This window comes from Afipia sp. GW822-FHT03D08 (assembly GCF_058801645.1).
This window is the reverse complement of the sequence record NZ_JBXANK010000001.1, coordinates 2,914,751-2,970,799: the sequence shown is the minus strand read 5'-3', so window position 1 is coordinate 2,970,799 and position 56,049 is coordinate 2,914,751. Positions and strand designations below refer to the sequence as shown.

Here is a 56,049-nt window from a genome sequence, read left to right as displayed (position 1 = left end):
ATTCAAAGCCGAGCACCGCTTCTTCGGACAACAGCGAGTTGATGACCTCGTAGTGACCCTGATTGTCGCCGAGATGATTGAACGGCGTGTAACGGCTTTCATCTTCCTGATCGAACAGTACCGAGTGCCGCTGCGAGAACGTGCCGCGCTCGGAATCCTGCCCCGAGAGACGCACACGATGACCTTCCTTGAGCAGCGTACAGAACGCCAGCGCTTCAGCGGTCGCCCAGTCGATGCCCTCGCCGTTCTCGATCGTCTTCAGACGATTTTCGAGGTAGCGCTGAACAGTGCGGTGAATGCGGAAACCGTCCGGCACCTTGGTGATCTTGCGGCCGATGTCCTTGAGTTCATCGATCGCAATGCCGGTATTGCCGCGGCGCGGATCTTCGCCGACCTCAGCCGACTTGAAGCCGGCCCACTTGCCGTCGAGCCAGTCGGCCTTGTTCGGCTTGTAGCCTGAACCGGCCTCAAGCTCCGCGTCGAGACGCGCACGCCAGTCGGCCTTGGCCTTCTCGACTTCGCCTTCGGTTATCACGCCGTCGGCAATCAGCCGCTTGGCATAAAGATCGAGCGTGGTGGGGTGGGTCGCAATCTTCTTGTACATCACCGGGTTGGTGAACCCCGGCTCATCGCCCTCATTGTGACCGTGGCGGCGATAGCAGAACATGTCGATGACGACAGGCTTGTGGAACTTCTGCCTGAATTCAATCGCGATCTTGGCCGCGAACACCACCGCTTCGGGATCGTCGCCGTTCACATGGAAGATCGGCGCGTCGATCATCTTGGCGACGTCGGACGGATACGGCGACGAGCGCGAGTAACGCGGATAGGTGGTGAAGCCGATCTGGTTGTTGACGATGAAGTGGATCGAACCGCCGGTGCGATAGCCCTTCAGGTCCGACAGCGCGAAACACTCGGCGACCACGCCCTGACCGGCGAAGGCCGCATCGCCGTGCATCAGCAGCGGCAGCACCGAAATGCGCTGATCCGGCGGATCGCCGTTCTGGTCTTCCTTCGCGCGCGCCTTGCCCAGCACCACTGGATCGACAATTTCGAGGTGGGAAGGATTTGCAGTCAGCGACAGATGAATCTTATTGCCGTCGAACTCGCGGTCCGAGGAGGCGCCGAGGTGATACTTCACGTCGCCTGAGCCTTCGACTTCATCCGGATTGGCCGAACCGCCCTTGAACTCGTGGAACAGCGCGCGATGCGGCTTGCCCATCACCTGGGTGAGCACGTTGAGACGGCCGCGATGCGGCATGCCGACCACGATATCGCGGACGCCAAGATTGCCGCCGCGCTTGATGATCTGTTCAAGCGCAGGAATCAGCGATTCGCCGCCATCGAGACCGAAGCGCTTGGTGCCGGTGAACTTGATGTCGCAGAACTTCTCAAACCCTTCGGTTTCGATCAGCTTCATCAGAATGGCGCGGCGGCCTTCGCGGGTGAAGCTGATTTCCTTGTCCGGGCCTTCGATGCGCTCCTGAATCCAGCTCTTCTGCGCCGGATTCGAGATATGCATGAATTCGACGCCGAGCGTCTGGCAGTAGGTGCGCTGACAGATCGCGACGATCTCGCGCAGCGTTGCAGTCTCGAGGCCGAGCACGTGATCGAGGAAAATCTTGCGATCAAAATCGGCGTCGGTGAATCCGTACGAACGCGGATCGAGTTCTTCGTGATCCTTCTGGCCCTCAATGCCGAGCGGATCGAGATTGGCATGGAAGTGACCGCGCATGCGGTAGGCGCGAATCAGCATCAGCGCGCGGACCGAATCGCGCGTCGCCTGATGAATATCCGCCGAAGTCAGGTTGCTGCCGGTGGCCTGCGCCTTGGCTGCGATCTTGTCGCCAACCACCTTCTCGACCCGCGCCCAGTTGCCATCGAGGGCAGAGGTCAGATCGTCATTTGGGGTGGCCGGCCAGTTGGCTTTTTCCCAGGACGGGCCCTGCGCGTTCTTCACAACGTCCGACGGCTGGTCCTTCAGGCTTTTGAAGAATTCCACCCAGTCCGGATCGACCGAGGACGGGTCCTTCTCGTAGCGGGCGTAGAGGTCGTCGATGTAGGTGGCGTTGGCGCCGTCGAGGAAGGAAGTGAGAGCGAAATTGGCATTCGCGTCCTGGCGAGACATGATTGCGTCCTGATGATTGCTATCGCGCGGGGAAATCGGGAGAAATCGCCCGATTTGGTATCGGCATCGTATATGGGCCGCACCTTTTACCCTATTTAGGGCAAAACTTCGCGCTGAAAAGAACCAAGGACTGAACTAGGCTTTCAACCTTTCGAGAAGAGTCGTTCCAAGCCGTGCAGGTGACGGAGAGACCGTAATCCCGGCAGCTTCCATGGCTGCGATCTTCGATTCGGCATCGCCCTTGCCGCCGGAGACGATGGCGCCGGCATGGCCCATACGGCGGCCCGGAGGTGCTGTGCGGCCCGCGATAAATCCGACCATCGGTTTCGACCGGCCGCGCTTGGCCTCGTCCTTGAGAAACTGCGCGGCGTCTTCTTCGGCTGAGCCGCCGATTTCGCCGATCATGATGATCGACTTGGTCTTCTCGTCCGCCAGGAACAGTTCGAGCACGTCGATGAATTCGGTGCCCTTGACCGGGTCGCCGCCGATGCCGACAGCCGAGGTCTGGCCGAGCCCGGCCTGGGTGGTCTGGAACACCGCTTCATAGGTCAGCGTGCCGGAGCGCGAGACGATGCCGACATTGCCAGGCTTGAAGATGTTGGCGGGCATGATGCCGATCTTGGATTCGCCGGCAGTGACGACGCCCGGGCAGTTCGGCCCGATCAGCCGCGACTTCGAGCCTGACAGGGAGCGCTTCACGCGCACCATGTCGAGCACCGGAATGCCTTCGGTGATGCAGACGATCAGCGGCACTTCCGCATCGATCGCTTCGCAGATCGCGTCAGCCGCGCCCGGCGGCGGGACATAGATCACCGACGCGTCGGCGCCGGTCTTCTCGCGCGCTTCAGAGACGGTGTCGAACACCGGCAGACCGAGATGCGTTGTGCCGCCTTTGCTCGGCGAGGTGCCGCCGACCATCTTGGTGCCGTAGGCGATCGCGCCTTCGGAATGGAAGGTGCCGTTCTTGCCGGTGAAGCCTTGGCAGATGACCTTGGTGTTCTTGTCGATCAGGACGGACATCGGCTTACTTTCCCTTCACGGCGTTGACGATCTTCTGCGCGGCGTCGTCGAGATCATTGGCGGACAGAACGTTGAGGCCGGACTCGTTGATGATCTTCTTGCCTTCCTCGACATTGGTGCCTTCGAGACGCACCACCAGAGGCACCTGAAGGCCAACCGTCTTCACCGCGGCGATAACGCCGCGCGCGATGACGTCGCACTTCATGATGCCGCCGAAAATGTTGACCAGAATGCCCTTCACGTTCGGATCGGCGGTGATGATCTTGAACGCCGCCGTGACTTTCTCTTCCGACGCGCCGCCGCCGACGTCGAGGAAGTTCGCCGGGCTTTCACCATACAGCTTGATGATATCGAGGGTGGCCATCGCGAGGCCCGCACCGTTCACCATGCAGCCGATGGTGCCGTCGAGCGCGATATAGGCGAGGTCATACTTCGACGCCTCGATTTCCTTGGCGTCTTCTTCCGTGGTGTCGCGCAGCGCGACGATGTCCGGATGACGATAAAGCGAATTGGAATCGAACGACATCTTGGCGTCGAGGCACTTCAGCTCGCCCTGCTTGGAGACGATCAGCGGATTGATCTCCAGCATCTCCATGTCCTTGGCGAGGAACGCCGTGTAGAGCTGCACCACCAGCTTTTCCGCCTGCTTGGCGAGATCGCCCTTGAGGCCGAGCGCCTGCGCCACGGTGCGGCCGTGATGGCCCATGATGCCGGTGGCGGGATCGACCGAGAACGTCACAATCTTGTCGGGCGTATCGTGCGCAACCTTCTCGATGTCCATGCCGCCTTCGGTGGACACCACGAACGCCACCCGCGACGTTTCGCGATCGACCAGCAGCGACAGATAGAATTCCTTCTCGATGTCCGAGCCGTCTTCGAGATAAAGGCGGTTGACCTGCTTGCCGGACGGGCCGGTCTGGATGGTCACCAGCGTTGCGCCGAGCATCTGCTGGGAGAATTCCTTGACCTCATCGACCGACTTGGCGAGACGCACGCCGCCCTTGTCGCCGGCCGACGCTTCCTTGAATTTTCCCTTGCCGCGGCCGCCGGCATGAATCTGGCTCTTCACCACCCACAACGGACCGCCAAGCTCCTTGGCTGCAGCTTCCGCTTCCGACGCCTTGAGAATCGGCACGCCGCGCGATACCGGCACACCGAATTCCTTCAGCACCGCCTTGGCTTGATATTCGTGGATATTCATGAATGGCCCCAGAGATCAAAGAAGGGATCGAAGAAGATACGGAAGAAATTTCAGCGTGTGACCCGAAGCAACGATCTGCGGATCACACGCTGATGACAGTGTGCTGCCTTACTTGCCGAGCAAATCCGGCGCGATCTTCTTGCAGGCGTCAACCAGACCCTGCACAGCGCCGACCGACTTGTCGAAACCTTCGCGGTCCTTGCCGGCCAGCTCGATCTCGACGATACGCTCGACACCCTTCGATCCGATGACAACCGGCACGCCGACATACATGTCCTTCACGCCGTATTCGCCGTTGAGATACGCGGCACAGGGCAGCACGCGCTTCTTGTCGCGCAGATAGCTTTCCGCCATCGCGATTGCGGACGCAGCCGGCGCATAGAACGCCGATCCGGTCTTGAGCAGGTTGACGATTTCCGCGCCGCCGTTGCGGGTACGATCGACGATCTCGTCGATACGGGCCTGCGAAGTCCAGCCCATCTTCACAAGATCAGGCAGCGGAATGCCGGCGACGGTGGAGTACTTGGTCAGCGGCACCATGGTGTCGCCGTGGCCGCCGAGCACGAAGGCGGTGACGTCTTCGACCGAAACGTTGAACTCGTCGGCGAGGAAATAGCGGAAACGCGCGGAGTCCAGTACGCCGGCCATGCCGACGACCTTCTTCTGCGGCAGGCCGCAGGCCTTCTGGAGCGCCCAGACCATCGCGTCGAGCGGGTTGGTGATGCAGATCACGAACGCGTCGGGGGCATACTTCTTGATGCCGGCGCCGACCTGCTCCATGACCTTCAGATTGATGCTGAGAAGATCATCGCGGCTCATGCCAGGCTTGCGCGGCACGCCGGCGGTGACGATCACCACGCTGGCGCCTTCGATCGCCTCGTAGGAGTTCGCGCCGGTGAAGTTGGCGTCGAAGCCGTCAACCGGCGAGGACTGTGCGATGTCGAGCGACTTGCCCTGGGGGATGCCTTCGGCGATGTCGAACATCACCACGTCACCCAGCTCCTTGAGCCCGACGAGGTGGGCGAGCGTGCCGCCGATCTGACCTGAACCAATCAAAGCAATCTTGTCACGCGCCATGGGAAATCTGTCCTTTGATGTCGACGGTATAGAGGGTGGGAAAACTCTGGGAGGCTGGTTAGACCTTTCGCGGCAAGCGTTCAAGTCGCCGTTCGCTCAATCGCGCACCACCGCCCAATACGAGGGCAATATCGGCTGCTTTCTTGTTGGGCTTTCGAAAGGTCTTGAGCCGAAACATAAAGCGAACCCTTTTCAGGTCTCGACCAAGCCGGTGGTCGAACCGCTGGCGGACGAGTCGCTGCGGCCATGAGGCAGCGCGAGGTAGGATTCCGAGCCCATCTCAATTAGCCGCGACGAGGTACGTTTGAATTCATTGGCCTCGACCCCCTCGGTCGCGGTGTAAAGCGACAGGGGATCGGTCTCCGCCGACGCCATCAGTTTCACGGCATTGTCGTAAAGCGTGTCGATCAGCGTGATAAAGCGCTTGGCGTAATTGCGCTGCGGGTACTGCATCGCCGGAATCCGGTCGATGATCAGCGTGTGATAATCATGCGCAAGGCGCAGATAGTCCGATGCGCCAAGCGGCTTCTCGCACAGGTCCGCGAACGTAAATCGCGCGACGCCGTGCGCCGAATGCGGAACGTGCAGCACGTGTCCCTTGATGGTGATGTCGCGCGGATGATCCGCGGCGCCGCCGGTGAGTTTGCTCCACGCCTTGTCGAGCGCGGCGTCCGCGCTCGCATCGGCAGGCACCAGCCACATCTTGATGCCGGCGAGTTTTTCCAGGCGGAAATCGGTGCGCGCATCGAGCCGCAACACCTCCATACGATCCGTCAGTTGCGCGATAAACGGCAGAAACAACGCGCGGTTCAAACCGCCCTTGTAGAGATCGTCGGGCGCGACATTCGATGTCGCCACGACCACGGTCCCCAGTTCAAACAGCCGGCTGAACAGGCGCCCGAGGATCATGGCGTCGGCGATGTCGGTGACGTGAAATTCGTCGAAGCATAGCAGCCACGCTTCCTCGAAAATCGATTGCGCGGTCAGCCGCACCGGATCGGTGTCGGCAATTTCCTGGCGCGAGATCTTCTGGCGGAAACCGTGTATCCGCTCATGAACATCGGCCATGAATTCGTGAAAGTGCGCGCGGCGCTTGTGCGCGACCGGACTGTCGTTGAAGAACAGGTCCATCAGCATGGTCTTGCCGCGCCCGACCTCGCCATGGATGTAGAGACCCCGCAACGGGACCGCATCCTTGTCGGCGAACAGGCGCTGCAGCAGCCCTCCGCCACGGCCCGGACGGTAGCCCGCCAGTCTCGCTTCGAGCGCGGAGAAGGCCTCTACAGCCTGCGCCTGCGCCGGATCGGCTTCGATGGTGCCAGCGGCAACCAGAGCCTGATAGTGCCGGCGGAACGTGGCGGGAGACGGAGCGTTCATGGCCCGCTACCGGCCAGAACGACACGGAAAATGCAAGACTACAAAGGTGCCGAAAGCTCTCTATGCGCTCAGCGCATAGGCATCCTCGACGACATATGGCCCACCGCCCACCGACGCCCGTGACGAGAACAGCACGAACCGGGAGGCCATGAAACTGCGGGTCGGGAAATAGCCGCGCACCGACAGATAGTCTGCCACGTCCTGATTGGAGGCGTCCCGCAGCCGCGCGAGCGTGACATGGGGGATGAATTTGCGGCCCTCGGGGTCGAAACCGAACCGCTGCATAAGCCGCTCCAGTTCCGCCTGCAACTCCATCAGGGGGCGGCTTGGTACAACCGATGCCACGACCGCCCGCGGTTTCTTGCCGCCGAAGCTGGACAGGCCCTGCAACGCGACCTCGAACGGCTTGCGGTTGATCCGCTCAAGCGTCGAAGCGATCTCGTTGGCCGCGGGGCCATCGATATCGCCGATGAAGCGTAGCGTGACGTGATAATTTTCGGGATCGATCCAGCGGGCGCCTGGCAGACCCCCGCGTAAGCTCGAGAGCGTCTGGCCGATATCCGGGGGGATTTCCAGCCCGGTGAACAAGCGCGGCATCACGAATCTCCTCGATGCAAAAGAGGATCACGAATCACCTGAGGTCTTTTTTACCGCAGCACGATGACAGTGCGAAGCGACCATCGCGTGATCGAACGATAATTCCTCAGGGCTTGCCCAGTTGCGACGCACGGTCCTTCAGAAAAGCCTCCACCGTCGGCAAAATCCGCTCCACCACCACGTCGACACCCGCCGCTGTCGGATGCAGTCCGTCCGGCTGCGTCAGCTTCGCCTCGGTGGCCACGCCATCGAGAAAGAACGGATACAGCGGGACTTTGTGGCTCTTGGCGAGTTCGGGATAAATGCTGTTGAACTTTGCTGTGTACTCCGCGCCGTAGTTTGGCGGCGCGTACATTCCGCACAACAAGACGGCAATGTTGCGCGCCTTGAGTTTCGTCAGGATGTCGTCGAGCGCACCGCGCGCCACTTTGGGATCGACGCCGCGCAGCGCGTCGTTGGCGCCGAGCTCCACGATCACAGCTTCCGTGCCGGGCGGGATCGACCAGTCGAGCCGGGCGAGCCCACCGGTCGTGGTGTCGCCGGACACGCCCGCGTTATGGATGTCGGTGGCGATGCCCCTCTCGCTCAGGGCTTTCTGCAACCGCACCGGAAACGCCGCCGAGGCCGGAAGGCCAAAGCCCGCGGTCAGGGAATCGCCCAGAACAGCAAGCTTGATCGGCTTCACATCTTTGACATCTGGTTGGACAGAAGCCGTTTGAGCCGAGGCCGGCCCCGACATCGCCATCATTGCCCCCGTTGCTGCGACGATGAACACACGCAAGAGCCTCTCGACCGCGCCGCCGAAACCCCCATATGAATGATCCATGGACAGTCTCATTGAACCCTCAAAGCGCGCCGGTCTCGAACCGGACACCATTTCCATTTCCAACGTCAATCTCTCATTAGGCAGCGGGGCCGCACGCGTTCACATCCTCAAGGATGTCGACCTACGGGTCGCGCCCGGTGAAGCCGTCGGGCTGATCGGACCGTCGGGATCGGGCAAGTCCACACTCCTGATGGTGATGGCGGGGCTTGAACGTCCTGACAGCGGAGAGGTGGTGGTCAACGGCGTCTCGTTCAATGCCCTCGACGAAGACGGCCTCGCACGATTCCGTGGCCGCCATGTCGGCATTGTGTTCCAGTCGTTTCATCTGATCCCGACCATGACCGCACTTGAGAACGTCGCGGTGCCGCTTGAACTCGCAGGCCGCGCCGACGCGAATGCGCGTGCCGCGCAGGAACTTGCAGGCGTCGGTCTCGGCGAGAGACTGCACCACTATCCCTCGCAGCTCTCGGGTGGCGAACAGCAGCGTGTCGCCCTGGCGCGCGCGATGGCGCCCGATCCCGCCATCCTGGTGGCCGACGAACCCACCGGCAATCTGGACGAGTCCACCGGCAAACAGATTGTCGATCTTCTGTTCGCCAAGCATCTCGAGCGCGGCATGACCCTCGTTCTGGTGACACACGACGCCGCGCTGGCGCAGCGCTGCGACCGTGTGGTGCGATTGCGCTCGGGCCGCATCGACGGACCAGCCACAGACCGGCACTGGATCGAGACGGCATCGCGATGAGCGAAATCGCGGACACCGCACCGCGCAGCGGCTCCCTGGCACTGGCGATCCGTTACGCGCTGCGCGAATTGCGAAGCGGCCTGCGCGGCTTTTACGTTTTCGTGGCCTGCATTGCGCTTGGCGTGATGGCGATTGCCGGCGTTGGATCGGTGGCCGGAAGCCTCAGCGAAGGACTGGACCATCAGGGCCGCACGCTACTCGGCGGCGACGTGTCCTTCGCGCTGATCCAGCGCGAGGCCTCCAGGGAGGAACGCGCTTTCCTTGATGCGCGCGGCAAGATTTCGGTCGCGGCGATCATGCGCGGGATGGCGCGCTCGGCCAAAGGCGAGTTCGCACTGGTCGATCTGAAAGCAGTCGACGCGAACTATCCGATGCTCGGCGACGTGACCCTCGCGCCGAACATGCCGATGAGCGAATTGCTGGCGCAGCGTGACGGCGCATTCGGTGCAGGCGCCGACGCCATCATGCTGGCGCGGCTTGGCCTCAAGGTCGGCGACCGGGTGACTGTCGGCAACGCCACGTTCGACATTCGCAGCGTCGTGGAAGCCGAGCCGGACAAACTCTCGGGCGGCGTCGGCCTCGGTCCCCGATTCCTGATCAGCGAAGACGCGCTGCGCGCCACCGGTCTGTTGCAACCCGGCACGCTGGTGCGCTGGACCTATCGCGTGAAGCTCCCGGATACCTCGGTCGACGATCGTGCAACGCAATCCCTGATCGACGAAGCGCAGAAAGTCCTCCCGGAAGCCGGCTGGGAGGTCCGCAGCCGCGGCAATGCCTCGCCGCAGCTCGAGCGCAGCATCACCCGTTTCACGCAGTTCCTCACCCTGGTCGGACTCGCGGCCCTGCTGGTCGGCGGCGTCGGCGTCGCCAATGCGATCAAGAGCCATCTCGATGAGCGGCGCGATGTGATCGCGACTTTCAAGGCCCTCGGCGCCACCGGCCGCGAGGTGTTCACGATTTACCTGACGCAGGTGATGGTGCTGGCGATCCTTGGATCGCTGATCGGCCTCGCCATCGGTGCGTCGCTTCCCTTCGTCATCGTCGGCGCGTTCGGAAAGATCCTGCCGCTTCCGGTGGAAGCGACATTCCATATCGGCGAACTGGCATTGTCGTTTCTCTACGGCCTCCTGACCGCGCTCGCATTCGGACTATGGCCGCTCGGCCGTGTCCATGACGTGCCGGTCGCCGCGCTGTTCCGCGAAGGCGTGACATCGGAATTCCATTGGCCGCGTCGGCGCTATCTCGTGCTGATGGCTGCCGTCATCGCGACACTGGTGTCGGTTGCGATCGGCCTCGCCTACGACAAGCGTGTTGCCACCGTGTTCGTCGTCTCGTCGGTCGCCGTGTTCGCCGTGCTGCGCGTCATCGCGTCGTTGCTGATGACGCTGGCAAAAAATCTGCCGCGTCCACGCTTGACGATGCTGCGGCTTGCCATCGCCAACATTCATCGCGCCGGCGCTCTGACGCCATCGGTCGTGATGTCGCTCGGACTCGGCCTCGCTGTGCTGGTCACAATCACCCAGATCGACGGCAACCTGCGGCGGCAGTTCATGGCGGCGCTGCCCGAGCACGCGCCCTCGTTCTATTTCATCGATATTCCCGCCGCGGAGGCCACCCGGTTTGGCGACTTCCTGAAACAGAGAGCCCCGCAGGCCAACGTGGAAACCGTGCCGATGCTGCGCGGACGCATCGTCGCCGCCAAGGGGATCAAGGCCGAAGACCTCAAGCCCTCGAACGATGCCGCATGGGTGCTGCAAAGCGACCGCGGCCTGACCTACACCGGCGAAGTGCCCCGCGGCTCGAAAGTCGTCGAAGGCACCTGGTGGGACGAAAACTACAGCGGCCCGCCGCTGGTTTCGCTGGAAAAGAAGATCGCCGACGGTCTCGGCATCAAGGTCGGCGACGACATCACCGTAAACGTGCTCGGCCGCGACATCACCGCGAAGATCAGCAATCTCCGGACAGTGGACTGGCAAAGTCTCGGCATCAATTTCGTCCTGGTCTATTCGCCGAAAGCCTTCGCCGGCGCACCCCATACCGATATCGCGACCCTGACGGAGGCCACCTCCACACCCGCAAGCGATGCGAAGCTCATCAAGGAGGTCGCTGCCGCGTTTCCGATGGTGACAAGCGTCCGGGTGCGCGAGGCACTCGATTCAATCGGAAAGGTCGTGACCAATCTCGTGCTGGCGATCCGGGGCGCCAGTTCGGTGACCCTCGTATCGGCCATCCTCGTGCTGGGCGGCGCGCTCGCCGCAGGGCATCGGCACCGGGTCTATGACGCAGTCATTCTCAAGACGCTCGGCGCCACCCGGGCGCGGCTGCTGGGGGCCTATGCGCTGGAATATCTGCTGATCGGCCTGGCCACGGCGGTGTTCGGAGTAGCGGCCGGATCGATCGCAGCATGGCAGATCGTGACCCGGCTGATGACCCTGAGCTTCGTCTGGCAGGCGGGCAGCGCCGCCGTTGTGGTGCTGGCGGCGCTTGCCGTTACAGTGGGGCTCGGGCTGGCCGGAACATTACTGGCGCTTAACCAAAAGCCCGCTACCGTGCTGCGAAACTTATGACAATTTGTAGCAGCGAAATAGCAGGTTTTGCGACATTCAGCCGCGCGCCCATGCTTGCGTCGAGTGTGTTAGTTTCCCACATACCGAGCGGGTTCAGAATCCGAATTGATACCATCCAGGGATGGGCTCATAATCGGGGTTCTGGGACAAACTTATAGCTGGCGGCGCAGACCCTTCGCTTTCGCCAGACAACCACGGGGTTTCGACCATGTCGGACTTGGACCGCAACTATACGTCACCTTTCGGCCGGGCCGCCGGGCGCGTTGACGCCGCGACCGTCGATGCCGGTCTGCGCTCGTACATGCTTAAGATCTACAACTACATGGCGATCGGCCTGGCCATCACTGGCCTTGCCGCTCTCGGCGTGTACATGGGCGCCGTCACGCCCGACGCTTCTGCAGCCGCGGGCCGGATCGGCAAGCAGTACCTGACGTCATTCGGCGTCGCGATGTTTGTCAGCCCGTTAAAGTGGGTGTTCATCCTCGCGCCGCTCGTGATGGTGTTCGCCATTTCGTTCGGCATCAACCGCCTGAAGCCCGCAACCGCTCAGCTTCTGTTCTGGGTATTCGCGGCGCTGATGGGCATCTCGCTGTCGTCGATCTTCCTGGTCTACACGCACACCTCGATCGTGCGGGTGTTCTTCATCACGGCTGCCTCGTTTGGTGCGCTGAGCCTCTACGGCTACACCACCAAACGTGACCTGACCGGGATGGGATCGTTCCTGATGATGGGCCTGTTCGGCATCATCCTCGCCAGCCTGGTGAACCTGTTCATCGCTAGCACGATGTTGCAGTTCATCGTCTCGGTGATCGGCGTGCTGGTGTTCGCCGGCCTCACCGCCTGGGACACCCAGCGCCTGAAGAACGATTACATCTACGGCTACGCCAGCCAGGGTGGCGACGTGGCGGAGCGCGCGGCAATCACCGGCGCACTGTCGCTCTACCTTAACTTCATCAACCTGTTCACGCTGCTGCTGCAGCTCCTTGGACAGCGCGACTAGATCTGATCGTGGCTGATCAGTGAACTCTTGAAAGCCCCGGCCAAAAGCCGGGGCTTTTGTTTTGCGGTCCTTCGCTGATAGGACTGCGGGGCTTCACCGCTCCGGCACCATTCTCTGCGATCGACATGCCCCAGCTTCATATCCGGCCCGCTGCCGTCACCGACCTCCCCGCGATCACGGCGATCTATCGTCATGCGGTTCTCCGCGGCACCGCGACTTTCGAACTCGACCCGCCCGATCTTGCCGAAATGACACGACGCTACGAAGCACTGGCGGCGGCCGGCTTCCCGTATCTGGTGGCGGTCATGGAAGACATCGTCGTCGGCTATGCCTATGCCGGACCCTACCGGCCCCGTCCGGCCTATCGGTTCACAGTCGAAAACTCCGTGTATCTCGATCCTGCGGCGCAGGGACGGCGCATCGGCACGCGGCTGATGCAGGACCTGATTGCCGCGTGCGAAGATCGCGGCTACCGGCAGATGATCGCCGTAATCGGTGATTCCGCCAACGCCGCCTCGATTGGCGTCCATGCCCGCGCCGGATTCGAAATGATCGGCACGCACCCCAGCGTCGGGTTCAAGTTCGGCCGCTGGCTCGACACGGTGATGATGCAGCGCGCCCTGGGCGAGGGCGGCGAGACGACGCCAAAAGATTAATCAAACCAGCGCGAGCTTGCGATCGATCACCAGCAGAACGCGATCAAGCTCATGGCCGCGGCGCAGAATCTGTCCGCTGGCGGCAATCACGCTGTACGCACCCTGCTTGCGGGCGAGCCGCGGGTCCTTTTCGATCCGGTAGATCGGGACCTCCGACGCGCGGCGAAAAATCGAAAACACCGCGCGGTCTTTCAGAAAATCAATCGCATAGTCGCGCCACTCACCGTCGGCGACCATGCGTCCGTAGAGATTCAGAATGCGATTAAGTTCGACGCGATTGAACGTTACGGTCTGGGGCGGGAGCGGCGCAGTGCTGCGCTCCAGCCCCCTGCTCTCGCTCGGATCGATATCGCCCGACATTGAACTCATCGGCGCCTCCTGTCACGCAGGTGACATGATCGCCCCGTCTGGCCACGCCTGCAAGTCTGATTTCAGGCGTATCCGCTGTCCGTTTCAGGAGCAAAGGCATCACGCGGACGTCAGGCAAAATCATAATGCCGCCCGAATTCGGCCCATCCCCCGCCGTGCTGGGCTGCGATCAAAAGGAAACTGCGTTGACCCGGTCCTTTCGGCACCGGATTCCTCAGCCCCCAGCCCCCCGGGGTCGTCAGGATCGGGTCTAACTCTTCGCAGTAAACTGGATCCCCAATCCTTCGGCCGGCGCAAGCTGGCCGTTTTTGTTTTGGCGATCTCGTTGAGAGACGACCGTGCAGCCGCGAGCAATCGCTGCCGGCAGCGCATCATCCAAAATTTTTTGAATCAGTTCAGCGACGTAAAGGCCGCACCAAGCATCGGGCCGGGCTTGTCGCGATTGCCGTCCTGAATATAGACCGCTGCGGCATCGACGCCATCGCGCGTGATGTTTTCGAGCGGTACGGACCAACTGCCCGCCTTGCCGTTCCAGTCACCGACCTTCAGCACGTTACGCACCACGTTGTGATACGTGATCTGCTGTCCGCGATTCTCACCGCGTGAGATGGTGATCGGAACCGCTTTCGACACGGCGCAAATCCAGATCTCGCCGCTCCTGCCGCTACCTTCCGCCACCGATACTTTGATCTGTCCGCCAGACTGCGTCATCGTCACAGGGACCGACATCACGCCGTCGTTGTTCTGCGTCCTCTTCGTGGCGTTCTCGATTGCCGCGCGATCGCTGCCAAGAACGTTTGTCGTGCCGTTGACGACGGCCTGTGGCGTGTAGACGCCGCGGTCGCCGCGTGCATGCGAGTAGGCTTTCTGACGCGCACTGAACCGCGAATCCGCCAGCGTGTCCTTCCAGCCGAGATAATCCCAATAATCGATCGGCAAACTGAGCGCGATCACAGAGGGATCCTGCGCCAGCTCACCGAGCACCTTGTCCGCGGGCGGACAAGACGAACATCCCTGAGAGGTGAAGAGTTCAACGACTGCGCGCGGATCTGCGCATACCGGTGTGATGACGGTAAAGATCGCGCAAACGCCCAGCGTGCGCGACAGCCGCGAGGCGATTGCACCGGCCCTTGTCGGTATCGAAACTGGCAAATCAGACATCCCGTCTGCCCCCACGATGCATGATGCCTCCTCACCAAGAAGGCGGCCCCTTGATAGGCCGCCCCCTGGTAGCTCGCTACTCACTTCGCGGTGAGGCTGTTCACGGATGCGTTTCCAGACCGCATGTTACGCGGCCAGATTGCGCAGCACGTACTGGAGAATGCCGCCATTCCGGTAGTATTCAAGCTCATCGAGCGTATCGATACGGCAAAGCAGCGACACTTGCTTCTGCGAGCCGTCCGAAGACACGATCTCCGCCGTTAACTTCTGACGCGGCTTGAGATCACCCTGAAGGCCGCGAATCGTGACCTTCTCGTCGCCCTTCAAACCGATCGACTGCCACGACTCGCCCTGCTCGAACGTCAGCGGGAGCACGCCCATACCGACGAGGTTCGAGCGATGGATGCGCTCGAAGCTCTGGGTGATCACGGCGCGCACGCCAAGCAGGCGCGTTCCCTTGGCGGCCCAGTCGCGCGACGAGCCGTTGCCGTATTCGGCGCCGGCGAACACCACGAGCGGCACCTGCTCGGCCTGATACTTCATCGCGGCATCGTAGATCGACATCTGCTCGCCGTCGGGCCAGTGCTTGGTCAGACCGCCTTCAGGAACGTTGCCGTCGGCGCCCTTCAACATGAAGTTCTTTATACGGATGTTGGCGAACGTGCCGCGCATCATCACTTCGTGGTTGCCGCGGCGCGTACCGTACTGGTTGAAGTCGGCGGGCCGCACCTGGTGCTCGGACAGATACTTGCCGGCGGGCGAGGTCAGCTTGATCGAACCGGCCGGAGAGATGTGGTCGGTGGTGATCTTGTCGCCGAACATCGCAAGGATGCGCGCATCGAGCACGTCCTTGATAGGCTCGGGCTTCATCTTCATGCCCTCGAAGTACGGCGGGTTCTGCACATAGGTCGAGCTCATGTTCCAGGCATAGGTGTCGCTGGTCACGGTCTTGATCTTGCGCCAGTTGGTGTCGCCCTTGAACACGTCGGCATACTTCTTCTTGAAGATCGTCGAAGTGACGTACTTCTTGATGAAGGCATTGATCTCCTTCGTGGTGGGCCAGATGTCTTTCAGATAAACGGGCTTGCCGTCCTTGCCGGTGCCGATCGGCTCGACATCGAGATTCTTCGTCACCGTGCCAGCCAGTGCATGGGCGACAACCAGCGGCGGCGAGGCGAGATAGTTCGCCTGCACGTCGGGCGAGACGCGGCCTTCGAAGTTGCGGTTACCCGAGAGCACGGCGGCGGCAACGATGCCGTTGTCGTTGATAGCCTTCGATATCTCTTCCGGCAGCGGGCCGGAATTGCCGATGCAGGTGGTGCAGCCGAAACCGACAAGGTTGAAGCCGACCTTGTCGAGATCCTTTTGCAGACCGGAATCCGCGAGATACCCGGCAACCACCTGGCTGCCCGGTGCAAGCGAGGTCTTCACCCATGGCTTCGCCTTGAGACCCTTTGCAGCGGCCTTACGGGCCAGAAGACCCGCAGCGATCAGCACGCTGGGGTTGGAGGTGTTGGTGCAGGAGGTGATAGCGGCAATCACCACATCGCCGTGGCCCAGATCTTCCTTGCGGCCCTCGACCGGGAAGCGCGCATTGTGATCCGTCGGCTTCTTGTATTCGTTGGTCAGTGCATCGTCGAAAAGGCTGGCAACCGTCGGCAGCGCGACACGGCCTTCCGGACGCTTCGGACCGGCAAGCGAGGGCACCACATCGGCGAGATTGAGAGTCAGAAGCTCGGTGAACACTGGATCCGGCGACTTCGATGTGCGGAACAGGCCCTGCGCCTTGGCATACTTTTCAACCAGCGCGACGCGCGCCGAAGCACGGCCCGAGGTCTTGAGATAATCGAGCGCGGCCTTGTCGACCGGGAAGAAGCCGCAGGTCGCGCCATATTCCGGCGCCATGTTCGCTATGGTGGCCTTGTCGGCAACCGAGAGATGATCGAGGCCGGCGCCGAAAAACTCGACGAACTTGCCGACCACGCCGAGCTTGCGCAGCATCTGGGTGACGGTGAGAACGAGGTCGGTCGCGGTGACACCTTCCTTAAGCTGGCCTTCGAGCTTGAAGCCGACCACATCCGGCAGCAGCATGGAGAGCGGCTGGCCGAGCATGCAGGCTTCGGCTTCAATGCCGCCGACGCCCCAGCCGAGAACCGCAAGACCGTTGACCATGGTGGTGTGCGAGTCGGTGCCGACCAGCGAATCCGGATAGGCAACTTCAAAGGTGGCGGTCTTCTTGCCGACGGTCATCTTCTCCTTCTTGGTCCAGACCGTCTGGGCCAGATATTCGAGATTGACCTGATGGCAGATGCCGGTGCCGGGCGGCACCACGGAGAAATTCGAGAACGCCTTCTGGCCCCACTTCAGGAATTCGTAACGTTCCTGGTTCTGCTTGTACTCTTCCGCGACGTTCTTGCCGAAAGCCTTGTTGTCACCGAAGAAGTTCACGATCACCGAGTGATCGATCACGAGATCGACGGGGACCAGCGGGTTGATCTTTTCCGCATCACCGCCGAGCGACTTCATTGCGTTGCGCATGGCGGCGAGATCGACCACCGCAGGCACGCCGGTGAAGTCCTGCATCAGCACGCGCGCGGGGCGGAATGCGATTTCGTGTTCGAGGGTCTTCTTGCTCGCCCACTTCGAGAACGCGACGATGTCCGCCTTGGTGACAGTGCGGCCGTCTTCGTTGCGCAGCATGTTCTCGAGCAGCACCTTCATCGAGTACGGCAGCTTCGAAATGCCCTTGAGGCCGTTCTTTTCAGCGGCAGGCAGGCTGTAATACACGTACGTCTTGGCGCCGACCTTGAGGGTTTTCTGGCACTTAAAGCTGTCGAGTGAGGGCATGTGAACGATCCCAGTTCAAAAAGTTAGAGACACCCGGCAAAAGGTATCGGGACACCGTCAAGAGCGAAGGAATCAGGGTTGAACCGTGCTGTTTCCGGCGGCTGATTGTGTGCTGCACCAAGTTCCGGTTTTATAGAATCTTTCCAGTCTGTCCACCACACCCGCTATGGATTGTCCGCTTCTCATGCCTGCCACGACTGGAACCGCAGCACCCTGTCACAAGCCATCGGTCAATCCGTTATGAGGCTTACAGGTCAGGGTCTGGAATGCGTCAGGGGCGGGCGAAGCATCTTTTCCGGTCTCGATTTTGAGGTTCCTGCGGGGCAGGCGCTGGCGGTGACCGGAATCAACGGAGCCGGCAAGTCGTCGCTGCTGCGGATCATCGCGGGGCTGCTTCCGGCCGCCGGCGGTGCGATGACGCTGGAGGGCGGCGAGGCAGAGCTGACGCTGCCCGAGCAGGCGCATTACCTCGGCCACCGCGACGCACTGAAGCCGTCTCTTACGGTGCTGGAAAATCTCGATTTCTGGCGGAATTTCCTCGGCGGCGAGGCCATCGACGGCACCGCCAGCCTCGAGGCCGTCGGCCTCGGCCATGCCGCCCATCTGCCGTCAGCATTTCTGTCGGCCGGACAGCGACGCCGCCTGTCGATTGCCCGGCTGATCGCGGTCAACCGCCCCGTCTGGCTGCTGGACGAGCCAACTTCCGCCCTCGACACCTCCGGTCAGGCCATGGTTGCCGATCTGATGGGCGCTCATTTGCGCAGCGGCGGAATCATTCTCGCCGCAACCCATGGACCGCTCGGCATTCCCACGCACGAATTGCGGATCGGCGGTGACGCGTGAGCGCTCTGGCTGCACTCGTTCGCCGTGACATCGCCGTTGCGCTGCGCGCCGGCGGCGGCGCGCTGATCGGCGTGCTGTTTTTCGTCTCGGTCGTGGTGGTGATACCGTTCGCCCTCGGCCCCGATCTGGCTTTGCTCAAGCGCATCGGCCCCGCCATTCTCTGGCTCGGCGCAATGCTGGCAAGCCTGCTGACACTGGATCGGCTGTTCACCGCCGATCAGGACGACGGGTCGCTCGATCTGATCGTGATGAGCCGCATACCGCTGGAATTGAGCTGCGCGGCGAAGGCGCTGGCGCATTGGCTGGCGGCCGGCGTGCCGCTGATCGTGGCGACGCCGATCATCGGCATCCTGCTCAATCTCGACGCCGACGCCACGTTCGCGGTCGCGCTGACACTCTTGGTCGGAACACCCGCGCTGACATTTACCGGCATGATCGGGGCTGCGCTGGCCGTGACCCTGCGGCGCGGCGGATTGCTGCTTGCGGTGGTGGTGTTGCCGCTGTCGATACCGGTGCTGATTTTCGGCGTCGCGGCCTCGAATGCGGCCATCGACAAACCTGGTGCATTCGGCACGCCGTTCTCGATCCTGTGCGCGCTGTCGCTGGTCAGCCTTGTGGTTGGCCCGTTCGCCGCCGCGGCCAGCCTGCGGCAGGGCCTCGACTGATGCGATATTGCGCCCGATCAACTCTCGCGGAACTGCGCTGCGGTAACACTTGCGCGCATTGCCTGCCGCGCTTGTCACGATTATCAGGAACGCCATGAGCCTCATCGACCTCGCCAATCCCACACGGTTCCTCGCATTGACCGAGCGCGTGCTGCCCTGGCTGGCCGCAGCGACCGCGATCCTGCTCGCAATAGGCCTTTATCAATCAGCCATGGCGCCTGACGATTACCAGCAGGGCGCGACGGTGAAGATCATGTTCATCCACGTGCCGAACGCGTGGCTGTCAATGTTCGTCTGGGGCGTCATGAGCGTGGCCGCGCTCGGCACACTGGTGTGGCGGCATCCGCTGGCGGATGTTGCAGCGAAGGCTGCCGCTCCGATTGGCGCAGCTTTTACATTTCTCGCGCTGGTCACCGGCTCGCTGTGGGGCCGTCCGATGTGGGGCACCTACTGGGAATGGGACGCGCGGCTCACTTCAGTATTGATCCTGTTCCTGATGTATCTCGGCATCATGGCGCTGTGGCGCGCGGTGGAAGATCCCTCGCGCGCGGCCCGCGCCGCCGCGATCCTCACGCTGGTCGGCGCGATCAATATTCCGATCATCAAGTTTTCGGTCGACTGGTGGAACACCTTGCATCAGGGCGCATCAGTGATCCGCGCAGGCGGTCCGAGCATGGACCGCGTGTTTCTGATCCCGCTGCTGATCATGGCCGTCGCCTTCTCATTGCTGTTCCTGACGCTGCATCTGGCCGCGATGCGCAATGAAGTGCTGCGGCGGCGGGTGCGAACCCTGCAGATGATGCAAGCCAGCCGGCAGGCGGCGTGACCACGATGTCCCTTCTCACGTCGCTCGGTCCATACGCCTCCTTCATCGTCACGTCCTATGCGCTGGTCGCGTTCGTCGTCGTGGCCCTCATCGTCTGGATCGCGCTCGACTTCCGGCGCCAGACGCAGACGTTGCGTAAACTCGAAGCCAGCGGCATCACCCGCCGCTCGGCGCAACCGCCCGGCAAACCATCGTGAGCAATGAGGGCGCAACGCGGCGGCAATCCCGCTCATGGCTGGTGGCGCTGCCGCTGGTCGCCTTCGCCGTGCTGGCCGGGCTGTTCTGGTTCAGGCTCGGGTCGGGCGATCCGGCACGGATTCCATCGGCCTTGATTGGCCGCCCCGCGCCGCAGACAGGTCTCCCTCCGCTCGAAGGGCTGATCGCCGGCGGCGAACAGGTGCCGGGCCTCGATCCCGCGGCATTCAAGGGACAGGTCAGTGTCGTCAATGTCTGGGCCTCGTGGTGCGTGCCATGCCACGATGAAGCGCCGCTGCTGCTGCAGCTCGCGCAGGACAAGCGCATCCGCATGATCGGCATCAACTACAAGGATGCGCAGGACAACGCCCGGCGCTTCCTTGGGCGCTACGGCAACCCGTTCAATGCCGTCGGCGTCGACGCCAATGGCCGGGCGTCGATCGAATGGGGCGTCTACGGCGTGCCGGAGACGTTCGTGATCGGCCGCGACGGGACCATTTCCTACAAGCTGATTGGACCGGTGACGCCGGAGAATTTCGAGCGGTTGCTGAAGGCCGAGATCGAGAAAGCACTGCGCGCCAGACCCTGATTGGGGTCGGCAGCCACCGAAAATAATTTTGCGCTTTTATCTGCCGTTCATTTTGGAGCCATGGCGCAGCCACGAATTCGAACATACGCTATGGGTGTTGCAATCACTGTCCTGGAGGGACACCCATGCGTTATATGAAACTTGCTTCATTGACTGCCGCGACCCTTGCGCTCGGCCTGCTCGCGTCCTCGCCGTCGTTCTCGCAGGCGACCCAGCCGGCCGGATCCGACAAGATGGCGCCCGCGAAAATGGCTCCCGCACCGAAGGCCGACAAGATGGCTCCGGCTGCAAAGGAACCCAAGGCAGCCCCGAAGGCCGACCTGCTCGACATCAATTCGGCAAGCGCGGATGAACTGAAGGCGCTCAAGGGCATCGGCGACGCTTACTCGGCCGCGATCATCAAGGGTCGCCCGTACAAGGGCAAGGACGAACTTGTGCAGAAGAAGATCGTGCCTGAGAAGACCTACGCCGAAATCAAGGACAAGATCATCGCGAAGCAGAAGTAATCCTGCTCTTCGTGACATGATCCAGCGAAACGCACCGGCGGCAATGCCGGTGCGTTTTTCTTTTTCATCATTGCGAGCGAAGCGAAGCAATCCACTCTTGGAAACAAAGCTGGATTGCTTCGTCGCTGACGCTCCTCGCAATGACGGATTACACTAGCCCTTCGTAATATCGCCGCGTTCGATGTCGCCGGCCTCGTCGGTCGCAGGCGCGATGCTGAAGCGCTTGATCAGTGGCGTCTGCGCCATGGCAAAGATCGCGGTGATCGGGATCACGCCGAACGCCTTGAACGACACCCAGAAATCCGTGCTCTGGGTGCGCCAGATAATCTCGTTCAGCACCGCCATGCCCGCAAAGAAAAACATCCAGCGGATGGTCAACAGCCGCCAGCCGGGTGGCGTGAGGTTGAACATCTGGTCAAACATGATCGCGATGAAGGAACGGCCCATCAACAATCCGATCCCAAGCGTGGCGGCAAACAGCGCATAGATGATGGTCGGCTTGACCTTGATGAACATTTCGTCGTGGAAGAACAGCGTCAGCCCGCCGAACACCAGCACGATGACGGCTGTGACGATTGCCATCAACGGCACATGCTTTGTGACAATGTAGGACGCGGCAATTGCCGCGACGATCGCAACCATGAATGCACCGGTGGCGACGAACAGCCCGAACTTCGCGTTGGCTCCAAAAAAAATCACCAGCGGGCCGAGTTCGGTCGCGAGCTTGAACAGCGGATGCGGCGCGGGTTTGTCCGAGACGGCCATGGTCAGTTGTCCTGTCCTGCAATCGCGCGGGCGAAATCGCGCGCGGTGAACGGCGCGAGATCGTCGATCCCTTCGCCGACGCCGATGAAATGCACCGGCAGCTTGTACTTCTCCGACAGCGCCACAAGGATGCCGCCGCGCGCCGTGCCATCCAGCTTGGTCATCACCAGACCCGTGACGCCCGCCGCTTTGTGGAATGCGTCGACCTGCGACAGCGCGTTCTGACCGACCGTCGCATCGAGCACCAGCAGCACGGCATGCGGCGCAGAGGCGTCGACCTTGCTGATCACGCGCCGGACTTTTTCAAGCTCGACCATCAGTTCGGTCTTGTTCTGCAACCGCCCGGCGGTATCGATCAGCAGCACATCGATGTCCTGCGCTTTCGCGGCTTCCACGGCTTCAAACGCAAGGCTTGCCGAATCCGAGCCCTGCGCGCGGGCTACCACCGGAACCTTGTTGCGCTCGCCCCACACCTTCAGTTGCTCGATGGCGGCAGCGCGGAAGGTATCGCCCGCAGCCAGCATCACCTTGCGGCCTTCCGCGGTGAGCTTTGCGGCGAGCTTGCCGATGGTGGTGGTCTTGCCGGAGCCGTTGACCCCAACCACGAGAATGACGAACGGCTTGTGCGCGGCGTCGATCATCAGCGGCTTGGCAACAGGCGCGAGAACTTTCTCAACCTCGGCGCCGACAATATTGGTCACGTCTTCCGCCGACACCGACTTGTCGTAGCGTCCCTTGCCCACGGCCTCCGAGATGCGCGCTGCGACCTCGGTTCCAAGATCGGCGCGCAGCAGCACATCCTCGATGTCATCGAGCATGGCGCGGTCGAGCTTGCGCTTGGTGACGAGATCGGCCACCGCCGTGCCGAGCGAACTCGACGTGCGCTTGAGGCCGGCGGAAAGCCGCTTCCACCAGCTTTGTTTCGGTTGATCCTGCGGACTGTCACTCATAAGGAGGGTGTGTTACCCGGTTCAGGCTACAAACGAAAGTCACTCGATACCAATGGATACGCCGCAACCGACACCGGAAGAAATACAGGCCCGCGTGCTTCACCGCGACGGCTTGATGCTGGTGATCGACAAGCCGGCCGGGATCGCCGTGCACAAGGGCCCGAAAGGCGGCCCCAATCTCGAAGCCTCGTTCGATGCCCTGCGCTACGGCCTCCCGCGCCCGCCGGTGCTGGCTCACCGGCTCGACCGCGATACGTCGGGCTGTCTCGTGCTGGGACGCCATCGCAAGGCGACCGCATCGCTCGGCCTGCTGTTCAAGCACGGCAAGATCGACAAGACCTATTGGGCCGTGGTCGAAGGCAGCCCCGATGCAAACGAAGGCGAAATCGATATTCCACTGGGACGTTTGGACGCTGAACGCGGCTGGTGGCAAAAGCCGGACCCGAATGGGCTGCCATCGAGGACGACGTGGAAGGTCATGGGTCGTGGCGACGGCCTGACCTGGCTTGCCATGGAACCGATCACCGGGCGGACGCATCAACTGCGCGTGCATTGCGCCGCGAGCGGCTGGCCGATCGTCGGCGACAACATCTACGGCAACGGGCCGCGCTTCGGCGAACCGTCGCTGCATCTTCACGCGCGCGAGATCGTGATTCCACTGTCGAAGAACAAGCCGCCGGTGCGCGTGGTCGCGCCGGTGCCAGCACATCTGCATGAGCGGCTCAAGGCCTGCGGATGGAATGGCGAGGAAGCGGCTGTTCCTGAGCTTCACTCAGCCGAATAAACGAAACAGCATCTGCAAACAAAAAGGGCCCCGGAAAATCCGGAGCCCTGATTGGTTTAAGCGACGAGGCGCTTATTTGTCGCGCTTCTTGAGCGCGTTGCCGAGAATGTCGCCCAGCGTCGCACCGGAATCCGAAGATCCGTACTGCGCGATGGCTTCCTTCTCTTCAGCGACTTCAAGCGCCTTGATCGAGACCTGCACCTTGCGCGCCTTCTTGTCGAACTGGATTACGCGGGCGTCAACCTTTTCGCCAACGGCGAAGCGCTCGGCGCGCTGGTCGCCGCGATCGCGAGCGAGTTCAGAACGCTTGATGAAGGTGGTGAAGTCGGTGCCGGTGATCTGAACTTCGATACCGGCTTCCTTCACCTCGATGATCTCGCAGGTCACGACGGCGCCCTTCTTGACGTCGCCCGGTTCTGCGAACGGGTCGCCCTCAAGCTGCTTCACGCCGAGAGAGATACGCTCCTTCTCGACATCGACGTCGAGCACCACGGCCTTGACCATGTCGCCCTTCTTGAAGTTGTCGATGACCTGCTCGCCCGGCTGTTTCCAGTCGAGGTCGGACAGATGGACCATGCCGTCCACTTCGCCGTCGAGGCCGAGGAACAGACCGAACTCGGTCTTGTTCTTGACTTCGCCTTCCACGGTCGAGCCGACCGGGAACTTCTCGACGAACACTTCCCACGGATTGCGCATGGTCTGCTTGAGACCGAGCGAGATGCGGCGCTTGGCCGAATCCACCTCGAGAACCTGCACTTCGACTTCCTGCGAGGTCGAAACGATCTTGCCGGGGTGCATGTTCTTCTTGGTCCACGACATTTCGGAAACGTGGATCAGGCCTTCGATGCCCGGCTCCAGTTCGACGAACGCGCCGTAGTCGGTAATGTTGGTGACGCGTCCGGTGAAGCGCGAGTTCAGCGGATACTTCGCCTCGATGCCCTGCCATGGATCGTCCAGCAGCTGCTTCATGCCGAGCGAAATGCGGTGGGTCTCGTGGTTGATCTTGATGATCTTCACCTTGACCGTCTGGCCGATGGCGAGCACTTCGGTCGGATGGTTGACGCGGCGCCATGCGATGTCGGTGACATGCAGCAGACCGTCGATGCCGCCGAGATCAACGAACGCACCGTAATCGGTGATGTTCTTGACCACGCCGTCGATGACCTGACCCTCTTCGAGGTTCTGCACCAGTTCCTGACGCTGTTCGGCGCGGGTCTCTTCGAGAACCGTGCGGCGCGACACCACGATGTTGCCGCGGCGGCGATCCATCTTGAGGATCTGGAACGGCTGCGAGTTGTTCATCAGCGGTGCGACGTCGCGGATCGGACGAATGTCCACCTGCGAGCGCGGCAGGAAGGCGACAGCGCCGTCGAGATCGACGGTAAAGCCACCCTTGACCTGATTGAAGATAACGCCGTGAACCTTCTCGTTGTTGTTGAAGGCCTTCTCCAGCTTGCCCCAGCTTTCCTCGCGGCGCGCCTTGTCGCGCGACAGCACGGCTTCGCCGAGTGCGTTCTCGATCCGGTCGAGGAACACCTCGACTTCGTCGCCGACCTTGAGGTCGCTCTCGCGGCCGGGGCCGTTGAATTCGCGGAGAGCCACGCGGCCCTCGGTCTTCAGGCCGACGTCGATGACGGCCATGTCTTTCTCAATTGCAACAACCTTGCCCTTGATGACGGAGCTTTCCTGCAGATTGCCGCCTGCAAAGGACTCGTCGAGCATCGCCGCGAAATCGTCGCGGGAAGGATTATATGAAGTAGCAGTCGAAGCCATTTGTTCTCCAAATGCGGAATGCCGGCAGCGGGGTTAAGGGCGTATCGCGCATCCAGTGTCAAAGGTCCGCAACCTTTGACGACCGCTTCCGCAAAGAGAGTTGCGACAGCGGGCCGGCGTGTGCCTGCACGAACGATACGGTGCAAAATTGGATTGCTGCGCCTGGAAAGCGCATGGTCTGCTGTCCGGAGCTGAGACGAAGATCGACCTCAGAAAACCGGGAGCGGGCATTCCTCCAATGACGGCAGGGACTAAGCCCTCGGCCGGCCCGCTCGAACGGCCTCGACAATGTCGATGGCAGCCCGGACGCCGCTCTCTATATCCAACTGAGAGTTATCCAGCAAGTATGCATCCGGAGCCGCTTTTAAAGGCGCTGTAGCCCGGTTCTGGTCGCGTTCGTCGCGCTTGAGGATGTCCGCCAGCACCGCCGCCTCGTCCGCCGCCTCGCCCCGGGCAAGGGCCTCCAGGGTCCTCCGGCGGGCCCGGACATGGGGGTCTGCCACGACAAAGATTTTCACATCGGCATCCGGGCAGATCACGGTTCCAATATCGCGGCCATCCAGCACGGCGCCCGGCGGATCGGCCGCAAACTGCCGCTGAAAATTGATAAGTACTTCCCTGACCTTGGGAATTGCCGACACCACAGAGGCCGCGTCACCCACTTTCTGGGTTTTCAGGACCGGATTGCCGAACTTTTCCGGGTCGAGTTCCATGGCCGCCGCAACGGCCAGCTTCTCGTCGCTCAGGTCGGACCCAGCCTCCAGCAAGGCATAGGCGACCGCACGATAAATCACCCCAGTATCGAGGTGGCGGTACCCGTAATGATGGGCGAGACGCTTGCCGAGCGTGCCTTTTCCGGAAGCGGCAGGACCGTCGATGGCGATGATCATGAAAAATCGGCTCCCAGACTGCGCATCATCGGGATGAAGTCAGGGAAGCTGGTTGCGATGAATCCGGTGTCGTCGATTTTCACCGGCGCATCCGACGCTGCGCCCATCACCAGCGCCGACATCGCGATGCGATGATCCATATGGGTGGCGACGAGGCCGCCGCCGGGCACGTGACCCTTGCCCACCACGATCATGTCGTCACCGGAAATCTCCACCTCGACACCGTTGACGCGCAACATGTCCGCAGTCGCCTCGAGCCGATCAGATTCCTTGACGCGCAATTCCTGCAAGCCGCGCATGGTGGTGACGCCTTCCGCATAGGCAGCGGCAACCGCAAGCACGAGATATTCGTCGATCATCGACGGCGCGCGCTCCGGGGGCACGGTCACGCCGCGGAGTTGCGACGCACGCACGCGAAATTGCGCCATCGGCTCGCCGGCATCGCCCCGCTGATGGCTCTCCTCGATCGAAGCGCCCATTTCACGCAATGTCGTGAAAAGCCCTGTCCGCAAAGGGTTTGTCATGATGTCGGTCAGCGTGACGTCGGACTCCGGCACGATCAGCGCAGCGACAATCGGAAACGCTGCGGATGACGGATCGGCCGGCACGACCACATCGGCGCCGCGCAATTCAGGCTGCCCCGTGAGTGCGATCCTGCGGCCGTGCGCGCCCTCCTTCGTCGTCACCACCTGCGCGCCGAAATGCGTCAGCATCAGTTCGGTGTGATCGCGGCTGGCTTCCTGCTCAATCACGGTCGTGACACCTGGCGCGGACAATCCCGCCAGCAACACCGCCGACTTGATCTGCGCCGAGGCAACCGGGGTGCGATAGGTGACGGGAATCGGATCACGCGCGCCTTGCAACGTCATCGGCAGCCGCCCGCCCTCCGCGCTGGATGTAACGCGGGTGCCCATCAGTTCCAGCGGATCAAGAATCCGGCGCATCGGCCGTTTGCGCAGGCTCGCATCGCCATCGAATGTCGCGGCGACCGGACATCCCGCCACCGCGCCCATGGCAAGGCGGCACCCGGTGCCGCTATTGCCGAAATCGAGCGGCGCGTCCGGCGCTTTGAAGCCGCCGACCCCGACGCCGCGGACCGACCAGGTCCCCTCGCCGGTGCGTTCCACCTTTGCGCCGAGCGCGGCCATGGCCTTGGCGGTATTGAGGACGTCTTCGCCTTCCAAAAGTCCGGAAATCCGGGTTTCACCCACAGCCAACGCGCCCAGAATCAGGGCCCGGTGAGAGATCGATTTGTCGCCCGGAACGCGAACGCGGCCGCTGAGAGGGCCCGTAGCCCGCGATTCCAGCGGGGTTGGTTGATTGGAATGGGACAAGATTGCGTTTCCTCAATGCAGAGCGGCTCGTACCACGGGGTTTACAGGACGTCACGGGCCGGTCATTTATCCCTCAAACCGGGGTTGACAGCGGCGGCGCAACTAGCCAAGTGAAGCACCGCTTTTTCAAGACATTCTCAGGACTATAAACCGTGGCCAAAGCCGATCTCGGAACCAAGCGCATTTGCCCGACCACGGGCAAAAAGTTCTATGACCTCAACAAAAACCCGGTGATTTCGCCATACACCGGTGAGATCGTGCCGATCGCGCCGGTGCCTCCGCCACGCACGCGCGCCGATGCGGCCGCACGTGCCGCTGCGGCAAACGCGGCCAGCATCGTGCCGGAGCCCGCGGAGTCGGAAGAATTGGTCTCGCTGGAAGAGGCGGACGCCGAAGAGAACAGCGGCAAGGTCAAGGCCGTGCTGCCGGAATCCGAGGACGATATCGAGGTCGATGAAACCCTTGCCGACGACGATGATGATGATTCGACCTTCATCGCCGAGGACGAGGAAGACGACGAAGACGTCACCGATATCATCGGCGATGTCTCGGGCGATGAAGAGACTTGAGATAAGTTCTCAAGTGTGATTTTTGGCGCATATTCGCGAAGCGGACATCTGCTTCGCGCTCAAGCCGGACAGGTTTGAAAAGGTAATTCGCCGCACTCCCCAAAGTGCGGTGAGGTGTTCGGGGCCATAGCTCAGCTGGGAGAGCGCTTGCATGGCATGCAAGAGGTCGGCGGTTCGATCCCGCCTGGCTCCACCAACCTCAAGATTTCGATCAGCGAAATTGAACCTTCACGCGCCACGTTCGCTCACTGAACAACGCGGCAGCGCAGCATGCGCGCGTGCATGGATGCCTCATCGGCCGCGATATTGACGGCGCGTTGCGAATTCTTTCAATGTGACGGCACGCTGCATCGCTGCAGCAGCATCTTTCATTCTCTGCTCATCGAAGGCTGACTCAATGACAACCCAAACCGCGCCCGGGGCAATGGCCGGACTCCGCGTGATCGATCTGACGCGCGTGCTCGGTGGTCCCTACTGCACACAGATCCTCGCCGACCACGGCGCGGATGTTGTGAAGGTCGAGCCACCGGCCGGCGACGAGACCCGCGACTGGGGCCCTCCGTTCCACGACGATGATGCGGCTTATTTTATCGGCACCAACCGCAACAAGCGTTCTGTCGGCCTCGATCTCGCCTCCGACGGCGGCCGCGCCGTGCTGATGAAGATGCTCGAGACGGCGGACGTGCTGATCGAGAATTTCAAACCGGGCACACTCGATAAGTGGGGCATCGGCAACGATTTCCTGCGCGCGAAATTCCCCAGGCTGATTCACTGTCGCATCTCCGGCTTCGGCGCTGACGGGCCGCACGGCGGCCATCCTGGCTATGACGCGATCATCCAGTCGATGGTCGGCCTGATGGCCTCGACCGGATCGCCGGAAAGCGGCCCGACGCGCATCGGCGTTGCACTCGTCGACATGTCGACCGGCCTCTATGCTGCCACCGGCATCCTGATGGCGCTGGCCGAACGCGCGAAATCCGGGAAGGGACAGTTTCTCGAGACCACTCTTTACGAGGTTGGTCTCGCGATCATGCATCCGCACACCGCAAACTTCTTCATGCATGGCAAGCCGCCGGCGCTGACCGGCAACGAGCATCCGAACCTTGTGCCTTATGCGGTTTTCCCGGCACGCGACGGCAACATCTTCATGGGCGTCGGCAACGACGGCACTTTCCGCAAACTCATGAAGGAGCTGGGGCGTCCCGAACTCGGCACCGATCCGCGCTTCGCCCGCAACCGCGACCGCATCGCACACCGCGACGAACTGCGTGCCGTGCTTGTCGACATCCTCAAGGATTTCGATAGCGAGCCGCTCTGCCGTCGCCTGCTCGCAGCGGGACTGCCGGCCGGGCCCGTGCAGTCGGTCGACAAAGCGCTGTCCAACGAGCATACCAAGGCTCGCGGCGATGTGATCGAAAAGGACTGGTACAAAGGCGTCGCCTCGCCGATCCGGTTCGACCGGACCAAGGCCAGCCTGCGCCATGTGCCGCCGAAATTCGCCCAGCACACCGACGAGATTCTCGGTGAGTTCGGCTACTCGGCAAAGGAGATCGCGGATCTCAAGGCCGCCGGCGTGGTGGTCAATCAGCGGAAGCGATAACACCGCGCAAGGCTGCAAATGACCGGGCGACGGTTGTCACGACCGCCGCCCGTTTTCTTTTATTGAACGATATCCGCATCGGGCCCGGATCATTTAGGGCTTCCCTCCGGCGGCCCTCCCCGACTACCATTCCGCGTCACGTGCACGTCATCCGGCGCTGTTACCGCGCAACGATGGTGACGGCTTCAGGGAGAAACGATCGATGACAATCCGCCAGATGGGCTTTGGCCTGGCTGCTTCCACCCTCCTTGCTTTTGCAACGCCCGCCCAGGCCGTCACCGAGCTTCAATGGTGGCACGCCATGACCGGCGGCAACAACGACATCGTCAACAAGCTCGCGGCTGATTTCAATGCCTCGCAGAGCGACTACAAGGTCGTCCCTTCCTTTAAGGGAAGTTATCCCGACACCATGAATGCGGGTATCGCCGCATTCCGTGCCGGCAACGCGCCGCACATCATTCAGGTATTCGAGGTTGGCACCGCGACCATGATGAGCGCTACGGGGGCGATCAAGCCGGTCTACCAGCTCATGAAAGACGCGGGCGAGCCGTTCGATCCGAAGGCCTATCTCCCGGCGATCACCGGCTACTACTCGACGGCGAAAGGCGACATGCTGTCGTTCCCCTTCAACTCGTCTTCGATGGTGATGTGGGTCAATCTCGACGCGCTGAAGAAAGCCAACATCGCGGAGATTCCGAAAACCTGGCCGCAGGTTTTCGACGCCGCCAAAAAGCTCAAGGCGGCCGGATACACCACCTGCGGATTTTCCAATGCGTGGGCATCCTGGGCGCATATCGAGCAGTTTTCCGCCTGGCATAATGTGGCGATCGGCACCAAGGCGAACGGCCTCGACGGCTTCGACACCGTGCTCAAGTTCAACTCGCCGCTGCACATCAAGCATCTGCAGAACCTGATCGACCTGCAGAAAGACAAGACCTATGACTATTCCGGCCGCGCCAATGCGAGCGAAAGCCGCTTCGGGTCCGGCGAATGCCCTCTCTTCCTGACATCGTCGGGATACTACGCAACCGCCAAGGGCACTGCGAAGTTCGAGTTCACCTCCGCACCGATGCCTTATTATCCCGACGTCGCCGGCGCGCCGCAGAATTCGATCATCGGCGGCGCATCGCTCTGGGTAATGGGCGGCAAGAAGCCCGACGAATACAAGGGCGTCGCAAAATTCTTCGCCTTCCTGTCCGACACCAACCGTCAGGCCAGGCTGCATCAGGAGTCCGGCTATCTGCCGATCACCAAGGCAGCCTATGAGAAGACCAAGGCGGATGGTTTCTATGAGAAGAATCCGACGCTGCAGACGCCGCTGAAGGAGCTCACCAACAAGGAGCCGACGGAGAATTCGCGCGGGCTTCGTTTCGGCAACATGGTGCAGATGCGCGACATCTGGGCGGAAGAGCTAGAGGCCGCGCTGGCCGGCCAGAAGACTGCCAAGGATGCGCTCGATTCCGCCGTGAGCCGGGGCAACGCCATGCTGCGGACATTCGAGAAAACAGCGAAGTAAATCTCCGTGCTCGTCCCAGCCTCAATGTCCAACCCCTTCCCGCCGCACAAGCGGGGGAAGGGGAGGGTTTCCTGAATGGAAAAGTCGGCTACCTTCAACAACAGACTGCTGCCCTATCTGCTGCTCGCGCCGCAACTCGCGATCACATTCATCTTCTTTTACTGGCCCGCCAGCCAGGCCGTCTGGCAATCGTTCAAGCGTGAGGACGCCTTCGGCCTTGCCTCGGAATTCGTCGGTCTGGAAAATTACGAGGCGCTGTTCGCACAGCCCGAATACTACAAGGCGATGCTGACCACTGCGGTGTTCTCGACCCTGGTCGCCCTGCTCTCACTCAGCATCGCCCTGCTGTTTGCAACCCAGGCCGACAAGAACCTGAAAGCGGCGCCTGCCTTCAAGACTCTTCTGATCTGGCCCTACGCCGTCGCGCCGGCGATCGCGGGCGTGCTGTGGATCTTCATGTTCCATCCTTCGCTCGGCACGCTGGCGAGGCCGCTGCGCGCCTTCGGTTTTGACTGGAATCCGCTGCTGAACGGCAATCACGCCATGGCCCTTGTTGTGATGGCCGCGGTCTGGAAGCAGATTTCCTACAACTTCCTGTTCTTCCTCGCCGGACTTCAGGCGATTCCGAAAAGTGTGCTGGAAGCCGCAGCGATCGACGGCTCCGGTCCACTACGCCGGTTCTGGACCATCGTGTTTCCGTTGCTGTCGCCGACCATGTTCTTCCTGCTGGTGGTGAACGTCGTCTACGTGTTCTTCGACACGTTCGGCATCATCGACGCGGTCACCGGCGGCGGTCCCGCGGGCGCGACCACGACCATGGTCTACAAGGTCTATGCGGATGGACGCCTCGGTGGCGATCTTGGCGGCTCCGCCGCGCAATCCGTCGTGCTGATGGTGATCGTCATCGCGCTGACCGCCGTCCAGTTCCGCTACGTCGAACGCAAGGTGCAGTACTGATGGTGGAGCATCGTCCGCTGCGCGATTTCGTCGCCTACGCCATTCTCATCTTCGGCGTTTTCATTGTCGTATTCCCGGTCTATCTCGCCGTGATCGCCTCGACGCACGATGCCGCCACCGTGGTCAACGGAAACATGCCGCTGTCGCCGGGCAGCCATACCCTCGAGAACTATTACCGGGCGATCTTTGTCGGCGGCTCGCGCACCAGCCGCGAGCCGGTCGGCCACATGCTGATGAACTCGTTCATCTCCGCGATCGGCATCGCGGTCGGCAAGATATGTATCTCGATCCTGTCGGCCTTTGCCGTGGTGTATTTCCGCTTCCCGTTCCGCAAGACCGCATTCTGGATCATCTTCGTCACACTGATGCTGCCGGTCGAAGTCCGCATCTATCCGACCTACAAGGTGGTCGCCGATCTGCACATGCTCGATACCTATGCCGGGCTGATCCTGCCGTTGATCGCATCGGCCACCGGCACGCTGCTGTTCCGGCAGTTCTTCATGACCGTTCCCGAAGAGCTTCTGGAAGCATCGAAGATCGACGGCGCAGGCCCCTTCCGTTTCTTCAAGGATACGCTGCTGCCGCTGTCCATCACCACCATCGCCGCGCTGTTCGTGATCCAGTTCATCTACGGCTGGAATCAGTATTTGTGGCCGCTGCTGATCACCACGCAGGACTCGATGCAGACCATCGTGACCGGAATCAAGAAAATGCTGACGACCACCGACGAGCTCGCGGAGTGGCAGCTCGCGATGGCAACCGCCGTGCTGGCAATGCTGCCGCCGGTGGCCGTGGTGATCCTGATGCAAAGACTGTTCGTGCGCGGTCTGGTCGAGACCGAGAAGTAGGAATCACAAGATGGCCAACGTCGTTCTGCACGATGTCCGCAAGACCTATCCCGGCGGGGTCGATGCCATCAAGGGCATCAACTTCGAGGTCGGCGACGGACAGTTCTGCGTGCTGGTCGGGCCCAGCGGGTGCGGCAAGTCCACACTGCTGCGCATGGTGGCGGGACTTGAGACTGTCACCGGCGGCACCATCGATATCGGCGGCCGCGTGGTCAACGAGATCGAGCCCGCGGACCGCGACATCGCCATGGTGTTTCAGAACTACGCGCTCTACCCGCACATGACCGTCTACAACAACATGGCCTACGGCCTGCGCAACCGCGGCATGCCGAAGCCCGAAATCGATACGCGCGTCCGCGAGGCTGCGCAGATTCTCGAAATCACGCCAATGCTGGAGCGAAAGCCGCGGCAACTGTCGGGCGGCCAGCGCCAGCGCGTCGCCATGGGCCGCGCCATCGTGCGGCAGCCTAAAGTGTTTCTGTTCGACGAGCCGCTGTCGAATCTTGATGCCAAGCTGCGCATCGCGATGCGCGTCGAAATCCGCAAGCTGCAACGCCGCCTCAAGACCACATCGATTTACGTCACACACGATCAGCTCGAGGCGATGACCCTCGCCGATATTCTGGTGGTGATGAACGGCGGCGTGGTCGAACAGATCGGCAAGCCGCTCGACATCTATCGCAAGCCGGCCACCACCTTCGTCGCGTCCTTCATCGGCGCGCCGCCGATGAATCTGCTGTCGGTCAAGACGAACGATCTCGGCGGATTGCTTGATGCGCTGCAGATCAAGGTGCCCGGCGACGCCATCCTGGGCGTGCGCCCGGAAGACTTCGCAATGGCCGGTCCGGCGCAGGGAGGGCTGGCGCTCGAACTCGTGATCGACGCCATTGAGCGGGTCGGCGCGGAAACCTTCGTCTATGGCACGAGGGCGCGCGACGGCGCGGGGCCAACCGTCAGCGCCAAGCCGGGCGAACTGCCCCCTGGTGAGATTATCGTCCGGCTGCCCGGAGAAGCCGCGCCCGCCGTTGGCGAGCGAGTCAGGGTCACCGCGGCGCGGGATAAACTGCACCTGTTCAGTGCCGACGGCCGCAGCCGGCTGGCGGGCTAGCCCGATTTGCCCCTGTTTACGGGCAGTTAGAGGTTCTTGAACAACGCAAGGGACATCGCCATATTTGGTTCAACCGGCAGGCCGCAAGGCTGCCGGGAACCCAGGAAGGAGTGCCGCAAGGGCTCCGACCCAAAGTCGCTTCGAGAGGACTTTGTGAATGTCTCGTGTTCCTTCGCTATCGAGTCCGTTCCTTTTGGGATTCGACGAAATCGAGCGTGCGCTCGATCGCGTCGTGAAAGGTGCAGACGGTTATCCCCCTTACAACATCGAGCGGTGCGGCCGTGATGACGGCCAGCCTGAACGCCTGCGGATCACGCTGGCGGTCGCAGGATTTACCCGCGACCAACTTGATGTAACCACTGAGGAAAACCAGCTCGTGATCCGGGGCCGCCAGCAGGACGACAAGACCCGGCAGTACATCCATCGCGGCATCGCCGCGCGTCATTTCCAGCGCACTTTTGTGCTGGCCGACGGGATGTATGTCATCGGCGCAGACCTGAAGAACGGCCTGCTGTCGATCGATCTGGCTCGTCCCGAGCCTGAACGGGTCGTTAAGACGATAGCCATCAATGAGCACGAATAATGGAACGAGTAGCGGACTCGACCGCTTAACAACTGCAAGGAGTCGAGACCATGACTGAAGGTAGTGTCATCTTTGAGCCCGCCGTCTCTTTGGAGGCGCTGGCTACTTTGGGCGAAGGCCATATCGCCTACGTCAAACAGATTCGCTCGGAAGACGTGCCGGGACTTTTCCCGCAGGCGCCGCAGATCGCGCCCGGCCTGAAGCTGTTCGCGCTTCACGCCGCTGACGGCACGCCGATCATGCTCACCGACAGCCGCGAAGCGGCAATCGCAAATGCATGGAGCAACGAATTGGAGACCGTCAGCCTTCACTGAACCGGCGCAAGCCGCGCAGTGATGCGACGATCGGAACGAAGCGGCAGCGCGGCGAGCGCTGCCGCTTTTGTTTATTGACACACGCTCCACTGTCGGATCGAGTTGCCATCGTCACGAAACCGGACAACCTCGCAGGTTCTTCAAGCTGCTCGCAAACACCGCCATGGCAACAGCTCCAGTTTTAGCCTGCTTGATTACTGGTTTTCCAGACCGACTCGATCAGGGCCCCCAGTTCCTCTTCTTCCTTTGCTAACCGAGATTGTAATAGCTCCCTTTCGGAGGGTGAAAGGCTTGGCGACCTGAGCAGGAATTTGTAGTGGCCGATGACCTTTTGATGGCCTCGCACCAAGTAGTCGTGGACACTGCCGACCATAGCCCACCAATTAAAAGGAAGCCGTGATAGTCTTCCCGGATCTCGAAGGCCCGATGGGCAGAGGAAAGGTCTCGTCGGTTAGTTTCGCCAACGCATCCTGCTCTTCGGATAGTCGCTTCAGAACAAAGCAACGCTCTATCTCGGTGAGTTCTGTCTTCAGCAAGCGACGATATCGCTGAATGTTGCTGGTCCGCGATCGTATGCGGGCAAGTTTTTCATCAACCATCATCGTCGACACGACGGTCCTCCATCTTTCCTTTCGTTTGAGAGAAGGGGGCCCCGCCAGTTCAAACCAGCGGGGGCCATTTGGACTAAAGGCGGCCCGGAGTTATGCGGCGGCCTTTGAGTCGAGTTGTTGAATATTTGAAATGCCGTTGATGGCGATTCGCCGAGGCTTCATCGCTTCCGGGATCTCCCGGACCAGTTCAACGCGCAGAAGTCCGTTGTCGAAGGACGCGTTTCTTACCTGCACGTAGTCTGCGAGGTTGAACTGCCGGCGGAAATGGCGCTCGGAAATCCCTTGGTAGAGATACTCGCGCTTTTCGTCGGTTTTCCGTCCTTCAATAGTGAGCACATTCTGCTCGGCTGTAACATTGATCTCGTCGGGGCGGAATCCCGCCAACGCCAGGGAGATCTGGTACTGATCATCGCCCAGTCTCTCAATGTTATACGGCGGGTAATGAGCCTCAGCCTGCTGCTGCGCAGCATCGACGAGGTCAAACAGACGATCGAAGCCGATAGATGATCGCCAGAACGGGGTGAAGTCGTAAGAAGTTCTCATAGCCAAATCCTCCACTGAGCAAGTTGGATATAAGCGAGCACCGAACACCTACGATGCCCGTCTCCTCCGGGCCCCCGAAGGGCACCCGGGCCGATAAACGGCGAGGAAAAAACTAGAAAATATCCGATGGGTTTCAAGACCCCCCTCGAAAAATTCTTTGAACGCCGCCTTGAAAGGCGTGTCGGTCGCTCTAGATTTTTCGGCGCCGTCTTGAACAGAAAGGAGCAATAGGAGGCGACCATGAACGTTCGTGAAACCGGTTTCGACATTCATGCAAATTCACTTCTGGCCGCAACTTTCAGTCATCCGTCGGAGGTTCTTAAGAACCCCGTTCTCTCCCCCGCAGAGAAGCGCTGCGTTCTCGCGGCATGGGCCTCGGATGCATTCGCCGTCAGGGATAACCCTTGGCTCCGCCAGTTACCCGGCTCGCCTGACACAATCCCGTTGAAAGACATCCTTGGCGCTCTGCGCCGGCTTGACGACGAAGACGACCGACCGCCTCCGATCCATGGAGGGGCGGCTTTGCGCCCACCGCGGATCGAACACATGGCTGAAGCCGTGGGATTTTGACAACAGGTTGCCGTGCGCGCGTTGGGCCGCCTGGACCGAAGCTCTGTTTCTCAGGCGGCCGTTGCCGGCGGCAGCGCCAGCACCGAATAAAGCGCCTGCGCATCCTTCGATGCGCGCAGCTTCTTGGCGATGTCCTGATCGCGCAGCAGCCGCGCAATTCGCGCCAGCGCCTTGAGGTGATCGGCACCGGCGCCTTCCGGAGCCAGCAACAGGAACACCAGGTCGACCGGCTGGCCATCCATCGCTTCAAAGTCGATCGGACGATCCAGACGCGCGAACAGGCCCGACAGCTTGTCGAGCTTAGGCAGCTTGCCGTGAGGAATCGCCACACCGTAACCGACGGCCGTCGTTCCCAGTTTCTCGCGCTGGAGAAGCACCTCGAAAATCGACCGCTCGTTTTGTCCGGTCAGGACGGCGGCGCGTGCCGCGAGTTCCTGAAGCGCCTGCTTCTTGCTGTTGACTTTCAAAGCAGGAAGAATCGCCTCCGGTGCGACCAGATCGGTAATCGTCATGGAGCGTTCCGAGGATAATTTAAGCCGTTGGTGTACTTAATAAATCGGTCTCTGACCGGGTGGCGTCAAGGCCCTTTCGAACCGAACCATGGCCCGCGCCCTGAAAGGCGGCGGACCATAGTTAGGCTGGCCCTGGGCGTCAATGGCGAACCTGCTCGGCAACGGCCGGAGGGTCCACCCAGCCGACGTTGCCGTCCGGGCGCCGATATATCACGTTCACCCTGCCGCTGCCGCCATGCTGGAAAACCATCACCGCGGCCCCGGTCAGATCGAGTTCCATGACCGCTTCGCTCACCGAAAAACGCTTCAGGGACGTCACCGCCTCGGCGATGATGACAGGATTGAATTCGGTGACGTCGTCATCGGACGGCGCTTCGATCACATAGCTCGGCGCGTCGAGGCCCGGCCCGCCATATCCCGCACCATTCAGATCGGACAGCGCTGCGGTGGCTGCATGCGCCTTGCGCGCAGAGCGATCCTTCAGGCGGCTCTTGTAACGGCGCAAGCGCTTCTCGATCAGCAGCAGCGCCTGGTCCGCGCTTGCATAAGCGTCGGCGGCCATGGAATCCGCCTCCAGCGTAATTCCCGAATCCAGATGAAGCGAGCAATCGGTACGAAAGCCGAAACCATCCTTGCTGAGCGTGATGTGGCCCGAGTAATTTCCGTCGAAATATTTCCGGAGAACTTCTTCCGTTCGCTCACTGACGCGATCACGCAGGGCTTCACCGACGCTGATACTCTTTCCAGAGACCCGGAGTGTCATGACGTTACCTCACTTTCGGACTGGCAGTTCGGATGTCTGAGCGTTCCGCTTCTTGGTGGCGCAGTCAAGCGGTAGCTGTGTCGCGGGATCTGTCCACGGCCGGGGCGGCCGAAGTCAGCGCGGCACCCAGCATGCTCTGCTTGTCGCGGCGGCGCTGCACGGACGAAGGTATACGCATAGCTTCCCGATACTTCGCTACCGTTCGACGGGCTATATCAATGCCGTCGCCACGCAAACGTTCCACAATGGTGTCGTCCGAGAGAATAGCCGTCGGGCTTTCTGCATCGATGAGCTGTTTGATGCGGTGCCGCACAGCTTCGGCGGAATGCGCATCTCCGCCGTCGGCCGATGCAATCGACGCGGTGAAGAAATACTTCAGTTCAAACGTGCCGCGGTTGGTCGCCATATACTTGTTCGCGGTCACCCGAGAGACGGTCGATTCGTGCATCTGGATGGCGTCGGCGACGGCTTTCAGGTTGAGCGGACGCAAATGCGCCACGCCCTGCGTAAAGAAGCCATCCTGCTGGCGAACGATTTCGGTGGCGACCTTCAGGATCGTCCGCGCCCGCTGGTCGAGCGCGCGCACCAGCCACGTCGCGTTCTGCAGGCAATCCGTGAAATAGGATTTGTCGCCATCCTTGCGGATGGTTTTAGACAATTGCGAATAGTAGACCTGATTGACCAGAACTTTTGGAAGCGTGTCGCTGTTCAGTTCGACATGCCACCCGCCGTCCGGTCCCGGACGCACATAGACATCCGGCACGACGCTTTGCGTCTTGGCCGATCCGAACTTCAGGCCGGGTTTGGGATCGAGATGGCGGATTTCGCCGATCATGTCGGCAATGTCTTCGTCATCGACGCCGCAGATCTTCCGCAACGACGCGATGTCGCGCTTCGCCAGCAGATCGAGATTTTCAACCAGCGCCTGCATTGCGGGATCGTAACGATCACGCTCCCGCAACTGGATCGCAAGACATTCGCTCAGGCTGCGCGCGCACACACCTGGCGGATCGAACTTCTGCAGAACCGCAAGCACGGCCTCGACAGCTGCGCGCGAGGTGCCGAGCTTCTCGTCGGCGTCACCAAGATCGGGCGGCACGTAGCCGGCGTCATCGACAAGATCGATCAGGTAATGCCCGATCATGCGGTTCGCAGGATCAGGGAATGCAACCGCGAGCTGCTCGGCGAGATGTCCGCTTAGCGTCGTCTCCGCGGCAACGAACGCTTCGAGATTGTAGTCGTCGTCATTCGAGGCGCCACCGCCCCATTCGGTGTAGGCAGTCGGCGCGGCATCCTGCGCATTGCGCGCGGCGGCGTCCGCGGGCTCCTCCGGGAACACGTTCTCCATGCCGGTGTCGAGGGTCTGCTCGATCTCGGCGCGGGTGCCGAGATCCGGAGCCATCCACTCCTCGGCGCCGGCCTCAAAGCCGTCAGAAGACCGTTCGCCGTCCGGGCCTGAGGAAAACTCAGCATTGTCGGAAAAATCCCCGCCGCCGCCCTCGGCATGCCCGGAAGCGGGCTCACCGTGATCGGGAGCGCCATCCTGATTCGCCCGCTCGAGCAGGGGGTTGCGCTCAAGCTCATCCTCGACGAACGCCACGAGATCGAGATTCGACAGTTGCAGCAGCTTGATCGCCTGCATCAGCTGCGGCGTCATCACCAGCGACTGCGACTGGCGGAATTCTAATCTCTGCGTCAGAGCCATAAAAACCAGATCCGGTCCAAAAGTTGGTCCGTTTCTTGCTTATATCTTTCCTGTGAGCTTGTACACGGCTTGACGTTTCGAAAATTTGGGATACTGGCCCAGCGGAGCACCAATCCCGGATCAGGGTGAATCAGAGCCGGAATTCTTCGCCCAGATAGAGACGGCGCACGTCGGGGTCGTTGACGATGTCGTCCGGGCTCCCCTCGGTCAGCACCTCCCCCGCGTAAACAATGTAAGCCCGATCGGTCAGGCCCAACGTCTCGCGCACATTGTGGTCGGTGATCAGAACGCCGATGCCGCGCGCCGTGAGATGCCGCACCAGTTGCTGAATGTCGCCAACTGCAATCGGATCGATGCCCGCGAAGGGCTCGTCGAGCAGCATGTAGCTCGGGCGCGACGCCAGCGCGCGGGCAATTTCAACACGCCGGCGTTCACCGCCGGACAGCGCGATAGACGGCGATTTCCGCAAACGCGTGATGTTGAATTCTTCAAGCAGCGAATCGAGTTCGCGTTCGCGCTTGCGCTTGTCCGGCTCGACCACTTCGAGCACTGCACGAATATTGTTCTCGACCGACAGCCCGCGAAAGATCGACGCCTCCTGCGGCAGATAGCCGATGCCGAGCCGCGCACGCTGGTACATGGGCAGTTGCGTCACGTCGTGGCCGTCGAGTTCGACGCGGCCGCGATCCGGCTTGATGAGGCCGGTGATCATGTAGAAGCAGGTGGTCTTGCCGGCGCCGTTCGGGCCGAGAATGCCGACGGCTTCGCCGCGCCGGACATAGAGGCTGACGCCGTGCACGATCTTGCGCGTGCCGAAGCTTTTTTCGACACCGTGAATCGCAAGATACCCGGAATGCTGCGCGCGCGGTGCCGCGCCGTTGGACGCTGCACGGCTGCGCGGCTGCTCCTTGGCAGGATCGCGCGGCAGGTTGCGCGGAATGGGCGGCGCGTCATGTGTGAATGCGGAGGATCCCTGAGGCGCAGGCGTCTGGGGATCGCGCGGAATTGCCGCCACCGCTTCGCGCCGGACCGGCGCGCTCTCGCGTGCCGCCAGAGGTTTCTCGCCCGCAGCCGGCTTGAAGATGTCGCCCATGCGCGCCGCCAACGCCGTGATGTCCTGGCGCAAGCCGTCCTGTTGCGAACGGGCAAAGCCCTGCCGTCCACGCGCCGGGCCTCGACGACGAAAGATGCGCAGGAGATCGACCATGCCCGCTTAAATCAGCCTTTGGGTTGTTGCCTGAGCATGATGGACCGGAGCCGTGTTGCCCATCCCCAAATGTTCAGGGGCCGGGTGATACAGGCTTGCTGTCTCCGGTTCAACTGTTGCGCTTTCGTGGATTCGCCAAGTCATTGAGTTTAAGCGGCTTTCCAGGCGCGCTGGGTGTCGTTGACGGCTGCGCGCCGCCTGAATTGTTACCTCCCGGCGATCCGCTCGGAGCGGCCTGAAAGACGCCCTGCACGCGCCCGCTGTTCGACTCGACCCGCGAGACACCGGTTGTGAGATCGACGACAAGACGATCTCCACGCAGCACGTTCTTGTCCTTGGTCAGCAGCACATTGCCGTGCATCGTGACGGTGTTGGCGCGCATATCGAAGACGCCTTTGTCACCCGTGACCGTCGAATCCTTTTGCGTCACGACGACGCCGCCCTGCGCCTCCAGCCTCTTGATCGACGAACTTCCGGTCGGCCCGGGTGTTGCGGATTTCATGGCGGTCTTCTTGGCGCCGGATGGCTCGTTGCTATCGTAGAAAACGACCAGCGATTTGCAGAGCATGGTGGTGTCGCCCTGCACGACCTTCACATTGCCGCTGAATGTCGCCGCCTTGTCCTTGTCGCGCATTTCGAGCGACGCGGCATCGATCTGGATCGGCTTGTCGCGGTTCTGTGAAAAACCCTGCATCGCGTTGGGCACACCCGTCGCCGAACTTTGCGCATGCGCGGCGGCCGGCGTGCACAGGGCAGCCGCTAGTACGCCGACCGACAGCGCGCGGGTCATCGCGCGGATGACGTCCTTAGCCTCGGGACCGGTGTAAATCTTCATCATCCCAAAAATCATTTTGCAGCAGCATCACGTGCGGGAGCCGCCGGCGCATCCTTCGGCTCTTCCGGTATCAGGATCATCGAGACGCCGCCCTCAAAGCGCACCAACGCGCCGTTTTCGGTTATTCTGAGACGCTGGGCGTCGAGCGTTCCGTTCAGCAATTTCACCGCCACGGGCTCATCCGACGACACCGTGCCCCCGCCGATATCGACGGTGGCCTGCGTCAGCCGCGCTTCGTAACCGGTGGAAGATTGCAACAAGATGTTGTCCTTCAGATCCAGCAACTGGGTTTTCGTATCGAACAGCCCGGTGCGCGCATCCATGGTGATGCCTGTCCTGTCTTCCATCTGAACTTTTGCGCGCAGTTCGTTCAGCTCGACATGGTTCGGTTTGGTCACGTCCTGGATCGCCGACTTGGCCCAGAGTTCATAGGGACGATTGTCCGGCGTGAAGCCCGCAAGATGCGGCGAGTCCATCGTGATTTTGGTGCCAGAAACTCCGAGCTTGCCAATGTCGATCGGCAGCTTTGAAAGAATCCTGAACGGGTTGAAAAGCGAAATGCCGATAATCGTCAGCATCGCCGCAGCGACCATCACCGGCACGGCCAGACGCATCTGGCGCACGCGGCGGCTGTGACGCCGCGCCTTCGCATAGCGCGCATCCGCTCCAGCCTGATAGCTCTGGCTCTGAACCGACAAAATATGCTCCGAAGCGCCGGGATAGCGCCGTCATTCTACGCAATGACGCGCCGTTTTGCAGCCCGGCATTTGTCCCGCCTTACCAAGCACTTGGCAAAGAGCAAAAAAGTGACGGAAACCGGGCAAACTTCGCTGCAAATGGCGAGATTAAGCTGCAAAAGGCCAGATTATGAATGCGCGAAGATGTCGTCGTTTTCCCAGCCCTGGAGGTCGAGCCGCGCGCGCGTGGGCAGAAACTGGAAGCAGGCGGCGGCAAGCGCCTCGCGGTTCTCACGCGCCAGCATCGCGTCGAGCTTTTCGCGCAACGCATGAAGATGCAGCACGTCGGACGCCGCATAGGCGAGCTGCGCATCGGTCAGTGACGCCGCACCCCAGTCGCTCGACTGCTGCTGCTTCGACAGATCGACACCGAGCACCTCGCGCACCAGATCCTTCAGCCCATGGCGGTCGGTGTAGGTGCGGACCAGACGCGAGACGATCTTGGTGCAGTAGACCGGCTCCGGCATCACGCCGAACGCATGAAACAGAACGGCGAGATCGAACCGTGCGAAATGGAAAATCTTGGTGACCTTCGGATCCCCGAGCAGCTTTTTCAGATTTGGCGCATCGGTATGACCGGCGGGTATCTGCACCACGTCCGCGGTGCCGTCGCCGTTCGACAACTGGATCACGCACAGCCGGTCGCGATGCGGATTAAGCCCCAGCGTCTCGGTGTCGATCGCCACCGACTGCGTGTAGCGCGAAAGATCCGGCAAGTCGCCGCGATGCAGGCGGATGGTCATGGTCTGTAAAAACCTTTGCAGATGGGTCGAATCGACGGGCCTAAACTACCGCCCAAATCCCTTGCCGACGAGGGGGAGGACGGGCCCAATTTGCTCCGCATAACCGCGCCCGCCGATCCTCGGCGGTCGCCGACCTGTCCCAGTTCGCCAAGGACGTGCATGCGCCGCTCCGGCCAGGGAACACGTTTTGCCGGCCTTGCTGCGGAATGCGCCGATCTTGCTGCATCGCCTGGCGTGAGCTTTACCGCAGTCTCCCGATCACCAGATATTCACGGCACTGAGGACGCCACCGGATGTGACGGTGCGCCCCAAAATACCGTGTGTGGGCTGGGTCAACGATTGGAGAAATACAATGCGTTCAGGTTTAGCCTTATTCGTTTTGATCGCTCTGTGCACCTCTGGCAACGCCGCCACACGAGCGCATCATCACGCCAAATCGCAGCACGTCTTTCGGTCCAGCCAGGCTGCCGTGCCGGCCTTCGTTACCCCAGGCGGCGTGCACCTCTATCGTGACGATTCCGTGACGGGTGGTTACCGGATCGGCCACGGCGAAGCTCCCGTTTCCTATAATGATTCATCCAAGTATGGCGGGACGCCATAACAGGCGCGCTGCGACTGCATCGACCTGAGCCCTCAGGACAATCTCGTCAGCGCCACAGAGCAAGGACGAGTCATAACCGGCTTTGCGTCTCAGAAGCCCGCGAGCACGGCCTTTCCGATCGCCTCGCCGCTTTCGAGGAGGGCGTGCAGCTTCTTGAGGTTGGCCGCGTTGATCGGCCCCGCGCTCCGGGTCATCGTCGTGCGCAGCAGCCCCGAGTCGACCAGCGCGCTCACCTCTTCGAGAATGCGGTGCTGCGCAACCATGTCGGGGGTCTCGAACATCGAGCGGGTGTACATGAGCTCCCAGCACACGGTCACGCTCTTGCGCTTCAAGGGCATGATGTCGAACGTCGTGGGATCGTCGATCAGGCCCATGACGCCCTCCGGCGCGATCAGTTCGGCGATTGCCAGCAGATGCCGGTCGCTGGCGGTGAGGCTCGCGACATAGTCGGCCTTTCCGACGCCGATCGCCGCGAGTTCGTCATTCAGCGGCTTGCGGTGGTTGATGACGTGGTGCGCGCCCATAGTGCGGACCCACGCGATCGTTTCGGGCCGCGAGGCGGTGGCGACGACGGTCAGGCCGGTCAGGAGCCGGGCGAGCTGGATCAGGATGGAGCCCACGCCGCCGGCGCCGCCGATGACCAGCAGCACGCCGCCGGTCGTCTTCTCACCATAGGGCGCGCGCATGCGGTCAAACAGCAGCTCCCAGGCGGTCAGCGCGGTGAGCGGCACCGCCGCGGCCGCATCCCAGTCGAGCGATCGCGGCTTGGGCCCGACGATCCGCTCGTCGACGGCGTGGAGCTCGGCGTTGGTCCCCGGCCGCTGGAGCGCGCCGGCGTAGAACACCTCGTCGCCGGGCCGGAACAGGGTCACCTGATCGCCGACCGCCTCCACCACACCGGAGGCGTCCCAGCCGAGCACCTTGGCTTCGCCCTGCGCCGGGGCGGCGCTTGAGCGGACCTTCGTGTCGATCGGGTTGACTGACACCGCCTTGACGCGGACCAGCAGATCGCGCGGGCGGGGCGTCGGCGTCGGCAGCTCCATGTCGACGAGCGAGTCCGGCCGGTCGATGGGCCCCGGCGCGTAGTATCCGACGGCTTTCATGACTGTCTCTCCTTCGATAGAGAACGCCGGGCTCGCTGACGCGCGCCTTACCGGGATGCAGGTGCGGCAGTTCGGACCGGGCGCGCGAAAGCGACCCTCCGTCAGGTCCTCAAAATTCAAACTGAGACACCACCCTGCCGAGATCGATAAATCCGATCACCGGCAGATGAACCCGATACCGATGTGCGAACTCCAGCAGGATCAGGTGCGACGACTAAAGCAGCAGCTCGAAGATCCGCGAGCCGAGTTCCCACTGCCTGGTCTGCGGATTTTTCAGATCCGGCTCGATGATCTTCAATGCTCTTGCGAGCGCGATGCCAAGCCCCCCGGCAAGATCGGGGAGCATTGCTTCGGTCTCGTCGCTATAGCTGTATTGCAGCGGCGGCCGGTGAGCGAGGCGGTCGAGAATCGGCGCCAGCTCTATCGTTTCATCCATTTTTCTAAATTGCTCGATGCATTCCTGGAGCCCCGCAGTGATCGGGAGATCCCAGGGCTCGATCAGGACGTCGCTGCCAGCTTTGGCGTTGGCCTCGGCGCGCAGTAACAGCCGATAAATCCTGTGATCGATGAACTCCTCGTAGCGCTTGAGGTCAGCCTTGTCCAAGTTGAGACCAGCTGCCTCGCGAAACAGTCGCTGGAACTGCCGCACGCCTTCGGGGCGCGGCGGCGGCATCTTGTCAGAGGGAAGTTGTGCGATCATCCGGCACGTTTCCCCTTTTTCGCCGCCAGTCACATTGACAGGCATCATATGCGCGGGGTTTTTTCGTCTCCGATCCGGACGTTTGCTTGAAACCCCGGACTGCCCATCCACTGCTCGAACACAAGCAACACCCGGTCAGTGTCCAGCCTGCCCAAAACGTCTGAGGGGGTCCGCGTTCTGAAATTCCACAAGGAGGAGTCGGAGTCCTTGCAGATGCGCGATGCGACAGGTCACGGTCACCGTGTCCCGGTTTTGTGTACCGGTTAGCGGACCAATGACCCTATGCAATCGAGATTTCGATCGCTTGAGAGCGAGTGGTGCCCAGGAAAGGACTCGAACCTTCACGGCCGTTAAGCCACTGGCACCTGAAGCCAGCGCGTCTACCAATTCCGCCACCTGGGCATTGGGTGCGGTTACTAAGGACAGGGCGCGCGCTTGTCAAATTGCCGTCGTCCTGGTGCGTTTCGTTGACGCGAACCGGCCGCCGCGTCGCTCGAAAACGCCATGAAGCCCCCGGAATGGCCTGTACAGCGCGAGGATGATGGCGTATCGCGGAAATCGGCGGGGCCGCCGTCCCGCTTCGTTTATTTGCGCAGGAACCAGCCCATGTCAGCCCGCATCGATACGCTTGTCACGGTCTTCGGAGGATCGGGTTTTCTCGGCCGGCATGTGATCCGGGCGCTTGCCAAACGGGATTATCGCATCCGGGTCGGGGTCCGGCGGCCGGAATTAGCCGGTCACCTGCAGCCGCTGGGCAGAGTCGGCCAGATTCACGCCGTCCAGGCCAACCTGCGTTATCCGGTCTCGGTGCAGGCGGCCGCGCGCGGCGCCAGCGTGATCGTTAACCTGGTCGGCATTCTGTCCGAGAGCGGCGCGCAGACCTTCAACGCGGTTCAGGCCAAGGGCGCAGAGGCCGTGGCGCGCGCCGCGAGCGAGATCGGTGCACGCGTGGTGCATATCTCGGCAATCGGCGCGGATGCCAATTCAGCCTCGCGCTATGCGCGCGCCAAGGCCGCAGGCGAAGCCGCGGTCCTTGCGGCTGCGCCGTCAGCAACGATTCTGCGGCCCTCGGTCGTGTTCGGCCCCGAAGATCAGTTCACCAATCGCTTTGCCGGCCTCGCCCGCATCTCGCCGGTGCTGCCGCTGATCGGCGGCGGGCTGACCAAATTGCAGCCGGTCTATGTCGGCGACGTTGCCAATGCCGTCGCCGATGCGGTCGACGGCAAGACCAGGCCGGGCGCGACCTATGAACTCGGCGGGCCCGAAGTGATGACCATGCGCGAAGTCATCGAGGACATCGTGAAGATCACCTATCGCGACACCATGCTGGTGTCGCTGCCGTTCGCGCTCGCCAAGTTCCAGGCGTTCTTCCTGCAATTTGCGCCGGGCGACATGAAGCTGACGCCGGATCAGGTCGAACTGCTGCGCAGCGACAATGTCGTGTCGGAAGCTGCGAAGGCCGCGGGGCTGACGCTCGAAGGCCTGGGCGTGACACCCGACTCGCTCGAAGCCGTCGCGCCGTCCTATCTCTGGCGCTACCGTAAAACGGGACAGTTCGCGCACAAGGACGCGTGAAGGGCTCGGGCGAATTACTTCCCGAGCGCCAGCGCGATCAGGCCGAGCGAGCCGACGATCACGCGCCACCATGCAAACAGCGCGAAGCCGTGGCGGGTGACATAGTCCAGGAACGTCTTCACCACGATGATCGCCGTGATGAACGACACCACGAAACCGACTGCGATGATCAACCCGTGATCCATCGTCATGTCAGCCCGGTTCTTGTAAAAATCATACGCGAACGCGCCGACCATGGTCGGGATCGCGAGAAAGAACGAGAACTCCGCGGCCGAACGCTTGTCCGCGCCGAACAGCATCGCTGCGACGATCGATGCGCCCGAGCGCGACACACCGGGAATCATCGCCGCGCACTGCGCGACGCCGATGCCGAGATACATCGGCAGCGAGAACGCCATTGCGTCGTGATAGCGCGGTTTGAAATCCTGCTGATCGACCCACAGCAGCACAGCGCCACCGGCGATCAGCGTGAAGCAGACAACCCAGGGATTGAACAGCACGCTCTTGATGAAACTTCCGAAAATCAGCCCGAGAACCACCGCGGGAAAGAACGCCAGCAACACGCCGATCACGAACCGCCGCGCCGCAGGATCGGAAAACATGCCGAGCGCCACGCGCCACAGCCTGCCGAAATAGATCACCAGGATGGCGAGGATCGCGCCGAGCTGGATCATCACCGCGAAGGTCTTCCAGAAATTATCCCGATCCAGATCCATGAATCGTTCCACAAGCAGCAAATGTCCTGTGGACGAGACGGGAAGGAATTCGGTCACGCCCTCGACGATACCGAGAACGAGGGCCTTCAAAAGATCAGCTAACATCTGGGGACAATCCGAACTGATGGAGGGTTCCTCAACCCGCGTTCTTGTCGCCCATTCGTCGTGTTGCCGCAACGGCAAATCCGTGAAATTGAGGATTGGCAAATGGCCTTTTGCCTGCTTATCAGGCTTCGGCACCGAGTACTCACTGTCCGAAGTTCGTAATCCGTTTCCGCGGCCACTGACGCGTTAACCTCCCTTCGAGACCCTTTGTTAAACCTAACCGGACTATCAAAAGCTTCATGTTCACGCTGTTCCATCATCCGTTTTGTCCGCGGTCCCGTTTCGTGCGCCTTGCTCTCGGCGAACACGGGCTCGACACGCGGCTTGTGGAGGAACTGGTCTGGGATCGCCGCGAAGCTTTTCTCGCGCTCAATCCGGCAGGCGACACACCGGTTCTGATTGCCGAAGGCACGCCCGCGATGCCGGGGCCGGGCCTGGTTGCCGAATTTCTCGACGAGATCCATGGCGCCCCGCTGGGCGATCACCGTTTGCTGCCGCGGGCCATGAACGACCGCATCGAGGTGCGGCGTCTGATGTCGTGGTTCAACGACAAGTTTTTCGAGGAGGCCAGCGGACCGCTGGTGACGGAGCGCGTCTACAAGCGGTTCATGAAGCCTGAGCACGGCGGGGGCGCGCCATCCACCGATGTTCTGCGCGCGGCAAAGGCAAATGTGCGCTATCATCTGGCCTATATCGGCTGGCTGGCGCGGACGCGGAATTTTCTCGCCGGCGATCAACTGACATTTGCCGACCTTGCCGCCGCCGCGCATCTGTCGGCGATCGACTATCTGGGCGATGTGCCATGGAACGAGGACGACGCAGCCAAGGCGTGGTACGTGCGGATCAAATCCCGCCCGTCGTTCCGTCCGCTGCTGAACGAGTGGATGGCGGGCGTCCCGGCGTCGGCGCACTACATCGATCTCGACTTCTGACAACGGCGCACGCCGTGGACGCGGTTGCGATCAAGGCCGCGCTGACTGAAGAAGCCCGCACCATCGGTTTCGGCACCATCGGAATCACCGATCCCGACGCTATCGCAGGCGCGCGCGAGCGGTTGCAAACCTTTCTCGATGCCGGGTCGCACGGCGACATGGAGTGGCTCGCGAATGAGCCGGCACGCCGCGCCAGTCCGCGCGTGCTGTGGAGCGACGTGCGCTCGGTCATCATGCTCGGGATGAATTACGGACCGGATGAAAATCCGCTGGCGCTGCTCGACCAGAAGACCCGCGGCGCGATCTCGGTCTATGCGCGCGGCGACGACTATCACGACCTTATCAAGAAGCGCCTCAAGACGCTGGCGCGCTGGCTGATCGCCCACGCCGGCGGTGACGTGAAGGTGTTCGTCGACACCGCCGCGGTGATGGAAAAGCCGCTGGCGCAGGCCGCCGGCCTCGGCTGGCAGGGCAAGCACACCAATCTCGTGTCGCGCGAGTACGGCTCGTGGCTGTTTCTCGGCGCCATCTTCACCACGCTCGATCTGCCGCGCGACGCTACTGATATCGATCACTGCGGATCGTGCCGGGCCTGTCTCGCTATCTGTCCGACCAACGCATTTCCCGCACCGTATCGCCTCGATGCGCGCAAATGCATTTCGTATCTCACCATCGAGCATAAAGGCGCGATCCCGCACGAATACCGTGAAGCGATCGGCAACCGCATCTACGGCTGCGACGATTGCCTGAGCGTGTGCCCATGGAACAAGTTCGCGCAGGAAGGCCACGAGGCAAAACTCGCCGCGCGCGATGAACTGCGCGGGCCGGCGCTGGCCGAGCTGGCGAAACTCGACGATGCATCGTTCCGCGCGATGTTCACGAAATCGCCGGTGAAGAGAATCGGCCGCGACAGATTTTTGCGCAATGTGCTGACCGCAATCGGCAACAGCAACGATAAATCGCTGGCGTCTGAAGCCCGCCGTCTGCTTGACGACGAGAGTCCGCTGGTGCGCGGCGCCGCGGTGTGGGCGCTGTCACGCCTGCTGCCGCGCGAGGAATTTTCCGAACTCGCCGCGCGGTCGCATGATGCCGATGAACATGTGCGAAGCGAGTGGGCCGCCGCTCTGGCCTGACGGCACGCCTATCCGTTCGACAATTCGCTCACCGCACTCAGCATGCGCGCGATGTCCTGCGGCCGGGACAGGCGATGGTCGCCATCCTGAACCAGCGTCAGGACCACATCGTCGCTGGGCAGGCAATGGGTCAGCGCGAAGGCGTGACGCCACGGCACGTCCGGGTCCTGCGCGCCTTGCAGAATACGAACCGGGCATCCGACATCGATGGTACCGCCGAGCAGCAGGTGGTTGCGCCCCTCTTCGATCAGGTTGCGGGTGATCGGATATGGCTCGCCGTAGTCGGAGGGCCGGTGCCACACGCCCTTGGTCATGATCTCGTCGCGGATTTCCTGGGAGAAACCCTTCCACATCAGATCTTCCGTGAAGTCCGGCGCCGGCGCGATCAGCACCAGCCCCGCGAGCGTCGCCCGTGAGGCCGTTCCGCGGCGCTTGGCCAGCGCGCGCGCCAGCAGCAGCGCCATCCAGCCGCCCATGGACGAGCCGACCACGATCTGCGGGCCTTCGCAAAAGGCATCGAACACTTTGAGGCTCTCTTCGTGCCATCGCCCGATGGTGCCTTCGGCGAACGTGCCTGAAGATTCGCCATGACCGGAATAATCGAACCGCACACAGGCGCGGCCGTATTCGGCAGCCCATTCATCGAGCGCCTGCGCCTTGGTTCCCTTCATGTCGGAATTGAAGCCGCCGAGCCAGAACACGCCCGGCAGGGCGCCGGGGCGCCGGCGAACCGCGATGCGCCGCGTCGCGCCGGTGTCGCCCACGTCGATGAAACCAAGCTCCGGCACAGCGGAACCGTTGGATGTCTGCGTCATGAAATATTGCCCCGTCCCGGTGGTCCGATTCTAACATTCGCATCCCGTTTCACCGGGCAGGCTTGCGAATGTTAGAATCAAGGGACCACTGCGGGATCACTAAGTCTCTAGTGGAGCTTTGGATTTGACATTCGCGATGCGAACTGCGGGCCGGGTTGCCGCGAATGTCAAATCCGCTCCACTGCCTGTTATGGAGGCCCACGACGCGTTCCGTCAACGCACAGGTGTCTGAGCGCGCTTGCGAACCGGACGCCATACCTCTATGTGAAGCGGGCTGCGGAGAGCGCCGGGCCGGTTATTTGTCAGGCATTTTACGGTTTTATGGCCGATCCCGATGTCCTGCGGCAACGCTTCGGAAAATGCGCCCCGCGGCGTTGTCGTGCTTGCCCGGCAGGCCTTAATCCTTCAAAATGATTGCTTCTTTAACAACATCGGAGACTATCCCATTCGCCGTCCCAACAGAGCCCCGCCCGCCGCAGCAAAAGACGGGCCGCGCACCAACGATGAAATCCGCAATCTCACCATTCAGCTGATCGACCAGACCGGCGTCAACCATGGCACCGTCGAAACGGCGGTCGCGGTGAAGATGGCGATGGAAGCCGGCATGGATCTCGTGGAGATTTCGCCGAATACCAATCCTCCCGTTTGCAAGATCATGGACTACGGGAAGTACAAGTATTCCGCGCAGAAGAAAGCCGCCGAAGCCCGCAAGAAGCAGAAGGTCGTCGAGATCAAGGAGATCAAGCTCCGCCCGATGATCGACGATCACGATTACGACGTGAAGATGCGCGCGATGCTGCGGTTCTTCGAGGAAGGCGACAAGGTCAAGATCACGCTGCGCTATCGCGGCCGTGAAATGGCGCATCAGGAAATCGGCACCAAGCTGCTCGACAAGGTGAAGGCCGCCGTTGCCGATGTCGCCAAGGTCGAACAGGACGCCCGCTTTGAGGGCCGTCAGGTCGTCATGGTTCTGGCGCCGCGCTAACGCACGTTGCACTTTCGCATCGATGTTATTGATGCTGACGGCCCGCCGGGATGACCGCCGGGCCGTTTTCGTTTCCGCAGAAGTTGATCCGGCCCGCCGCGGGTGTGATACACTGCGCAAAGTCACGTACAGTTCTGGAGCCACCCATGACGACCTCGCCGGCTGAACGACCCGAAAGCGGTGTCGATCCCAAATTGCTGGAAATTCTGGTGTGCCCGCAGACCAAGGGCCCGCTGGAGTTCGACAGCGCGCGGCAGGAACTGATCTCGCGCTCCGCGAAGCTCGCCTATCCGATCCGCGACGGCATTCCGATCATGCTGCCGGAAGAAGCGCGGCGGATTGACTAAGCGCAGCCTTCGCTACTTAGGAGCATCGCCGGCTGAAGCGATGCCTTGTCGATAACGACACCGGAGACGCCCGATGCGACCCTTCGCCCTCGACCGCTGGCACGACTTCATCAAATCTCATGACGAGAAGGTGTTGTGGGATCTGCTTCACCCCGACGCCGTGTTCGAAAGTCCGGTCGTCCACACGCCGCAGCGCGGACGGGACATCACCTTCAAGTATCTGGCCAGCGCAGGATCCGTGCTCGGCGGTCCCGGCTTCAAGTATCTCGGCGAATGGCGCAACGAGAACGGCGCGGTTCTGGAGTTCGAGAACGAAGTCGAGGGCATCAAGATCAACGGAGTCGACATCATCACCTTCAGCGATGACGGGCGTCAGATCACGCATTTCAAGGTGATGGTCCGCCCGCTGAAGGCGATCAATCTGCTGCACCGCCTGATGGGCGAACAACTGGCGAAAGCGGCAGCCGGATGATTCTTCGTCATTGCGAGCGAAGCGAAGCAATCCACGTTTGAACCAGAAAGAAAACTGGATTGCTTCGTCGCAAGTGCTCCTCGCAATGACGCAACTACAGAGCTTCGCCCTTGAGCAGCCGCGGCACTTCGCCGGACAGACCCGCGGCCTGACGAATGAAAGCGCTTTTCAGCGGCGGCACGCGATCCACAAGACCAAGCCCGATATCCCGCACCGTCCGCAGCAGCGCCGACTTGTTCGAGAACAGCATATTGAGCGAATTGGTGGCGACGCCCATCGCCACCGTGTCGAACCGCCGCCAGCGCTGATAGCGCTCCAGCACATCGGCCTGTCCGTGATCGATGCCGAGTCGCGCCGCATCGACGATCACTTCCGCCAGCGCCGCCGCATCCTTCAGGCCCATGTTGAGCCCCTGCCCTGCGATCGGATGAATCACATGGGCGGCGTCACCGACCAGCGCGAGCCGCTCGCCGATGAACGATCGCGCCACGAAATAGCCGAGCGGAAATGCGCGCGGTTTGTCGAGCGCCTTCACCTCGCCGAGATGCAGACCGAACCGCCGCTCGAGTTCAGCCTGAAATTCATTGTCGGGCAGTTCGATGATGCGCGCGGCTTCGCGGCGGCTTTCGGTCCAGACCAGCGATGAGCGATTGCCCTTCAGCGGAAGAATCGCGAAGGGACCTGCGGGCAGAAAATGTTCCTCGGCGCGGCCGCCATGATCACGCTCGTGTCCGACCGTGACGACGATGCCGGACTGGTCGTAATCCCAGCCATGGGTTGCGATGCCGGCGCGTTCGCGCAGTTTCGATTTCGCGCCGTCGGCGGCGACCAGAAGACTTGCATCAATGATGCGGCCGTCGCTCAGGGTGACGCGGGTGCCCTCGGCATTCGAGTCGTAGCTCGAGACCGCGACTGCGCTCAGTTCGACACCCTGGGCTTCCGCACGTGTTGCCAGCGCGTTGGTCAGGTGACGGTTCTCGACCATATGCGCGAACGGCTCGCCGGGCTCGACCTCGCCGCCGAATGTCAGAAACACGGGCCGCGTGGCGTCTTCAAGATTCGAGTCGGTCACCACCATGTCGAGAATCGGCTGGGCACTTTCGGCGACCTGATCCCAGACGCCGACCACCTCGAACAGCCGCCGGCAGGCGGCAACGATCGCGGATGCGCGCGGATCGCGGCTCGGGCGCATGGCAAAAGCAGGATCCGCAACGATGATCGGAATATCGGGGCCAAGGCCCTGCCGCAGCGCCAGCGCCAGCCCCAAACCGGCGAACGCGCCGCCTCCGATCACGATACTTCGTTGTGACGACATGCTACCCCGGTATCTCTGAACCGCCCTTGCCTCAAACCCGGCCATAAGGGAAATATGCCCTATGAATGGGACCGGAACATGGACCCGCCGCTGTTTATCAGGGTTTGCGGGCGACCGGAAACCACCCTGTCGTGTCTGCATGCCGAAGATCGGAACATCGTGAATGTCGAAAAGCCTGATTGATCTGTTGTCGATCCTCGATATCGAACAGCTCGAAGTGAACATGTTTCGCGGCACGAGCCCAAAGACGCGCTGGCAGCGCGTGTTCGGCGGGCAGGTGATCGGTCAGGCGATGGTGGCGGCCTGCCGCACCGTCGAGAATGTCGAGAAGCGGCTGCCGCATTCGCTGCATTGCTATTTCATCCTGCCCGGCGATCCGCAGATTCCGATCATCTACGAGGTCGAGCGGCTGCGCGACGGCAAGAGCTATTCGACGCGGCGCGTCACCGCGATCCAGCATGGGCGAGCGATCTTCTCGATCATGGTGTCGTTCCACGCCGAGGAAGAAGGCTCGTTCAATCATCAGGACAAGATGCCGGACGTTCCGCCGCCGGAAAAACTCACCGCGGAGGAAGTCTCCAAGCAGCCGATTTTCAAGGAGATGCCGGAGTTCATCCGCCGCTACTATGAATCAGACCGGCCGATTGAATTGCGCCCGGTCGAACTCGGCCGCTACTTCGGCCACAAGATCGACGACGGCCGCATCCATATCTGGATTCGCACCGTCGCCAAGCTGCCCGACGATCCGGCGCTGCACATGTGCGCGCTGGCCTATGCGTCGGACTTCTCGCTGCTCGACGCGGTGATGGCGCGTTACGGCCGCACGCTGTTCGATCAGCGCATGATGCCCGCGAGCCTCGATCACGCGATGTGGTTTCACCGTCCGTTCCGCGCCGACGAATGGCTGCTCTACAGCCAGGACTCTCCGAGCGCGCAGGGCGGCCGCGGCCTGACGCGCGGGCTGATCTTCAAGCAGGACGGAACACTGGTCGCCTCCGTCGCGCAGGAAGGCTCGGTGCGCGAGCGCAAGGAAAAGCCGGTTCAGCCATGATCCCGAAAAGCGGAAACCGGTTTTCGGATCAGATCATGCCTGACTGAAAGAAACCGACGCTGGCTAACGCATCATCGCGTTGTGTTACGCCAGCCGCTCCGAAGCGGAGAACTGCGACACGTACCAGCGGGTGTACCAGCTCATCACCCACGGAATCGGGATGATCAGCACCGAGCCGATGGAAAACACCAGGGTTCGCCAGAGCACCTCAAGTCCCGTCGCGTTGAACGAAATGGCGCGGTGCGTGCCGCTGATGTTGGCGCAAATCCACCGCATCCAGTAGACGACCACCCAGGCCCAGCCGATGATGGAGATGAAAGACACCGCCATCAGAAGGTACCAGCCGATATAGATCCACGGGCTGCCGTCGAAACTGAGCTGAAGCGGACGGCCTTCGGATGTGATGTTCGCCGTCAGCCAGCGCACCGTCATCCACGACAGATACGCCTGAACCGGAAACAAGAGGTAGCTCAGGTAGGGAATGCCGCTGGCGCCGCCGACATATGTCATCAGCGCCAGCCCGACAAACACGTACCAGATGTCGAGAGGCTTTCCGCTGAAGCCGAGATAACCCCGCTGCGGCACGTGAATGCGCGAGACAATCCAGCCATAGAAACTTGCCGCCACCCATGGCGCCGGAATGACCAGCAGGAATCCGATCACGAAAACCAGCGCGCGGCCCAGCATCTCCCAGATGCCGATATTGATTGAAAACGTTCCGCCGGACGGATCGCCATTGGCGGACGGGAGCGATGCGCCCGGGCGCGGGATCGCGGGGGGCGCGACG

The 56,049-nt window shown here is 61.8% G+C and carries 57 protein-coding genes and 2 tRNA genes (2 of these 59 only partly in view); 28 read left to right on the top strand and 31 right to left on the bottom strand.

Annotated elements, in window-relative coordinates; genetic code table 11:
- The 7 genes from AC1RM7_RS14695 to AC1RM7_RS14665 all read right to left on the bottom strand — a co-directional run.
- Positions 1-2,128, bottom strand: the 5' portion of a protein-coding gene (locus tag AC1RM7_RS14695) for a 2-oxoglutarate dehydrogenase E1 component (protein ID WP_006023223.1). Its footprint begins 824 nt before the window's first position; the window shows 2,128 of its 2,952 coding nt (coding positions 1-2,128); its start codon is at positions 2,126-2,128; the stop codon falls past the left edge of the window.
- A 135-nt stretch (positions 2,129-2,263) separates the two neighbouring features.
- On the bottom strand, positions 2,264-3,148 hold the full coding sequence (gene sucD, locus AC1RM7_RS14690) for a succinate--CoA ligase subunit alpha (protein WP_024920207.1): 885 nt from the start codon (positions 3,146-3,148) through the stop codon (positions 2,264-2,266).
- A 4-nt stretch (positions 3,149-3,152) separates the two neighbouring features.
- Positions 3,153-4,349, bottom strand: coding sequence for an ADP-forming succinate--CoA ligase subunit beta (gene sucC / locus AC1RM7_RS14685; RefSeq protein WP_006023225.1), 1,197 nt, complete (start codon positions 4,347-4,349; stop codon positions 3,153-3,155).
- Positions 4,350-4,457: 108 nt separating this feature from the next.
- On the bottom strand, positions 4,458-5,426 hold the full coding sequence (gene mdh / locus AC1RM7_RS14680; protein WP_024576687.1) for a malate dehydrogenase: 969 nt from the start codon (positions 5,424-5,426) through the stop codon (positions 4,458-4,460).
- Between the two features lie 192 nt (positions 5,427-5,618).
- Positions 5,619-6,803, bottom strand: a complete 1,185-nt coding sequence (gene zapE, locus AC1RM7_RS14675) for a cell division protein ZapE (protein ID WP_024920206.1) — start codon at positions 6,801-6,803, stop codon at positions 5,619-5,621.
- A gap of 60 nt (positions 6,804-6,863) precedes the next feature.
- The gene (thpR, locus tag AC1RM7_RS14670; RefSeq protein ID WP_006023228.1) at positions 6,864-7,400 is read right to left on the bottom strand and encodes an RNA 2',3'-cyclic phosphodiesterase; all 537 of its coding nucleotides are present in this window, start codon (positions 7,398-7,400) and stop codon (positions 6,864-6,866) included.
- Between the two features lie 106 nt (positions 7,401-7,506).
- On the bottom strand, positions 7,507-8,226 hold the full coding sequence (locus AC1RM7_RS14665) for an arylesterase (protein WP_024920205.1): 720 nt from the start codon (positions 8,224-8,226) through the stop codon (positions 7,507-7,509).
- On the opposite strand from AC1RM7_RS14665, the gene AC1RM7_RS14660 reads away from it, so the two are divergent.
- From AC1RM7_RS14660 to AC1RM7_RS14645, 4 genes are all read left to right on the top strand, one after another.
- On the top strand, positions 8,225-8,971 hold the full coding sequence (locus AC1RM7_RS14660; protein WP_006023230.1) for an ABC transporter ATP-binding protein: 747 nt from the start codon (positions 8,225-8,227) through the stop codon (positions 8,969-8,971). The genes AC1RM7_RS14665 and AC1RM7_RS14660 overlap by 2 nt on opposite strands.
- Positions 8,968-11,538: an ABC transporter permease gene (locus AC1RM7_RS14655; protein WP_492837540.1), complete on the top strand. Its 2,571-nt coding sequence runs from the start codon at positions 8,968-8,970 to the stop codon at positions 11,536-11,538. Before AC1RM7_RS14660 ends, AC1RM7_RS14655 begins: the two co-directional genes overlap by 4 nt.
- 208 nt (positions 11,539-11,746) lie before the next feature.
- Positions 11,747-12,538: a Bax inhibitor-1/YccA family protein gene (locus tag AC1RM7_RS14650; RefSeq protein ID WP_006023232.1), complete on the top strand. Its 792-nt coding sequence runs from the start codon at positions 11,747-11,749 to the stop codon at positions 12,536-12,538.
- A gap of 125 nt (positions 12,539-12,663) precedes the next feature.
- Positions 12,664-13,194: a GNAT family N-acetyltransferase gene (locus tag AC1RM7_RS14645; protein ID WP_024920203.1), complete on the top strand. Its 531-nt coding sequence runs from the start codon at positions 12,664-12,666 to the stop codon at positions 13,192-13,194.
- Here the strand turns inward: AC1RM7_RS14645 and AC1RM7_RS14640 are convergent, their stop codons facing one another.
- The 3 genes from AC1RM7_RS14640 to acnA all read right to left on the bottom strand — a co-directional run bounded on the left by AC1RM7_RS14640 (position 13,195) and on the right by acnA (position 17,571).
- A complete protein-coding gene (locus tag AC1RM7_RS14640; RefSeq protein ID WP_006023234.1) occupies positions 13,195-13,563 on the bottom strand; it encodes a DUF2794 domain-containing protein in 369 nt (122 codons plus the stop codon).
- A gap of 390 nt (positions 13,564-13,953) precedes the next feature.
- Positions 13,954-14,724 (bottom strand): DUF1223 domain-containing protein, encoded by a 771-nt coding sequence (locus tag AC1RM7_RS14635; protein WP_006023235.1) that lies wholly within the window; start codon positions 14,722-14,724, stop codon positions 13,954-13,956.
- 126 nt (positions 14,725-14,850) lie between these two features.
- Entirely contained in the window at positions 14,851-17,571 is a 2,721-nt protein-coding gene (gene acnA / locus AC1RM7_RS14630; protein WP_492837544.1) for an aconitate hydratase AcnA, read from the bottom strand.
- Between the two features lie 240 nt (positions 17,572-17,811).
- Here acnA and ccmA point away from each other — a divergent pair, with 240 nt between their 5' ends.
- The 6 genes from ccmA (at position 17,812) to AC1RM7_RS14600 (ending at position 21,195) form a co-directional block, all read left to right on the top strand.
- The gene (gene ccmA, locus AC1RM7_RS14625) at positions 17,812-18,414 is read left to right on the top strand and encodes a heme ABC exporter ATP-binding protein CcmA (protein ID WP_024920202.1); all 603 of its coding nucleotides are present in this window, start codon (positions 17,812-17,814) and stop codon (positions 18,412-18,414) included.
- Positions 18,411-19,079: a heme exporter protein CcmB gene (gene ccmB / locus AC1RM7_RS14620; protein ID WP_024920201.1), complete on the top strand. Its 669-nt coding sequence runs from the start codon at positions 18,411-18,413 to the stop codon at positions 19,077-19,079. Before ccmA ends, ccmB begins: the two co-directional genes overlap by 4 nt.
- Before the next feature lie 94 nt (positions 19,080-19,173).
- Positions 19,174-19,905 carry a heme ABC transporter permease gene (locus tag AC1RM7_RS14615; RefSeq protein WP_006023239.1) on the top strand — a complete coding sequence of 244 codons (732 nt, stop codon included), beginning with the start codon at positions 19,174-19,176 and terminating at the stop codon, positions 19,903-19,905.
- Positions 19,906-19,910: 5 nt separating this feature from the next.
- On the top strand, positions 19,911-20,102 hold the full coding sequence (gene ccmD, locus AC1RM7_RS14610) for a heme exporter protein CcmD (RefSeq protein WP_024920200.1): 192 nt from the start codon (positions 19,911-19,913) through the stop codon (positions 20,100-20,102).
- A complete protein-coding gene (locus tag AC1RM7_RS14605) occupies positions 20,099-20,689 on the top strand; it encodes a DsbE family thiol:disulfide interchange protein (protein ID WP_024920199.1) in 591 nt (196 codons plus the stop codon). Before ccmD ends, AC1RM7_RS14605 begins: the two co-directional genes overlap by 4 nt.
- 125 nt (positions 20,690-20,814) lie before the next feature.
- Positions 20,815-21,195: a ComEA family DNA-binding protein gene (locus tag AC1RM7_RS14600; RefSeq protein ID WP_024920198.1), complete on the top strand. Its 381-nt coding sequence runs from the start codon at positions 20,815-20,817 to the stop codon at positions 21,193-21,195.
- Between the two features lie 153 nt (positions 21,196-21,348).
- Here AC1RM7_RS14600 and AC1RM7_RS14595 read toward each other — a convergent pair whose 3' ends face one another.
- Entirely contained in the window at positions 21,349-21,960 is a 612-nt protein-coding gene (locus AC1RM7_RS14595) for a septation protein A (RefSeq protein ID WP_024920197.1), read from the bottom strand.
- A gap of 2 nt (positions 21,961-21,962) precedes the next feature.
- Entirely contained in the window at positions 21,963-22,910 is a 948-nt protein-coding gene (gene ftsY, locus AC1RM7_RS14590) for a signal recognition particle-docking protein FtsY (RefSeq protein ID WP_024920196.1), read from the bottom strand.
- Between the two features lie 52 nt (positions 22,911-22,962).
- Here ftsY and AC1RM7_RS14585 point away from each other — a divergent pair, with 52 nt between their 5' ends.
- Positions 22,963-23,694 (top strand): RluA family pseudouridine synthase, encoded by a 732-nt coding sequence (locus AC1RM7_RS14585; protein ID WP_024920195.1) that lies wholly within the window; start codon positions 22,963-22,965, stop codon positions 23,692-23,694.
- Positions 23,695-23,766: 72 nt separating this feature from the next.
- Here AC1RM7_RS14585 and rpsA read toward each other — a convergent pair whose 3' ends face one another.
- The 3 genes from rpsA to aroA form a co-directional block, all read right to left on the bottom strand.
- Positions 23,767-25,467, bottom strand: a complete 1,701-nt coding sequence (gene rpsA, locus AC1RM7_RS14580; RefSeq protein WP_006023246.1) for a 30S ribosomal protein S1 — start codon at positions 25,465-25,467, stop codon at positions 23,767-23,769.
- A gap of 251 nt (positions 25,468-25,718) precedes the next feature.
- Positions 25,719-26,357 carry a (d)CMP kinase gene (gene cmk / locus AC1RM7_RS14575; RefSeq protein WP_024920194.1) on the bottom strand — a complete coding sequence of 213 codons (639 nt, stop codon included), beginning with the start codon at positions 26,355-26,357 and terminating at the stop codon, positions 25,719-25,721.
- Positions 26,354-27,691 carry a 3-phosphoshikimate 1-carboxyvinyltransferase gene (gene aroA, locus AC1RM7_RS14570; protein ID WP_024920193.1) on the bottom strand — a complete coding sequence of 446 codons (1,338 nt, stop codon included), beginning with the start codon at positions 27,689-27,691 and terminating at the stop codon, positions 26,354-26,356. Before aroA ends, cmk begins: the two co-directional genes overlap by 4 nt.
- 152 nt (positions 27,692-27,843) lie before the next feature.
- On the opposite strand from aroA, the gene AC1RM7_RS14565 reads away from it, so the two are divergent.
- From AC1RM7_RS14565 to AC1RM7_RS14525, 9 genes are all read left to right on the top strand, one after another.
- Positions 27,844-28,260, top strand: coding sequence for a TIGR02300 family protein (locus AC1RM7_RS14565; RefSeq protein ID WP_006023249.1), 417 nt, complete (start codon positions 27,844-27,846; stop codon positions 28,258-28,260).
- Between the two features lie 120 nt (positions 28,261-28,380).
- A tRNA-Ala gene (locus AC1RM7_RS14560) sits at positions 28,381-28,456 on the top strand.
- Between the two features lie 201 nt (positions 28,457-28,657).
- Positions 28,658-29,860: a CaiB/BaiF CoA transferase family protein gene (locus tag AC1RM7_RS14555; RefSeq protein WP_024920192.1), complete on the top strand. Its 1,203-nt coding sequence runs from the start codon at positions 28,658-28,660 to the stop codon at positions 29,858-29,860.
- A gap of 202 nt (positions 29,861-30,062) precedes the next feature.
- Positions 30,063-31,376 carry a sn-glycerol-3-phosphate ABC transporter substrate-binding protein UgpB gene (gene ugpB / locus AC1RM7_RS14550; protein ID WP_006023251.1) on the top strand — a complete coding sequence of 438 codons (1,314 nt, stop codon included), beginning with the start codon at positions 30,063-30,065 and terminating at the stop codon, positions 31,374-31,376.
- A gap of 75 nt (positions 31,377-31,451) precedes the next feature.
- The gene (ugpA, locus tag AC1RM7_RS14545) at positions 31,452-32,333 is read left to right on the top strand and encodes a sn-glycerol-3-phosphate ABC transporter permease UgpA (protein WP_024920191.1); all 882 of its coding nucleotides are present in this window, start codon (positions 31,452-31,454) and stop codon (positions 32,331-32,333) included.
- Positions 32,333-33,181, top strand: coding sequence for a sn-glycerol-3-phosphate ABC transporter permease UgpE (gene ugpE, locus AC1RM7_RS14540; protein ID WP_024920190.1), 849 nt, complete (start codon positions 32,333-32,335; stop codon positions 33,179-33,181). Before ugpA ends, ugpE begins: the two co-directional genes overlap by 1 nt.
- A gap of 10 nt (positions 33,182-33,191) precedes the next feature.
- Positions 33,192-34,289, top strand: a complete 1,098-nt coding sequence (locus tag AC1RM7_RS14535; RefSeq protein WP_024920189.1) for a sn-glycerol-3-phosphate import ATP-binding protein UgpC — start codon at positions 33,192-33,194, stop codon at positions 34,287-34,289.
- A gap of 157 nt (positions 34,290-34,446) precedes the next feature.
- On the top strand, positions 34,447-34,872 hold the full coding sequence (locus tag AC1RM7_RS14530) for an Hsp20 family protein (protein ID WP_006023255.1): 426 nt from the start codon (positions 34,447-34,449) through the stop codon (positions 34,870-34,872).
- A 50-nt stretch (positions 34,873-34,922) separates the two neighbouring features.
- Positions 34,923-35,186, top strand: a complete 264-nt coding sequence (locus AC1RM7_RS14525; protein ID WP_006023256.1) for a BQ00720 family protein — start codon at positions 34,923-34,925, stop codon at positions 35,184-35,186.
- A 701-nt stretch (positions 35,187-35,887) separates the two neighbouring features.
- Here the strand turns inward: AC1RM7_RS14525 and AC1RM7_RS14520 are convergent.
- Entirely contained in the window at positions 35,888-36,340 is a 453-nt protein-coding gene (locus tag AC1RM7_RS14520; RefSeq protein ID WP_006023257.1) for an Hsp20 family protein, read from the bottom strand.
- A gap of 240 nt (positions 36,341-36,580) precedes the next feature.
- Between AC1RM7_RS14520 and AC1RM7_RS14515 the strand changes: the two genes are divergently transcribed.
- Positions 36,581-36,910 (top strand): hypothetical protein, encoded by a 330-nt coding sequence (locus AC1RM7_RS14515; RefSeq protein WP_081758695.1) that lies wholly within the window; start codon positions 36,581-36,583, stop codon positions 36,908-36,910.
- A 50-nt stretch (positions 36,911-36,960) separates the two neighbouring features.
- Here the strand turns inward: AC1RM7_RS14515 and ptsN are convergent, their stop codons facing one another.
- The 11 genes from ptsN to AC1RM7_RS14460 form a co-directional block, all read right to left on the bottom strand.
- Positions 36,961-37,422 (bottom strand): PTS IIA-like nitrogen regulatory protein PtsN, encoded by a 462-nt coding sequence (gene ptsN, locus AC1RM7_RS14510; protein ID WP_006023259.1) that lies wholly within the window; start codon positions 37,420-37,422, stop codon positions 36,961-36,963.
- Between the two features lie 139 nt (positions 37,423-37,561).
- A complete protein-coding gene (gene hpf, locus AC1RM7_RS14505; RefSeq protein ID WP_006023260.1) occupies positions 37,562-38,185 on the bottom strand; it encodes a ribosome hibernation-promoting factor, HPF/YfiA family in 624 nt (207 codons plus the stop codon).
- 64 nt (positions 38,186-38,249) lie between these two features.
- On the bottom strand, positions 38,250-39,890 hold the full coding sequence (rpoN, locus tag AC1RM7_RS14500; RefSeq protein ID WP_492837554.1) for an RNA polymerase factor sigma-54: 1,641 nt from the start codon (positions 39,888-39,890) through the stop codon (positions 38,250-38,252).
- A gap of 130 nt (positions 39,891-40,020) precedes the next feature.
- Positions 40,021-41,097 (bottom strand): LPS export ABC transporter ATP-binding protein, encoded by a 1,077-nt coding sequence (gene lptB / locus AC1RM7_RS14495; RefSeq protein WP_006023262.1) that lies wholly within the window; start codon positions 41,095-41,097, stop codon positions 40,021-40,023.
- A gap of 109 nt (positions 41,098-41,206) precedes the next feature.
- Positions 41,207-41,947 carry an LptA/OstA family protein gene (locus AC1RM7_RS14490; protein ID WP_024920185.1) on the bottom strand — a complete coding sequence of 247 codons (741 nt, stop codon included), beginning with the start codon at positions 41,945-41,947 and terminating at the stop codon, positions 41,207-41,209.
- Entirely contained in the window at positions 41,944-42,633 is a 690-nt protein-coding gene (gene lptC / locus AC1RM7_RS14485) for an LPS export ABC transporter periplasmic protein LptC (RefSeq protein ID WP_024920184.1), read from the bottom strand. Before lptC ends, AC1RM7_RS14490 begins: the two co-directional genes overlap by 4 nt.
- 164 nt (positions 42,634-42,797) lie before the next feature.
- On the bottom strand, positions 42,798-43,412 hold the full coding sequence (locus AC1RM7_RS14480) for a ribonuclease D (RefSeq protein ID WP_006023265.1): 615 nt from the start codon (positions 43,410-43,412) through the stop codon (positions 42,798-42,800).
- A 370-nt stretch (positions 43,413-43,782) separates the two neighbouring features.
- Positions 43,783-43,959, bottom strand: coding sequence for a hypothetical protein (locus AC1RM7_RS14475; RefSeq protein WP_160166473.1), 177 nt, complete (start codon positions 43,957-43,959; stop codon positions 43,783-43,785).
- Positions 43,960-44,102: 143 nt separating this feature from the next.
- Positions 44,103-45,116 (bottom strand): zinc-binding alcohol dehydrogenase family protein, encoded by a 1,014-nt coding sequence (locus tag AC1RM7_RS14470; RefSeq protein ID WP_024920183.1) that lies wholly within the window; start codon positions 45,114-45,116, stop codon positions 44,103-44,105.
- Positions 45,117-45,330: 214 nt separating this feature from the next.
- Complete coding sequence (locus tag AC1RM7_RS14465) at positions 45,331-45,816, bottom strand: DUF1931 family protein (RefSeq protein ID WP_152544153.1); 486 nt, start codon at positions 45,814-45,816, stop codon at positions 45,331-45,333.
- Between the two features lie 315 nt (positions 45,817-46,131).
- A tRNA-Leu gene (locus AC1RM7_RS14460) sits at positions 46,132-46,218 on the bottom strand.
- A 204-nt stretch (positions 46,219-46,422) separates the two neighbouring features.
- Between AC1RM7_RS14460 and AC1RM7_RS14455 the strand changes: the two genes are divergently transcribed.
- The gene (locus AC1RM7_RS14455) at positions 46,423-47,391 is read left to right on the top strand and encodes a complex I NDUFA9 subunit family protein (protein WP_024920181.1); all 969 of its coding nucleotides are present in this window, start codon (positions 46,423-46,425) and stop codon (positions 47,389-47,391) included.
- Positions 47,392-47,405: 14 nt separating this feature from the next.
- Here the strand turns inward: AC1RM7_RS14455 and AC1RM7_RS14450 are convergent, their stop codons facing one another.
- The gene (locus tag AC1RM7_RS14450) at positions 47,406-48,212 is read right to left on the bottom strand and encodes an undecaprenyl-diphosphate phosphatase (protein ID WP_024920180.1); all 807 of its coding nucleotides are present in this window, start codon (positions 48,210-48,212) and stop codon (positions 47,406-47,408) included.
- A gap of 239 nt (positions 48,213-48,451) precedes the next feature.
- On the opposite strand from AC1RM7_RS14450, the gene AC1RM7_RS14445 reads away from it, so the two are divergent.
- Together AC1RM7_RS14445 and queG are read left to right on the top strand one after the other, a co-directional pair.
- A complete protein-coding gene (locus tag AC1RM7_RS14445; RefSeq protein ID WP_006023271.1) occupies positions 48,452-49,144 on the top strand; it encodes a glutathione S-transferase family protein in 693 nt (230 codons plus the stop codon).
- On the top strand, positions 49,093-50,277 hold the full coding sequence (gene queG / locus AC1RM7_RS14440) for a tRNA epoxyqueuosine(34) reductase QueG (RefSeq protein ID WP_034460577.1): 1,185 nt from the start codon (positions 49,093-49,095) through the stop codon (positions 50,275-50,277). The genes AC1RM7_RS14445 and queG overlap by 52 nt, the downstream gene beginning before the upstream one ends.
- Positions 50,278-50,285: 8 nt before the next feature.
- On the opposite strand, the gene AC1RM7_RS14435 is transcribed toward queG, so the two are convergent.
- Entirely contained in the window at positions 50,286-51,092 is an 807-nt protein-coding gene (locus AC1RM7_RS14435) for an alpha/beta hydrolase (protein ID WP_024920178.1), read from the bottom strand.
- Positions 51,093-51,537: 445 nt separating this feature from the next.
- Between AC1RM7_RS14435 and infC the strand changes: the two genes are divergently transcribed.
- From infC to AC1RM7_RS14420, 3 genes are all read left to right on the top strand, one after another.
- Entirely contained in the window at positions 51,538-52,077 is a 540-nt protein-coding gene (gene infC / locus AC1RM7_RS14430) for a translation initiation factor IF-3 (RefSeq protein ID WP_041713089.1), read from the top strand.
- A 146-nt stretch (positions 52,078-52,223) separates the two neighbouring features.
- The gene (locus AC1RM7_RS14425) at positions 52,224-52,424 is read left to right on the top strand and encodes a Trm112 family protein (RefSeq protein WP_006023276.1); all 201 of its coding nucleotides are present in this window, start codon (positions 52,224-52,226) and stop codon (positions 52,422-52,424) included.
- Between the two features lie 73 nt (positions 52,425-52,497).
- Entirely contained in the window at positions 52,498-52,896 is a 399-nt protein-coding gene (locus AC1RM7_RS14420) for a nuclear transport factor 2 family protein (protein WP_024920176.1), read from the top strand.
- 94 nt (positions 52,897-52,990) lie between these two features.
- Here AC1RM7_RS14420 and AC1RM7_RS14415 read toward each other — a convergent pair whose 3' ends face one another.
- Positions 52,991-54,211, bottom strand: coding sequence for a ubiquinone biosynthesis hydroxylase (locus AC1RM7_RS14415; protein WP_024920175.1), 1,221 nt, complete (start codon positions 54,209-54,211; stop codon positions 52,991-52,993).
- A gap of 163 nt (positions 54,212-54,374) precedes the next feature.
- Between AC1RM7_RS14415 and tesB the strand changes: the two genes are divergently transcribed.
- The gene (gene tesB, locus AC1RM7_RS14410) at positions 54,375-55,262 is read left to right on the top strand and encodes an acyl-CoA thioesterase II (protein WP_024920174.1); all 888 of its coding nucleotides are present in this window, start codon (positions 54,375-54,377) and stop codon (positions 55,260-55,262) included.
- A gap of 84 nt (positions 55,263-55,346) precedes the next feature.
- Here the strand turns inward: tesB and AC1RM7_RS14405 are convergent, their stop codons facing one another.
- Positions 55,347-56,049, bottom strand: the 3' portion of a protein-coding gene (locus AC1RM7_RS14405; protein ID WP_024920173.1) for a DUF4339 domain-containing protein. 176 nt of this gene lie beyond the right edge of the window; 703 of the gene's 879 nt are visible here — the last part of the coding sequence; its start codon lies off the right edge, out of view; it ends in the stop codon at positions 55,347-55,349.

Excerpts from the sequence above, each read along its gene's own strand:
- tesB (WP_024920174.1), top strand. The coding sequence starts at position 54,375 with ATGTCGAAAAGCCTGATTGATCTGTTGTCGATCCTCGATATCGAACAG.
- AC1RM7_RS14455 (WP_024920181.1), top strand. The coding sequence starts at position 46,423 with ATGTCAGCCCGCATCGATACGCTTGTCACGGTCTTCGGAGGATCGGGT.
- AC1RM7_RS14435 (WP_024920178.1), bottom strand. The coding sequence starts at position 51,092 with ATGACGCAGACATCCAACGGTTCCGCTGTGCCGGAGCTTGGTTTCATC.
- ftsY (WP_024920196.1), bottom strand. The coding sequence starts at position 22,910 with ATGAGTGACAGTCCGCAGGATCAACCGAAACAAAGCTGGTGGAAGCGG.
- sucD (WP_024920207.1), bottom strand. The coding sequence starts at position 3,148 with ATGTCCGTCCTGATCGACAAGAACACCAAGGTCATCTGCCAAGGCTTC.
- thpR (WP_006023228.1), bottom strand. The coding sequence starts at position 7,400 with ATGCCGCGCTTGTTCACCGGGCTGGAAATCCCCCCGGATATCGGCCAG.
- AC1RM7_RS14660 (WP_006023230.1), top strand. The coding sequence starts at position 8,225 with ATGGACAGTCTCATTGAACCCTCAAAGCGCGCCGGTCTCGAACCGGAC.
- AC1RM7_RS14415 (WP_024920175.1), bottom strand. The coding sequence starts at position 54,211 with ATGTCGTCACAACGAAGTATCGTGATCGGAGGCGGCGCGTTCGCCGGT.
- AC1RM7_RS14600 (WP_024920198.1), top strand. The coding sequence starts at position 20,815 with ATGCGTTATATGAAACTTGCTTCATTGACTGCCGCGACCCTTGCGCTC.
- rpsA (WP_006023246.1), bottom strand. The coding sequence starts at position 25,467 with ATGGCTTCGACTGCTACTTCATATAATCCTTCCCGCGACGATTTCGCG.
- AC1RM7_RS14585 (WP_024920195.1), top strand. The coding sequence starts at position 22,963 with ATGGATACGCCGCAACCGACACCGGAAGAAATACAGGCCCGCGTGCTT.
- AC1RM7_RS14650 (WP_006023232.1), top strand. The coding sequence starts at position 11,747 with ATGTCGGACTTGGACCGCAACTATACGTCACCTTTCGGCCGGGCCGCC.
- AC1RM7_RS14480 (WP_006023265.1), bottom strand. The coding sequence starts at position 43,412 with ATGACCATCCGCCTGCATCGCGGCGACTTGCCGGATCTTTCGCGCTAC.
- rpoN (WP_492837554.1), bottom strand. The coding sequence starts at position 39,890 with ATGGCTCTGACGCAGAGATTAGAATTCCGCCAGTCGCAGTCGCTGGTG.
- AC1RM7_RS14465 (WP_152544153.1), bottom strand. The coding sequence starts at position 45,816 with ATGATCGCACAACTTCCCTCTGACAAGATGCCGCCGCCGCGCCCCGAA.
- AC1RM7_RS14645 (WP_024920203.1), top strand. The coding sequence starts at position 12,664 with ATGCCCCAGCTTCATATCCGGCCCGCTGCCGTCACCGACCTCCCCGCG.
- ugpB (WP_006023251.1), top strand. The coding sequence starts at position 30,063 with ATGACAATCCGCCAGATGGGCTTTGGCCTGGCTGCTTCCACCCTCCTT.
- AC1RM7_RS14535 (WP_024920189.1), top strand. The coding sequence starts at position 33,192 with ATGGCCAACGTCGTTCTGCACGATGTCCGCAAGACCTATCCCGGCGGG.
- AC1RM7_RS14490 (WP_024920185.1), bottom strand. The coding sequence starts at position 41,947 with ATGATTTTTGGGATGATGAAGATTTACACCGGTCCCGAGGCTAAGGAC.
- sucC (WP_006023225.1), bottom strand. The coding sequence starts at position 4,349 with ATGAATATCCACGAATATCAAGCCAAGGCGGTGCTGAAGGAATTCGGT.
- AC1RM7_RS14525 (WP_006023256.1), top strand. The coding sequence starts at position 34,923 with ATGACTGAAGGTAGTGTCATCTTTGAGCCCGCCGTCTCTTTGGAGGCG.
- zapE (WP_024920206.1), bottom strand. The coding sequence starts at position 6,803 with ATGAACGCTCCGTCTCCCGCCACGTTCCGCCGGCACTATCAGGCTCTG.
- mdh (WP_024576687.1), bottom strand. The coding sequence starts at position 5,426 with ATGGCGCGTGACAAGATTGCTTTGATTGGTTCAGGTCAGATCGGCGGC.
- hpf (WP_006023260.1), bottom strand. The coding sequence starts at position 38,185 with ATGACACTCCGGGTCTCTGGAAAGAGTATCAGCGTCGGTGAAGCCCTG.
- AC1RM7_RS14655 (WP_492837540.1), top strand. The coding sequence starts at position 8,968 with ATGAGCGAAATCGCGGACACCGCACCGCGCAGCGGCTCCCTGGCACTG.
- acnA (WP_492837544.1), bottom strand. The coding sequence starts at position 17,571 with ATGCCCTCACTCGACAGCTTTAAGTGCCAGAAAACCCTCAAGGTCGGC.
- ccmA (WP_024920202.1), top strand. The coding sequence starts at position 17,812 with ATGAGGCTTACAGGTCAGGGTCTGGAATGCGTCAGGGGCGGGCGAAGC.
- AC1RM7_RS14420 (WP_024920176.1), top strand. The coding sequence starts at position 52,498 with ATGCGACCCTTCGCCCTCGACCGCTGGCACGACTTCATCAAATCTCAT.
- AC1RM7_RS14515 (WP_081758695.1), top strand. The coding sequence starts at position 36,581 with ATGAACGTTCGTGAAACCGGTTTCGACATTCATGCAAATTCACTTCTG.
- ugpE (WP_024920190.1), top strand. The coding sequence starts at position 32,333 with ATGGTGGAGCATCGTCCGCTGCGCGATTTCGTCGCCTACGCCATTCTC.
- AC1RM7_RS14445 (WP_006023271.1), top strand. The coding sequence starts at position 48,452 with ATGTTCACGCTGTTCCATCATCCGTTTTGTCCGCGGTCCCGTTTCGTG.
- AC1RM7_RS14425 (WP_006023276.1), top strand. The coding sequence starts at position 52,224 with ATGACGACCTCGCCGGCTGAACGACCCGAAAGCGGTGTCGATCCCAAA.
- AC1RM7_RS14520 (WP_006023257.1), bottom strand. The coding sequence starts at position 36,340 with ATGAGAACTTCTTACGACTTCACCCCGTTCTGGCGATCATCTATCGGC.
- lptB (WP_006023262.1), bottom strand. The coding sequence starts at position 41,097 with ATGGTCGATCTCCTGCGCATCTTTCGTCGTCGAGGCCCGGCGCGTGGA.
- AC1RM7_RS14530 (WP_006023255.1), top strand. The coding sequence starts at position 34,447 with ATGTCTCGTGTTCCTTCGCTATCGAGTCCGTTCCTTTTGGGATTCGAC.
- ugpA (WP_024920191.1), top strand. The coding sequence starts at position 31,452 with ATGGAAAAGTCGGCTACCTTCAACAACAGACTGCTGCCCTATCTGCTG.
- cmk (WP_024920194.1), bottom strand. The coding sequence starts at position 26,357 with ATGATCATCGCCATCGACGGTCCTGCCGCTTCCGGAAAAGGCACGCTC.
- AC1RM7_RS14640 (WP_006023234.1), bottom strand. The coding sequence starts at position 13,563 with ATGAGTTCAATGTCGGGCGATATCGATCCGAGCGAGAGCAGGGGGCTG.
- AC1RM7_RS14595 (WP_024920197.1), bottom strand. The coding sequence starts at position 21,960 with ATGGCCGTCTCGGACAAACCCGCGCCGCATCCGCTGTTCAAGCTCGCG.
- AC1RM7_RS14665 (WP_024920205.1), bottom strand. The coding sequence starts at position 8,226 with ATGGATCATTCATATGGGGGTTTCGGCGGCGCGGTCGAGAGGCTCTTG.
- AC1RM7_RS14615 (WP_006023239.1), top strand. The coding sequence starts at position 19,174 with ATGAGCCTCATCGACCTCGCCAATCCCACACGGTTCCTCGCATTGACC.
- ptsN (WP_006023259.1), bottom strand. The coding sequence starts at position 37,422 with ATGACGATTACCGATCTGGTCGCACCGGAGGCGATTCTTCCTGCTTTG.
- ccmD (WP_024920200.1), top strand. The coding sequence starts at position 19,911 with ATGTCCCTTCTCACGTCGCTCGGTCCATACGCCTCCTTCATCGTCACG.
- AC1RM7_RS14450 (WP_024920180.1), bottom strand. The coding sequence starts at position 48,212 with ATGTTAGCTGATCTTTTGAAGGCCCTCGTTCTCGGTATCGTCGAGGGC.
- AC1RM7_RS14555 (WP_024920192.1), top strand. The coding sequence starts at position 28,658 with ATGACAACCCAAACCGCGCCCGGGGCAATGGCCGGACTCCGCGTGATC.
- AC1RM7_RS14635 (WP_006023235.1), bottom strand. The coding sequence starts at position 14,724 with ATGTCTGATTTGCCAGTTTCGATACCGACAAGGGCCGGTGCAATCGCC.
- AC1RM7_RS14470 (WP_024920183.1), bottom strand. The coding sequence starts at position 45,116 with ATGAAAGCCGTCGGATACTACGCGCCGGGGCCCATCGACCGGCCGGAC.